This window comes from Pontibacillus marinus BH030004 = DSM 16465, from assembly GCF_000425225.1.
Lineage (GTDB): Bacteria > Bacillota > Bacilli > Bacillales > BH030062 > Pontibacillus > Pontibacillus marinus.
In genome coordinates, this window is the sequence record NZ_AULJ01000008.1 from 57672 (window position 1) to 115342 (window position 57671).

At 37.8% G+C, this 57671-nt stretch carries 49 protein-coding genes and 1 pseudogene (2 of these 50 cut by a window edge); 42 read left to right on the top strand and 8 right to left on the bottom strand.

Going from position 1 to position 57671, the window contains the following annotated elements; translation table 11 throughout:
• The 12 genes from H514_RS22230 to H514_RS0101545 all read left to right on the top strand — a co-directional run.
• On the top strand, positions 1–277 hold the 3' end of the coding sequence (locus H514_RS22230; RefSeq protein ID WP_051254973.1) for a glycoside hydrolase family 38 N-terminal domain-containing protein. 2234 nt of this gene lie to the left of the window's left edge; 277 of the gene's 2511 nt are visible here — the last part of the coding sequence; the start codon falls outside the window, past its left edge; it ends in the stop codon at positions 275–277.
• A 1-nt stretch (position 278) separates the two neighbouring features.
• A complete protein-coding gene (locus tag H514_RS0101495; RefSeq protein ID WP_027445353.1) occupies positions 279–1469 on the top strand; it encodes a DegT/DnrJ/EryC1/StrS family aminotransferase in 1191 nt (396 codons plus the stop codon).
• A 19-nt stretch (positions 1470–1488) separates the two neighbouring features.
• Positions 1489–3192, top strand: a complete 1704-nt coding sequence (locus H514_RS22235) for a polysaccharide deacetylase family protein (protein ID WP_051254974.1) — start codon at positions 1489–1491, stop codon at positions 3190–3192.
• On the top strand, positions 3176–5677 hold the full coding sequence (locus H514_RS0101505) for a hypothetical protein (RefSeq protein ID WP_027445354.1): 2502 nt from the start codon (positions 3176–3178) through the stop codon (positions 5675–5677). The genes H514_RS22235 and H514_RS0101505 overlap by 17 nt, the downstream gene beginning before the upstream one ends.
• 46 nt (positions 5678–5723) lie before the next feature.
• The gene (locus H514_RS0101510) at positions 5724–8846 is read left to right on the top strand and encodes an alpha-mannosidase (protein WP_027445355.1); all 3123 of its coding nucleotides are present in this window, start codon (positions 5724–5726) and stop codon (positions 8844–8846) included.
• 31 nt (positions 8847–8877) lie between these two features.
• Positions 8878–9720 (top strand): class I fructose-bisphosphate aldolase, encoded by an 843-nt coding sequence (locus H514_RS0101515; RefSeq protein ID WP_027445356.1) that lies wholly within the window; start codon positions 8878–8880, stop codon positions 9718–9720.
• Complete coding sequence (locus H514_RS0101520) at positions 9717–10880, top strand: Gfo/Idh/MocA family protein (protein ID WP_027445357.1); 1164 nt, start codon at positions 9717–9719, stop codon at positions 10878–10880. Before H514_RS0101515 ends, H514_RS0101520 begins: the two co-directional genes overlap by 4 nt.
• The gene (locus H514_RS22240) at positions 10881–12095 is read left to right on the top strand and encodes a carbohydrate kinase family protein (protein ID WP_051254975.1); all 1215 of its coding nucleotides are present in this window, start codon (positions 10881–10883) and stop codon (positions 12093–12095) included.
• The gene (locus tag H514_RS0101530) at positions 12092–12607 is read left to right on the top strand and encodes a D-lyxose/D-mannose family sugar isomerase (protein WP_027445358.1); all 516 of its coding nucleotides are present in this window, start codon (positions 12092–12094) and stop codon (positions 12605–12607) included. Before H514_RS22240 ends, H514_RS0101530 begins: the two co-directional genes overlap by 4 nt.
• 16 nt (positions 12608–12623) lie before the next feature.
• On the top strand, positions 12624–13661 hold the full coding sequence (locus H514_RS0101535; protein WP_027445359.1) for an aldose 1-epimerase family protein: 1038 nt from the start codon (positions 12624–12626) through the stop codon (positions 13659–13661).
• A gap of 122 nt (positions 13662–13783) precedes the next feature.
• The gene (gene nagA / locus H514_RS0101540) at positions 13784–14968 is read left to right on the top strand and encodes an N-acetylglucosamine-6-phosphate deacetylase (RefSeq protein ID WP_027445360.1); all 1185 of its coding nucleotides are present in this window, start codon (positions 13784–13786) and stop codon (positions 14966–14968) included.
• A 12-nt stretch (positions 14969–14980) separates the two neighbouring features.
• Complete coding sequence (locus tag H514_RS0101545) at positions 14981–15847, top strand: ROK family protein (RefSeq protein ID WP_027445361.1); 867 nt, start codon at positions 14981–14983, stop codon at positions 15845–15847.
• Positions 15848–16027: 180 nt separating this feature from the next.
• Here the strand turns inward: H514_RS0101545 and H514_RS24175 are convergent.
• Both H514_RS24175 and H514_RS0101550 read right to left on the bottom strand, forming a co-directional pair.
• Positions 16028–16126 (bottom strand): annotated as a pseudogene (locus H514_RS24175) (helix-turn-helix domain-containing protein); the annotation flags it as partial.
• A gap of 120 nt (positions 16127–16246) precedes the next feature.
• Complete coding sequence (locus H514_RS0101550) at positions 16247–17842, bottom strand: sigma 54-interacting transcriptional regulator (protein WP_036849030.1); 1596 nt, start codon at positions 17840–17842, stop codon at positions 16247–16249.
• Between the two features lie 202 nt (positions 17843–18044).
• Between H514_RS0101550 and H514_RS0101555 the strand changes: the two genes are divergently transcribed.
• The 5 genes from H514_RS0101555 to H514_RS0101575 all read left to right on the top strand — a co-directional run bounded on the left by H514_RS0101555 (position 18045) and on the right by H514_RS0101575 (position 24451).
• On the top strand, positions 18045–19490 hold the full coding sequence (locus H514_RS0101555) for a sodium:solute symporter family protein (RefSeq protein WP_027445363.1): 1446 nt from the start codon (positions 18045–18047) through the stop codon (positions 19488–19490).
• Positions 19491–19548: 58 nt separating this feature from the next.
• Complete coding sequence (locus tag H514_RS0101560; RefSeq protein WP_027445364.1) at positions 19549–21180, top strand: amidohydrolase; 1632 nt, start codon at positions 19549–19551, stop codon at positions 21178–21180.
• 113 nt (positions 21181–21293) lie between these two features.
• Positions 21294–22730 carry a dipeptidase PepV gene (pepV, locus tag H514_RS0101565; RefSeq protein ID WP_036841707.1) on the top strand — a complete coding sequence of 479 codons (1437 nt, stop codon included), beginning with the start codon at positions 21294–21296 and terminating at the stop codon, positions 22728–22730.
• A 232-nt stretch (positions 22731–22962) separates the two neighbouring features.
• Complete coding sequence (locus H514_RS0101570) at positions 22963–23583, top strand: hypothetical protein (RefSeq protein WP_027445366.1); 621 nt, start codon at positions 22963–22965, stop codon at positions 23581–23583.
• 37 nt (positions 23584–23620) lie between these two features.
• Positions 23621–24451, top strand: coding sequence for a nuclease-related domain-containing protein (locus tag H514_RS0101575; protein WP_027445367.1), 831 nt, complete (start codon positions 23621–23623; stop codon positions 24449–24451).
• Positions 24452–24512: 61 nt separating this feature from the next.
• Here H514_RS0101575 and H514_RS22245 read toward each other — a convergent pair whose 3' ends face one another.
• Entirely contained in the window at positions 24513–25226 is a 714-nt protein-coding gene (locus H514_RS22245; protein WP_051254976.1) for an ATP-binding protein, read from the bottom strand.
• A 341-nt stretch (positions 25227–25567) separates the two neighbouring features.
• Between H514_RS22245 and H514_RS0101585 the strand changes: the two genes are divergently transcribed.
• The 5 genes from H514_RS0101585 to H514_RS22250 all read left to right on the top strand — a co-directional run bounded on the left by H514_RS0101585 (position 25568) and on the right by H514_RS22250 (position 29942).
• The gene (locus H514_RS0101585; RefSeq protein WP_027445368.1) at positions 25568–26533 is read left to right on the top strand and encodes a helix-turn-helix domain-containing protein; all 966 of its coding nucleotides are present in this window, start codon (positions 25568–25570) and stop codon (positions 26531–26533) included.
• A gap of 249 nt (positions 26534–26782) precedes the next feature.
• Positions 26783–26983, top strand: coding sequence for a cold-shock protein (locus tag H514_RS0101590; RefSeq protein WP_027445369.1), 201 nt, complete (start codon positions 26783–26785; stop codon positions 26981–26983).
• 252 nt (positions 26984–27235) lie between these two features.
• Positions 27236–28207, top strand: a complete 972-nt coding sequence (locus H514_RS0101595) for a bile acid:sodium symporter family protein (RefSeq protein ID WP_027445370.1) — start codon at positions 27236–27238, stop codon at positions 28205–28207.
• Positions 28208–28324: 117 nt separating this feature from the next.
• On the top strand, positions 28325–28570 hold the full coding sequence (locus H514_RS0101600) for a hypothetical protein (protein ID WP_027445371.1): 246 nt from the start codon (positions 28325–28327) through the stop codon (positions 28568–28570).
• Between the two features lie 151 nt (positions 28571–28721).
• Positions 28722–29942 (top strand): polysaccharide deacetylase family protein, encoded by a 1221-nt coding sequence (locus H514_RS22250; RefSeq protein WP_051254977.1) that lies wholly within the window; start codon positions 28722–28724, stop codon positions 29940–29942.
• 115 nt (positions 29943–30057) lie between these two features.
• Here H514_RS22250 and H514_RS25405 read toward each other — a convergent pair whose 3' ends face one another.
• Positions 30058–30252: an aspartyl-phosphate phosphatase Spo0E family protein gene (locus tag H514_RS25405; protein ID WP_027445372.1), complete on the bottom strand. Its 195-nt coding sequence runs from the start codon at positions 30250–30252 to the stop codon at positions 30058–30060.
• Between the two features lie 517 nt (positions 30253–30769).
• Between H514_RS25405 and H514_RS25135 the strand changes: the two genes are divergently transcribed.
• The 7 genes from H514_RS25135 to H514_RS25270 all read left to right on the top strand — a co-directional run bounded on the left by H514_RS25135 (position 30770) and on the right by H514_RS25270 (position 35938).
• The gene (locus H514_RS25135; RefSeq protein WP_051254978.1) at positions 30770–31111 is read left to right on the top strand and encodes a transposase; all 342 of its coding nucleotides are present in this window, start codon (positions 30770–30772) and stop codon (positions 31109–31111) included.
• Positions 31112–31698: 587 nt separating this feature from the next.
• Positions 31699–31887 carry a YqaE/Pmp3 family membrane protein gene (locus H514_RS0101625; protein ID WP_027445373.1) on the top strand — a complete coding sequence of 63 codons (189 nt, stop codon included), beginning with the start codon at positions 31699–31701 and terminating at the stop codon, positions 31885–31887.
• Positions 31888–32262: 375 nt separating this feature from the next.
• Positions 32263–33369: a PAS domain-containing protein gene (locus tag H514_RS0101630; protein ID WP_027445374.1), complete on the top strand. Its 1107-nt coding sequence runs from the start codon at positions 32263–32265 to the stop codon at positions 33367–33369.
• On the top strand, positions 33282–33953 hold the full coding sequence (locus H514_RS0101635) for a GGDEF domain-containing protein (RefSeq protein WP_027445375.1): 672 nt from the start codon (positions 33282–33284) through the stop codon (positions 33951–33953). The genes H514_RS0101630 and H514_RS0101635 overlap by 88 nt, the downstream gene beginning before the upstream one ends.
• 237 nt (positions 33954–34190) lie before the next feature.
• Positions 34191–34898, top strand: a complete 708-nt coding sequence (locus tag H514_RS0101640; RefSeq protein ID WP_027445376.1) for an Ig-like domain-containing domain — start codon at positions 34191–34193, stop codon at positions 34896–34898.
• Positions 34899–35232: 334 nt separating this feature from the next.
• Positions 35233–35415: an aspartyl-phosphate phosphatase Spo0E family protein gene (locus H514_RS0101650; RefSeq protein WP_036841702.1), complete on the top strand. Its 183-nt coding sequence runs from the start codon at positions 35233–35235 to the stop codon at positions 35413–35415.
• A gap of 397 nt (positions 35416–35812) precedes the next feature.
• The gene (locus tag H514_RS25270) at positions 35813–35938 is read left to right on the top strand and encodes a hypothetical protein (protein WP_267879762.1); all 126 of its coding nucleotides are present in this window, start codon (positions 35813–35815) and stop codon (positions 35936–35938) included.
• A 40-nt stretch (positions 35939–35978) separates the two neighbouring features.
• On the opposite strand, the gene H514_RS0101665 is transcribed toward H514_RS25270, so the two are convergent.
• Positions 35979–36833, bottom strand: coding sequence for a hypothetical protein (locus H514_RS0101665; RefSeq protein ID WP_027445378.1), 855 nt, complete (start codon positions 36831–36833; stop codon positions 35979–35981).
• Positions 36834–37050: 217 nt separating this feature from the next.
• On the opposite strand from H514_RS0101665, the gene H514_RS0101670 reads away from it, so the two are divergent.
• Both H514_RS0101670 and H514_RS22260 read left to right on the top strand, forming a co-directional pair.
• On the top strand, positions 37051–39531 hold the full coding sequence (locus H514_RS0101670) for an S-layer homology domain-containing protein (protein ID WP_027445379.1): 2481 nt from the start codon (positions 37051–37053) through the stop codon (positions 39529–39531).
• Between the two features lie 322 nt (positions 39532–39853).
• The gene (locus H514_RS22260; protein ID WP_154657293.1) at positions 39854–40366 is read left to right on the top strand and encodes an RNA polymerase sigma factor; all 513 of its coding nucleotides are present in this window, start codon (positions 39854–39856) and stop codon (positions 40364–40366) included.
• A 72-nt stretch (positions 40367–40438) separates the two neighbouring features.
• Here H514_RS22260 and H514_RS0101680 read toward each other — a convergent pair whose 3' ends face one another.
• The 3 genes from H514_RS0101680 to H514_RS0101690 are packed head-to-tail and all read right to left on the bottom strand — an operon-like array spanning position 40439 to position 44714.
• Positions 40439–40813 (bottom strand): carboxymuconolactone decarboxylase family protein, encoded by a 375-nt coding sequence (locus H514_RS0101680; protein WP_027445380.1) that lies wholly within the window; start codon positions 40811–40813, stop codon positions 40439–40441.
• Between the two features lies 1 nt (position 40814).
• On the bottom strand, positions 40815–42467 hold the full coding sequence (locus H514_RS0101685; protein ID WP_231566549.1) for a thiamine pyrophosphate-binding protein: 1653 nt from the start codon (positions 42465–42467) through the stop codon (positions 40815–40817).
• 24 nt (positions 42468–42491) lie between these two features.
• Positions 42492–44714, bottom strand: coding sequence for an EAL domain-containing protein (locus tag H514_RS0101690; protein ID WP_036841698.1), 2223 nt, complete (start codon positions 44712–44714; stop codon positions 42492–42494).
• A 217-nt stretch (positions 44715–44931) separates the two neighbouring features.
• Between H514_RS0101690 and H514_RS0101695 the strand changes: the two genes are divergently transcribed.
• The 11 genes from H514_RS0101695 to H514_RS0101745 form a co-directional block, all read left to right on the top strand.
• Positions 44932–46536, top strand: coding sequence for an ATP-binding protein (locus H514_RS0101695; RefSeq protein WP_036841696.1), 1605 nt, complete (start codon positions 44932–44934; stop codon positions 46534–46536).
• Positions 46533–47219: a response regulator gene (locus tag H514_RS0101700; RefSeq protein WP_027445384.1), complete on the top strand. Its 687-nt coding sequence runs from the start codon at positions 46533–46535 to the stop codon at positions 47217–47219. Before H514_RS0101695 ends, H514_RS0101700 begins: the two co-directional genes overlap by 4 nt.
• A 535-nt stretch (positions 47220–47754) precedes the next feature.
• Complete coding sequence (locus tag H514_RS0101705; protein ID WP_027445385.1) at positions 47755–48741, top strand: tripartite tricarboxylate transporter substrate binding protein; 987 nt, start codon at positions 47755–47757, stop codon at positions 48739–48741.
• A gap of 85 nt (positions 48742–48826) precedes the next feature.
• Positions 48827–49273 (top strand): tripartite tricarboxylate transporter TctB family protein, encoded by a 447-nt coding sequence (locus H514_RS0101710; RefSeq protein ID WP_027445386.1) that lies wholly within the window; start codon positions 48827–48829, stop codon positions 49271–49273.
• Positions 49274–49288: 15 nt separating this feature from the next.
• The gene (locus H514_RS0101715) at positions 49289–50812 is read left to right on the top strand and encodes a tripartite tricarboxylate transporter permease (protein WP_027445387.1); all 1524 of its coding nucleotides are present in this window, start codon (positions 49289–49291) and stop codon (positions 50810–50812) included.
• On the top strand, positions 50802–52190 hold the full coding sequence (locus tag H514_RS0101720) for an SLC13 family permease (RefSeq protein ID WP_027445388.1): 1389 nt from the start codon (positions 50802–50804) through the stop codon (positions 52188–52190). Before H514_RS0101715 ends, H514_RS0101720 begins: the two co-directional genes overlap by 11 nt.
• Position 52191: 1 nt before the next feature.
• Positions 52192–53091: a methylisocitrate lyase gene (gene prpB / locus H514_RS0101725; RefSeq protein ID WP_027445389.1), complete on the top strand. Its 900-nt coding sequence runs from the start codon at positions 52192–52194 to the stop codon at positions 53089–53091.
• A gap of 381 nt (positions 53092–53472) precedes the next feature.
• Positions 53473–55563, top strand: a complete 2091-nt coding sequence (locus H514_RS0101730; protein WP_027445390.1) for a BglG family transcription antiterminator — start codon at positions 53473–53475, stop codon at positions 55561–55563.
• Between the two features lie 14 nt (positions 55564–55577).
• Positions 55578–55844, top strand: a complete 267-nt coding sequence (locus H514_RS0101735) for a PTS sugar transporter subunit IIB (RefSeq protein WP_027445391.1) — start codon at positions 55578–55580, stop codon at positions 55842–55844.
• Between the two features lie 37 nt (positions 55845–55881).
• Positions 55882–57246, top strand: coding sequence for a PTS ascorbate transporter subunit IIC (locus H514_RS0101740; protein WP_027445392.1), 1365 nt, complete (start codon positions 55882–55884; stop codon positions 57244–57246).
• Between the two features lie 272 nt (positions 57247–57518).
• Positions 57519–57671 carry the 5' portion of a helix-turn-helix domain-containing protein gene (locus H514_RS0101745; RefSeq protein WP_027445393.1) on the top strand. 135 nt of this gene lie beyond the right edge of the window, so the window shows 153 of its 288 coding nt (coding positions 1–153); the start codon lies at positions 57519–57521; its stop codon lies beyond the right edge, outside the window.

Genomic DNA, 57671 nt, shown 5'->3' on the forward strand with positions numbered 1-57671 from the left:
TAATGGCTTAATAGAATTAAGTGATCATTCTGTAGAACTCTCTGTAATTAAACAAGCAGAATCTACAGATGATTTTATAATTAGATTGTTTGAAACTACCGGAGAGAGCCGAAAGGTAACTGTATCTTTACCATTTTTAGATGTAAAAGAAACCGTTAAATTAAAGCCTTATGAAATAAAAACATTTTTACTAGATACTAAGGATGAATGTTTAATAGAAACAGATTTATTAGAAAAACCTATAATGGCTCATGCCAATACAGTTATGGAGGATTAATATGGTAAAGCTTGCTATTGATGGAGGTACACCAGTAAGAAAAGCCCCCTTCCCTGAATGGCCTATTTTCGGTAAAGAGGAAGAAGAATTAATCGTTGAGGTGTTACATTCGAGAAAATGGGGAGGGAGCAACCGAAATAAGCTCCCTGATTTAGAGGGGAAATTTGCGAAAATGCATCATTCCAATTATGCCATTTCTGTTGTGAATGGCACTCTTGGTATCACTGTTGCCCTTCAAGCTGCAGGTGTTCAGCCTGGTGATGAAGTTATTATGCCTCCCTATACATTTATAGCCACAGCTACTGCAGCATTAATGTTTGGGGCAATACCCGTGTTCGTTGATGTAGAGGAAGAAAGTCTTGTGATTGATCCTAATAAAATTGAGGATGCTATAACTGAGAGAACGAAAGCGATCATTCCTGTGCATATTGCAGGTGCGTCATGTAATATGCCTGAAATTAATCAAATTGCTAAAAAGCATAATTTAGTTGTCATAGAAGATGCTGCTCAAGCGGTAGGAACAGAGTGGGAGAATAAACGAGTTGGTGCTTTAGGTGATTTGGGATCTTTTAGTTTTCAGTCAGGTAAAAATATTACATCCGGAGAAGGTGGAATGATCCTAACCAATAATCAACAATTTGCTGAAACGGCATGGTCCCTTTCAAATGTAGGCAGGAATAAAAAAGGTGCCTGGTACCAGCATGAGAGAATTGGCTGGAATTTAAGGATGACAGAGTTTCAAGCAGCTATTATTTTAGGCCAATTAACTAGATTAGAAGAGCAGTTTCAAAAACGTGAAAGAAATGCGTATTTTTTAGATCAACTGTTAAATGATATTGATGGAATTGAGCCGTTACCTCGAGATCCAAGAGTAAATCGACATGCCTACCATATGTATATGTTCCGATTAAGTAATGAGGCAGTCAACCAAGTAAAGAAAAATGAATTTATTGAAAGAGTAAATGGAGAAGGAATCCCGGTTATATCCGGCTATGTATCTTTAAATCAAAATGAAGCGGTCATTCAAGAAACAGCGAAATGGCTCGGAGAAGAAAGGACATACTCTTGTCCAATAAGTGAACGTGCAAGCAATGATCAAGTTATATGGCTACAACAAAGAATATTACTTGGGGATGAAAAGGATATGGAAGATATTGCTAAGGCGATTAGAAAAGTCATGAGCTCCTATTAATGTAATGGAGGGTGATGGAATGAATCAAATTGCAAAAATTGGTGTTTACATAGATGATCGATTATCTAAGCGCTATTGGGAATATGGGCAAAATGTATTCGCTTTATTTTTACATGAAGTATTAGGAAGATTACGTGTTCCCTATCAGACTATAAAGGATATTGATGAGGTTAAAACAAATGATTTCGATATTGTGATTGCTGGATTTTCACCTGAGACAAAAGATGAAGGAGAAAAAATACTGCAATACATGACAGATGGAGGCACAGTTTTAGCATTAGCAAACTTAAATCAGCTGGCACCAAGGTTAGGCTATAAAACGGGTAAAGAAATTAATGAAGGCTATGCCCAATATGACCATGAAAAATATACAAAACTAAGATTTTTAAATGCTTCCCCCTGGAATTCTATTCATAATAATGGAGACTACGTTCATAAAGGAGTAGTTTACGAGAAAGGTACTCAACCTTCTTTTAACACTCCACTATTTCAACAACTCCCAATAGGAGAGGGCAAATTCCATCGTTGTTCTGTTGACATTATGAAAACAATCGTCAATCTTCAACAAGGAAAAGAGCCTCTTTTTCATGATGGTGTTCCTGCACCAGATAACAGTGCTGAAATTGTAGATAATGTTTTGAAGGTTGACGATATGTACGCAATGGATTGGGATGAGGACCGGAAAACCACGGAGACCAATCAATCTTATTTTGCCTATCCTTATGCAGATTTATGGCGTGAGGTATTATTCAATTACTTAATTAACCTAGCCTTAGATAAGGACTTAACCGTACCTTTTGTAGGGTATTGGCCTGATCAGGTGAAAAGTGTAGCCTTGATGTCGCATGACAGTGACTATAATCAAGATGAACATGCTGAAACTACTTTGGATCTTTTAAATGAAACGGGAATTAAATCAACTTGGTGTATGATCCTGCCTGGATATAGTAAAGAAATCTATAACCGTGTCAAAGAGGAGGGGCATGAATTAGCCTTCCATTATAACGCAGTACATGTAGATGAAGGGGTTTGGAGTAGAGAAGCCTTCCATGAACAATTCACAGAGATAAAGGAGAATATTGGCCAAATCCCTATTCTATCAAATAAAAACCATTTAACTAGATACGAAGGCTGGGGGGAATTATTTGAATGGTGTGAAGAAACGGGTATTCAGTCTGATCAAACCTATGGACCTAGTAAAAAAGGAAATCTAGGCTTTTTATTTGGTACATGTCACCCTTACTTCCCTATAGCATGGGGGACGGATAGAAACCGTATGTATGATGTATTAGAAGCTGTTTTCCTTACACCTGATCTAGAGACAGGAAAATGGGGAGATACCTCAATTATTAACCCTATACTAGATGAAGTAATGAATGTACAAGGGGTAGCTCATTTCTTATTTCATCAAATTCATATTCATCGAAATAGTAAAGTCCGTAATGCATTTAGAGAGTTTGTGAGTAAAGCAAAAAGTAGAGGATTTACATTTTGGACTGGTAAAGAGTTAAATGAATGGGAGCGTTTAAAGAGGACCGTTTTTATTAATGAAATCAATGACCTTAACCACATTCAATATAAAGCTAATGAAGGTATAAAGAACTTTATCGTATATGTACCTACTAAATATACTGAAAACAAGGATGAATCTGTATTCGGGATCTCTTGTCGAAAAATAGTATGTCAGCCAGATGAGGTGAAAAAAGATGAAGTCAACATATGAAAATGAAGTATGGAAGATTTCTCAACTCCATTGGGAGAAAGCCAAGGAGGGAGAACTTTCAACAAGGTTTTATAAAATCCTGTCGCGATGGGTTTCATATGCTAAAGATGAGTTTAGTGAATGGACTGGCCGACCGAATTGTGGCTATTTTTTTGGGGGTAACTTTTGGTATAGTTCTGAGACCTCTTCGACAGCATTGGTTTTTGCTATTGTTGCAAAATTAGGGGAGTTTGACGAGGAAATAACTCAAATAAGTCGCGAAGATGCAAAGCAGAAAGCAATCCAATCTCTACGATATATGGGCTTTACCCATGATACGGGTCCTGAAGATTGTGTTCGAGTAAAAGGACCAAATAAATATACAAGCGAAAAGAAATGGGGAGGAAAAGGTGACCATTTCTTTATGGCGAGTCAAAATGGCAGATCCATTGCGTCTATTGCAAAAACTGCCTGGTTATTGTGGGAAGACCTCGATAAAGAAACGAAGATCTTAGTACAAAACATGGTTCAAGATTATTCGGATCGTTTTTGTGAGATGGATCCTAAAAGTGGTAGTTATTACGATACCCAATGTGAAGAAGATGCATGGACCTCAGAAGGAATATACGCTGCCGTTATGATGTTTCCGGATCACCCCCATCATGAACGTTGGGCAAAGGGTGCAAAGAATTGGGCTGTAAATACCGTTACAACTTATTGGGATCGACTAACCTCGAAATCTGGTCTAATCGAAAAAAGTTCAAGTACAGATATTAAGACCATTAACTTTCACCCAGATTACACGACGGAAAATCATGCCTTTGTGCATCCTAGTTACCTATGTGCTGGTATTAATCTTCGTGCATCTCAGCCTATATTAGCTCATATGAGTGGGCAGCCAATAGATGATGCTGCAATCTTTAATAATGAAAAATTATATGAAAAAACTGTTAAGCTATGGACCCAGTTTGATGGTCTGGCTGTTCCGATCCAAGGACAAGATTGGTGGTATAACAGGCATCATGAAAGGCAGTATACACATGCTGTGCTTAATGTCATTCATAATAATTCGGACGCAGCACGTCTAGAAAGAAATTGTCTTAACTCTATTGAAGCCATTCAAAACAGTAATCAAATTGGCTGTTTACTAGAAGAAAATGAGCATGTATTTAATCCAGAACACGCTCAATCATCAAGAGATTTTGAACCTGGTTCTGCTCTTGATTTAGCTAATGCCTATTTATTGCATGTCTTTGGGGGAAATGGAAGTGACCCTACACCTCAATCAGATCTTCTTCAAAAATTATCGGGTACCTATAGTTATCCTCATGGAAATTTTATTATTCACCGAACACCAGAAACGTTTACTAGCTTTAGTTGGCGGAACAATGTAATGCTGCTGAATCTACCTAAACAAGGAAATTGGAATATAACACCTATATTTAACAGTTATACAGGGGTTATGAAGTTTGAAAGCTCTAAGGGGATAAAAGGTTTGACCAATGAGGAATTTATACGTGGTATGGAAATGAATCACTTGCAAAAATTTGATGAGGGCTTTGCAACCACAGGTACCATAACACGTGGGGACGATGAAATCCAACAACAGCTTTCTGTTATCTCCTTACCAAATGGCCATAGTGTGTACACAGAGAAAATTACAGCATTAAAAGAATGTGAGATCAAAGAAGCGTACACAGGAAACCTTGGAGTGAGGAATGAAAACTATAAAGCTATTCCTCACTTAGCCCCGGGTGAAAGGTCTGTCTATTTACCAGACAAAAACCATAGCTTCAAAGGTTTTATTGGTAAAGAAGACAATCAAGAATTTCATTGGGGACCTCAAGAATTTTTAAACCTTGATCATAAAATAGGGTTTATCATAAATGGATCTAATGGTGTTAAATATATAAATCGTCATCAGTACGCAAGGTGGAAAGGAATAGAAGACTTTTTAATTTTAAATGATCTTGGAAACCTATCTTTATCAGAAGGTGATTCATTACCGGTTTTTACTATTGTTACTATGCCGAATAAGTCTTTTCAAGAGACGGAGGCATTAAATAATGACACCACATTTTTTGATTGTACAGACAGTCATGTTCAAGTGATAAGCCATGGTCGATACTTAGTCTTTAACAACTTTAATACTTTAGATAACTGGATCGTTGCTGAGGCTAAGATAAGTAATGATTTTCAATGTATATATGAAGGAATTAATGTGATACAAGATCAGGAATACAAATGGCAAGCCTATCTTCCAAGATTACAAAATGGATTTACAGAAAGTGAATGGAAGATTGTATCAAGTCAACTTTCTTCATTAAAATTGGAAATTCAAAGTAGAAATGGACGTTTAACATTTTTAAATTTATCTGAAGAATTATGTACGTTTAGGTTAAAGCATATGAAATCGAATGAAGAACTAGATATTAAGTTAAAAGGACAATCATTCCATACGATAAGTGCAGAACATTTATCTCATGATCCATACCACATGCAATAGGAACAGGTATAGTTTTATATTTTGAGTGATCAAAGGAGAGCCAAATATGCTGTGGAAAGAAGAAAAATTAAAGAATCGAATAGATGAACTGGAACAATACAGGTACCGGGATCTTATTACTATACCATCTATGGCGATACAACTTGATACAGAGGGGAAGGTTGGAGAAAGGCCTCCAAACGAGGGAGAATGGTCTGATATTTCTATTGGTGAATATTGGAGAGGAAGAGACCTATATGCTTGGTTACAAACCAAAGTATCCTTCCCTGACAATTGGAGTGGAAAACAAGTTGTCGGAATCTTTAATTTTGGTAAAACCGGTGGCGGTCATAACTCTGGTTTTGAATCCTTACTATACATGAATGGTGAGCCTTTCCAAGGTGTTGATAGTAACCATAAAGAAGTGTTTTTCCCTGGTGAACTGCATGGAGAAACACTAGATTTAACATTCCGGTTATGGTCAGGTTTAGAAGGTGGAGGAGAACCAAAAGAACAAGAGCATCAAATTAAAAAGGCTGAGATCGGATGGCTGGATGAGGATGTTGATGACTTATTTTTCACAAGTAAGGCCATTATTATGACGCTCCATCAATTAGATGAAAATCAACCTGAGCGAATTAGTTTATTAAATATTTTAGATAAGAGTTTTCATTCAATCGATTGGTCAAATGTAGGGACTGATCTATTTTATGAGTCTGTTAAAGAAGCTAGAGATATTTTAAACGAACAGCTAGAAGAGTTAAATAAAGAGCACTCTGTCACCATTCATTGTATAGGTCATACACATATTGATGTTGCCTGGTTATGGAGGTTAAAACACACCCGAGAGAAAGCAGCCAGATCATTTTCAACAGTATTAAGGTTAATGGAAAAATATCCTGAATATCTTTTTCTTCAAACCCAGCCCCAACTATATGAATATATCAAAGATGATTATCCAGAAATTTATGAACAAATGAAGGAACGAATTAAAGAAAAACGGTGGGAAGTGGATGGAGGAATGTGGCTTGAGGCAGATTGTAACATTCCATCTGGTGAATCGCTCGTTAGACAACTTCTCTATGGAACACGTTTTATAAAAGAAGAGTTCGGCACAGAATCTAAATATTTATGGCTTCCAGATGTATTTGGATATAGCTGGGCTTTACCACAGATATTAAAGAAATCAGGCATTAACACCTTCTTAACCACAAAGATTAGCTGGAATCAATATAATCGAATGCCCCATGATACGTTTAAGTGGAGAGGAATTGATGGCACAGAAATTCTATCCCACTTCATAACCACACCTTATGTAAATTTCAACAGTGAATGGCGCTATGATTACAATGGCCATATTTTACCTGAGACTGTAAAAGGTATATGGAATGCTTATAGAAATAAATCCTATAATAATGAGCTATTACTTTCCTACGGCTATGGAGATGGGGGTGGCGGTGTAAATAGAGAAATGCTCGAAATGCGTCGCCGTCTGGATCAAGTACCTGGGTTACCAAATGTAAAAACAAGCAGGGCAGATGAATACTTTGAAAAGCTTCACCAAAATGTGAATGAAACAGAGGAATATGTTCATACCTGGGATGGAGAGTTGTATCTTGAGTATCACCGCGGCACCTATACGAGTCAAGCTGAAAACAAACGTAAGAATCGTAAGCTTGAACTGTTGTATAGGGAAACCGAGTTTAAGACAGCTTTAGAAAGCCTTTTAAATCGTGGTTGGGATATGTATCCTCATGATCAGCTTGCAAAAGGTTGGAAGATCGTTTTAAGAAATCAGTTTCATGATATTATACCAGGATCTTCAATTTCAGAGGTCTATGAAGATAGCTTACTAGAGTATCAGGAAGCTCAGCAAATCGCAGAACAAGAGTTATCTCTTTTAGAAGAAAGTAAAAAGGGAATTTATACAGTCTATAATAGTGCGCCTTGGGAAGTTACGGACATTGTAAAGATTCCGATAAGTGATGAAATAAATGACGGTAGTTGGTTTGATATATATAACAACGAGTTAGAGGCGCAAAAAAGTAATAACAATTGGTTGATAAAAGTAACAATCCCTTCTATGGGTTATACAACTGTGAATTTTAAGGAAGATGAAGGTCAAAAAAGTGAATCAAGTCCATTTGCATTCAATGAGGATGGAGTAGATACCCCTTTTTACACGATTAAATGGAATCGTAATGGGCATTTAGTTCAGATTTTTGATAAAGAAAATAATCGAGAAGTGTTACCAGAAGATGCAAAAGGGAACGTTTTTCAGGTATTTGAGGATAAACCACTGAGATGGGATGCCTGGGACATTGATATCTTTTATCAAGAAAAAATGCGTGAAGTACAAGATTTAGATGAAATTAAGCTCATCGATAATGGAAGTTTAGCCGTTATTATTCAGTTTAAGTGGAAGTATTTTGATTCAACGATTACTCAAAACATGAGTTTATACTCTAATCACAAACGAATAGAGTTTAATACAACCGTTGATTGGAATGAACAACAACAATTGCTCAAGGTTGCCTTTCCCGTTGATGTAAGAGCAACAGAAGCGACCTATGACATTCAGTTTGGAAATGTAAAACGACCAACTCATTGGAATACAAGCTGGGATTGGGCAAGGTTTGAAACAGTGGGCCATCAGTGGGCCGATTTATCAGAAATGGGGTATGGCGTTAGCCTTCTTAATGACTGTAAATATGGTCATGACATTAAAGATAATATGATGCGTTTAACCTTAATCAAAACAAGTAATTACCCAGAGCCAAATGCTGATATTGGTACACATGTGTTTTCATACGCCTTATATCCTCATGCAGGAGACTGGCTAGAAGCAAATACTGTACAAGAAGCCTGGTCATTAAATAACCCATGTACTTATTTGCAAAAGGAAAACGAGAAGGATCAATTTTCATTATTTCAAGTATCAAAGGAACATATCATGATAGATGCGGTGAAAAAAGCAGAGGATAGCAATCAATTTATTATTAGACTTCATGATTATTCAGGTGGTAGAGGTGAAGTTGAAATGACCAGTGAACTGAATATTAAGTCATGGCAGGAATGTGATTTGTTAGAAAGAGGGGTTGGTATTAAACAGAACTCAAGCGTTATGAAATTTAACCTAAACCCTTATGAAATAAAAACTTTTATTATTGATTTTAATAACACAAAGTAAAACGATCAAATTAAACAATTGGAGTGATTTTTTGTCTATTATACCGAGGTTTAATCGTTTATTTTCAGAAGATGGGAAATGCTTTGATGTAGCAATTGATCATGGTTTTTTTAATGAATATTCATTTTTAACAGGAATCGAAAATATGGAAAAAGCCATAAGAACTATCGTTTCTGCTAATCCAGATGCCATCCAGTTGAGTCCTGGGCAGGCGAAGTTATTGCAATCCATACCAGGTAAAGAAAAACCCTCGTTGGTACTTCGCACGGATATTGCCAATGTATATGGACGGGAGCTTCCAAAGCATTTATTTAGTCATTTAATCGAAAACCCTGTTAAACAAGCAATATCTTTAGATGCTGCCTGTGTAGTCGTTAATTTATTGTTACTGCCTAATCAGCCAGAGTTATATCATCAATGCGTTAGGAATATTTGCAAACTTAAGCCTGAATGTGAAAAGTATGGTATGCCTTTAATGGTAGAGCCCCTTGTCATGCAAGCCAATGACATAAGTGGGGGCTACATGGTTGATGGAGATATTGAAAAAATTGTACCTCTGGTAAGACAAGGTGTTGAACTGGGTGCAGATATTATAAAGGCAGACCCTTGTGATCATTTAGAGGAGTATCACCGGGTTGTAGAGACTGCTTCAGGTAAACCTGTTCTACCTCGTGGAGGTGGAAGAGCTTCTGACGAAGAAATTTTAACAAGAACACACACACTTATGAACCAGGGAGCTTCTGGGATTGTATATGGACGAAATGTTATCCAACATCAACATCCAAATCAAATGACAAAAGCATTTATGGAGATTGTTCATAATAATGTAGCTCCTGAGGAAGCTGCTTTAATTCTACAGGGGGGGAGTAGATGAGTGAAATAATTAGATTTGGTGTGATTGGTTGCGGTTTAATGGGGCGAGAATTTGCGAGTGTAGTTTCGAGGTGGTGTCATCTTGAGGACGTTCATTTTAAACCAGAAATTGTAGGTGTATGTGATACCAATGCAGAAGCTTTAGGTTGGTTTGATCACCATCTACCCAAATTAAAGGTCAAAACAACAAATTACAAAGAGCTATTGGAATCAGAAGAAATTGATGCTATTTATTGTGCTGTTCCCCATTTTTTACATAAAGATATTTATATAGACATTATAAAAGCTGGGAAGCACTTACTTGGTGAGAAACCATTTGGTATGAATTCAGAAGATAATGCAGAAATTATGAAGGTAATTCGAATGCATCCAGAAGTTATTGTTCGCTGTTCTTCAGAATTTCCTTTTTTTCCAGGAGCCTATCAAATTATCAAATGGGTAAATGAAAATCGTTTTGGAAAAATCATAGATGTGGAAGCTGGCTTCTATCATTCTAGCGATTTAAATCCTAATAAAGCAATTAACTGGAAAAGAAAGATCGAAACAAATGGTGAATATGGATGTATGGGCGATTTGGGACTGCATGTAGTCCATTTACCTTTTCGTTTTGGCTGGAAACCTAATAGTGTCCGGGCTTTACTATCAAATATTGTAACAGAGAGACCTGATAAGAGAGGGGATTTAGTGCCATGTGAAACATGGGATAATGCTATTTTAGCTTGTGATGTTAAAGCTGAGGGTCAGAAGTTTCCTATGATTTTATCGATGAAACGAATTGCACCTGGGCATGCGAACACGTGGTTTATAAAGGTTAGAGGAACTGTGTTCTCAGCAGAATTTTCTACTAAAAACCCAAAGCAAGTCTCCTATTTATCGTACTCTCAAGGTGGGGACCAAGCATGGCAAATCGTTGATGTACCATATAAATCTGCCTATCAAACCATTACAGGAGGAATTTTTGAATTTGGATTCTCTGATTCGATTTTACAAATGTGGGCAGCTTTTTGTGATGAAATCATTCATAAAGATGACATGAAGCAGCCATTATATTGTGCTACTCCTTCTGAAGCGGAATTAAGCCATAAACTTTTTACTGCTGCACTTGAATCTAATAAAACCTCAAATAACATCCTATTGGATACAAAGGAGGTAGTGCATTAATTGGATAAAACGGCGGTGGTGGCTGGTCATATTTGCCTGGATATCATTCCAGAATTTAGCTCACAAGATAAGGGGCAAACAATCTTACGTCCAGGAGGATTATATAATGTAGAATCTCCTAAATTTACAACTGGGGGTGCTGTCCCAAATACTGGTTTAGCACTTCATCGATTGGGTTTTCCTGTAAATCTATTAGGAAAGATTAGTCAGGATATGTTTGGCAATGAAATACAAGGCATTCTAAAAAGAGAAGATGAAAGCCTTTGTAATCATATGATAATTGATTCGTCATCTAGCACTTCATATACCGTAGTCATTAACCCTCCTGGAACTGATCGTATATTTCTTCATAATGCTGGAGCAAATGACACGTTTAATTCTTCAGATATTGATGATTCTCATTTGCAAAATGTATCCTTATTCCATTTTGGTTATCCACCTTTAATGAAAAGAATGTATGAACGAAATGGTGTTGAACTATCTACTATTTTCAAAAGGTTAAAGTCAATAGGAATAACAACTTCACTTGATATGGCCTTACCAGATCCTGCTTCAGAGTCAGGGAAAATAGACTGGAAGGAATTGTTGGAAAATGTACTTCCTTACGTTGATATTTTCCTTCCAAGTCTTGAGGAATTATTGTTTATGATTGATCGTTGTTTATTGGAAAATTTAAAGAAAAAAGAAAGAGAAATGGGTCAACCTATGCAATATTTTGTAGGTCAAGACATATTAGAATCTCTTTCGAAGCAATTATTAAACTACGGAGTTGCAATTGTTGTGATAAAACTAGGTGAATCTGGTTTATATGTTAGAACCCAAAGCGAAAAAAATCGATTCTCATCCCTTAGTAAATCTATTACTCATGTAGAGGATTGGATAGGCAGAGAGATGATGGTACCTTGCTATAAAGTAGAAAGTGTAGGTGCTACAGGTGCTGGTGATAGTACGATAGCGGGATTTTTAGGTGGACTATTGAAAGGCTTACCTTTAAAGGAAATTGTAAATTATGCATGTGCTGTTGGGGCATATTGTGTTGAGGCAGTAGACGCGACTAGTAATATACCATCCTGGGAAGAGTTAGATAAGAGGGTTTCTAGTGATTGGGGTAGAATGAATCCTGTTATTAAGAAAGACAAGTTCAATTTTGAGAGTGGAATTTTTTACGGACCTAATGACTCACTTGATCCATCTGAAGGGGGACCTAAATTATGATAGAAGATGCTGCAAAGAAGACAATAAAGATACTTGATCAGAATGGAATTGTTTTAAATAAAAATGAAAGAAATCATATAGAAGTTGTAGATTTTGGGTTAAACCAGCTTGAAAAACAAGGTTTACAAATAATCGTTTATGAAAATAATGATCGGTATTGTGCCAAGGAATTAGTGTTATTTAGCAATCAAACATGTCCAGAACACAGTCATCCTAATGTTGGAGAAGAAGAGGGGAAAATGGAGACATTTCGCTGTCGAGCAGGTAAGGTTTGGTTGTATTTAGAGGGTGAAAGTAGCGAAAGGATACAAGCAAAGATTCCAAAAGGTAGTGAGGATTATTATACAGTTTTTCATGAAATTGAATTAAATCCGGGTGATCAATTTACAATCCCTCCAGATACCCTTCATTGGTTTCAGGCTGGAGAGGAAGGGGCCATTATATCTGAATTTTCTAGTACGAGTAGAGATGAATTTGATATATTTACAGATCCATCAATACAGAGAGTTTAGAAGGTAGGCAGTGAAGATGAAATTATTCGGTAGGGAATGGACGAAAAGAGAACTATTATCACGGGTTGGTAATATTGCTCAGATCGGCGGGGTTAAACGGTTAACTTACAGTGAAGGGAAAGCCGCTGGTGTAGAAATTATAGAAGTTCGTACTGGTGCAGGTTTGACTTTTCATATTTCTCCTACACTTGGGTTTGATATTACCTTCGCTGAATACAATGGGGTACCGCTAACTTGGCAATCTCCAAATGGGATAGTAAATCCATTTTTTTACCAACCCAATGGAACAGAGTGGCTGAAAACGGCATCTGGTGGAATGTTAATGACATGTGGTTTATTACAAGTTGGATCTCCTTGTGAAGATAATGAAGAACAGCTTGGTTTGCATGGGGAAATCCATCACACACCAGCTAAGAATGTATCAGCTACTGCCTATTGGGATGAGGATGACTATATTATATCAGCATCTGGGGTGGTGGAAGAAACATCTATTTTTGGTTCATTCTTACAATTGAGAAGAGAAATAAAATGTTATTTAGGTGAAAATCGAATAATGATCAATGACGTAGTAGAGAACATTGGATTTGAAGAAGCTCCACATATGATTTTATATCATTTTAATTTGGGTTTTCCTTTTATAACGAGCGATACAAAGTTGGATTTTCCATCCCAAAAAGTTGTCGCAAGAAATGAGCATGTGGCTATTGAGAATTATGATAAATGGAATATACCGCAAAAGGATTATGAAGAAAGAGTGTATTATCATGAGAATTTGAAGGTTGATGAGAATGATCAAGCGAAAGTGACTATGGAGAACCCTGTATTCCTAAGTGATAAAAGAAATCTAGCACTTGAAATATCATGGAATACTAGAAATCTACCTAATTTAATTCAATGGAAAATGTTACAAGAAGGGATATATGTATTGGGGGTTGAACCTTCCAATTGTCATGTCGAAGGCAGATCTGTCGAAAGAGAAAAAGGTACACTTTCCTACCTGGCCCCTGGGGAGGAAAAGCATTATTATTTGGTGGTTAATCTGAATACTAACTAACAATTCACCCATATAATGTAAAAGTATTGAGGAATAGCACGATCAGTATAATTACCATCGAAGAAAAAACTCTTACCTATGTTCACAATGTGATGATATTAATTTGTAAGGGTGAGTGAAAAGTGTCTAATATATTACTAAAAAATGCAAAAATACATACCGGAGAAGAAAGTATTGACAAAGCATCCATTTGGATAACGGATGAGTTTATAAATGAGATTGGGGATAATGAAGCCTTTCAAAATATATTATTTGATCGAGTTATTGATTGTGAAGACCAAGGCTGGGTGCTCCCGGGGATGATAGATCTCCATATTCATGGAACAAATAATGCAGATATAATGGATGGTACACAGGAAGCATTAGAAACAATGTCAAAAGCACTGCCAAAAGAGGGGACAACTTCTTATTTAGCGACAACATTAACTCATGCAGAAGGTACTATTGAAAATGCTTTAAAAAATGTCCGGGATTTTATGCTTACTAGTAATTCTAATGGTGCTGAAGTTATTGGTGTTCATTTGGAAGGTCCATTTCTTAATATAGAAAAACGGGGTGCACAATTAGAAGAGTATATCCAAAAACCAAATATCGAATTATTTAATAAATGGTTTCAGTTATCGGGGAAATCTATTCAATTAGTAACTATGGCACCAGAAGAAGATGAAAATTATAAACTCGTCAATCATTTGAAAGAACTTGGAATCATTGTTTCGATAGGGCATACGAATTGTACATATAATCAAGCAAGAGAATCTATAAATAATGGAATAACACATGCTACACATCTATTTAATGGGATGTCTGGCATTCACCACCGCGATGTGGGTACTGCAGGTGCAGCTCTTTTATCTAATCAAGTGTTTGCTGAAATGATTTTGGATGGTTATCATCTTACGCCTGAAATAGCAGATCTGACCTATCGATTAAAAGGTCCTGATCACATAATCTTAGTAACTGATTCTATAAGAGCTAAATTTCTTGATGAAGGTTCATATGATATCGGAGGTCAAGTTGTCACTGTTATAGATAATAAAGTAATAAATGAAGAGGGTAAACTTTCAGGAAGTGTTCTGAAGATGAGTAAAGCACGCAAAAATTTTATGAAATGGATAGATAATGATATCTCAATTGTAACAAAAATTACTTCAACTAATCCTGCTAAACATATAGGAGTTTATGGACGAAAAGGATCCTTACATACCGGGAAGGATGCTGATATTATTCTAGTTAATCATGAAGGAGAGATAATTCTTACTATTTGTAGAGGGAAGATTGTTTATGATGCTATTCAAAAAATACGGTAAGGGGTGATGAGAATATATTTAGGTGGAATTGAAACTGGTGGCACAAAAGTCGTATGTGGTATTGGCACAGAAGATGGGGAATTAGTTGAACGAACTAGCTTCCCAACAACTACGCCTAATGAAACACTTAACCAAATTTTTATGTTCTTTCATAATAAGAATATCAAGGCAATTGGCATAGGCTCATTTGGTCCAATTGATTTAAATAAGGAAAGTAAAACATTTGGTTATATCAAGAATACCCCTAAGCCATACTGGAGTCAGTTAAATTTATTAGGTGAATTAACTAAGAGGTTTCCATTTCCTGTTGAATTGGACACAGATGTTAATGTCGCAGCTTTAGGTGAAATGAAATGGGGAAACGCCAAAGGATTGGATAGCTGTATTTATATAACTGTAGGTACTGGAATCGGTGTAGGGGCTGTTACTGAAGGGGTGGTTTTACATGGGATGTCCCACTCGGAAATGGGGCATATATTAGTTAGGAGACATCCAAAGGATCATTTTAAAGGAATATGCCCATATCATAGAGATTGTCTAGAAGGACTAGCATCAGGCCCTGCCATTGAAGAAAGATGGGGAGAAAAAGGGGAAGACCTCATAGAATATCCAGAACTACTAGAATTTGAATCTTTTTACTTAGCTCAAGCAATTTCAAATTACATACTCATATTATCACCTAAAAAGATTATTATAGGTGGTGGAGTTATGAAGAAAAAGAAATTATTACCAATAATACGTGATAAGGTTAAACAAAATTTAAATGACTATGTGCAATCAAAGGAATTAGATAAACTCGACTCTTATATTGTATCTCCTGGTCTTGGGGATAACGCGGGACTGTTAGGGGCTATTGCATTAGCTGAACGGTCATGTTAGTTAGCATAGGGTTTTGAGAAATAAGCATGACAGAGCCTGTCCCAACCAAAACGAACGAGTTGGTTTAGTGGTCTCAAGATTTGTTCTTTCATTGTTTTTTCCGTGAATCTCTTTGAATGGTTGTATTCATGATTAACTCCCCCTTTTTAGTGAATTTCTGCTCTCTTATAAACTAAAACCTTATGAATCCTGTTTCTCTTCATCATTACGGTATTCCAAAATATCCCCAAGCTGGCAATCTAATGACTTACAAATCGCCTCTAATGTTGATAATCGAACAACGATAAATTTCTGAAAATAACGACAATGGAGCGGTTTACAATTAAAGCGTTGTCATAAAAGGTTCGAAATTTTGAACAGGAAATCAATCGAAAATGGGAAGGGTGATTAAAAATCTAATCACCCTTCCCATTTTTTCATTTTCTGTACGATCGTTGATTGGCTTACTTCTAAAACTTCCGCTACTTTTCTTGTGGTTTTATATTTTCTCATCGCTTTTGTGATCATTTCTCGTTCGACTTGTTCAATTGCTTGTTTAAGAGGGAGGATTTCTTGATCGTCTTTTCGTTTGGCGTCGTCCCGACTTTGGGTAAGTTCTTCAGGTAGATCCTCTCGCGTAATTTGATCCTCAGGTGTGATCACGACTAACTGTTCAATTAAGTTTTTTAACTCACGGATGTTCCCAGGCCATTCATAGTCATATAAAGCATCTAGGGCATCAAGCGTAATGGTTTTGTTGAATCCATAGCTTGAATTATATTCTTGCAAGAAATGCTGCGTCATCGCATGAATTTCTTTTGTACGCTCACGTAGTGGAGGAATACGGATCGGTACGACGTTTAATCGATAGTATAGATCTTCGCGGAAGTCCCCTTTTTCAACTAGGTTCTTCAGATTCTTGTGAGATGCTGCAATGATTCTGACATCAATGTGCTTAAGTTTTGATGAACCAACAGGGTAAAAGGCTTGATCCTCAATGACTTTTAATAGTTTGACCTGGAGTTCTAGAGGTAAGTCTCCAATTTCGTCTAAAAATAACGTGCCCTGATCCGCAACCTCTAGTAGTCCTTTTTTCCCTTTGGTGAGAGCGCCGGTAAATACTCCTGGTTCATAGCCGAATAATTCAGCTTCGATTAAATTGGTAGGGAGGGCGCCGCAATTTAGTTCTAGAAAGCTTTTGCTAGAGCGTTTCGATTTCTCATGAATATGCTTTGCAATCATCGTTTTTCCGACACCTGTTTCACCTTGCATGAGAACCTGGGCGTCTGTTTTTGCCACCCGTTCTATGATGGTGATGAGGTTTTTCATTTTGTCACTCGCGTAAAAAGGTGACTCTTCAGTTTTGGAGTATGCTTCTTTTGAACTCTGTCTGAGGTTTTTTAATTCTTGTAGGTCTTCAATTTGGTGCTTGAGCTCTAATAACTCTGTGATGTCTCTTACACTATTAATGACATAGAGGATTTCATCGTTGTTCGAAAAGATAGGTGTTCCTGAAACAATGATATTACGGCCATTTGCGATTTTCTGCATGAGTGTTACGGGTCTTTTTTCTTTTAACACATGCAGAGATGCAGATTTGGATATGTAACCAGCTTTAATTACATCATCCATATGATAGCCAATGAGTTGCTCAGCTTTTAGGTCTGTTATACGTTCATAGGACTTGTTTACTTTTACAGTGACACCTTCACCATTCGTGATGAACACTCCATCGTGAAGGGAATTGATAATGTCTGTGAAGATGGGGCTGTCTAGGATTTCGCTGTATTGGTGGTCAGTTTTGGTTTTTATTTCATGATTCTTTTGTATTTGAGCTGCTAATATATCTCCCAATGATTTACTTAGGTTGCCGCTATCTAATATGTCATGCATATCTTCTATGGATAGGGTGCCGATGATCTCACCTTCATCGTTTATGACTTCAATGATATCGATATTGGAATCTGAAAAGTGTTCGATGGCTTCGCTGATTTGAGCGGTTTGGTGTAGTTGCACTGTTTCGCCTCCAATGCTGGATTGTTTCGTATTATTTTATCACATCGTATGGTGCCTGACCCCCACCGCTTTAAAGCAGTGGGGGTCAGGCACACTATTATAGAGTTATTATTTTGAAAATTTATTTAATTTTAGTAGTATGGTGTCAGGCATAGAGTCAAAATATGTCGAATTTTCATACATAAGAGAGGGTTCTAGTATTATGAGTTGGTATTTGGGGTATTTCATAATTTACTTTTCGTTTTTATTTGGAATGGGGTTTTATTATTTCTTTAAAGTAAAATCCTCAGAAGATTATTTGATTGCAGGGTGGAACATGGGTTTCTGGTCGATTGTCGGGACCATTATTAGTACATTTTGTGGAGCAGCGGTATTTATAGGCTGGGTTGGAATGGGCTTTAATGTAGGTATGTCAGGATTCTTTAAATTTGCTCTTCCGGCGTACTTGTTTAGTATTTTACTAGTATTACTATTTGCCAAACCGCTGCGTCGTCAGCGTTTGTTTACGTTAGCGGATTTGTTCAGTGAACGATTTGGTAGTCGTTTAGGTATTTTTCCTTCTATATTATCAGCATTTATTTATTCGGTTCCTACACTGGCATTACAAATTGTAGGGATGTCTACCGTATTCAAATGGGCATTTGGGATTGAGTTCACATGGGGAATTTTACTTTCTTTTGGACTTATTTTGGCCTTTACGATTTTAGGCGGATTGCCTGCCACGATTATTACGGACGCTGTACAGGCAGTTATTTTAGTGGTTGGAATTATTCTTCTATTCGGGGCGAGCCTGAATTATGGTGGAGGTTTTTCAGAGATTCTAGAGAAAACTTCAGATGAATATCTAACGCCATTAGGTAATGCTGGGTTGTCAGGTGTATTACTGTTTGCGTTATCTGTGGGGCCATTCTACATTATATGGCAATCAACATGGCAACGTATATTTGCTTCTAAGACAGAGAAAGTGGCTCAAACTGCGGGGCTTACGGCTCTCATCATTGGTTTATTTATTTCAATTTTTCCATATGCCATTGGAGTAATCTCTAGGCAGTTTGTTCCTGCAGATATGAATCCAGATGAAATTTTTTCTTACGTCACCGTTGATATGCTGCCTCCTGCATTAGGTGGGATTATTCTTATTGGATTGCTTTCTGCCCTTATGACAGGAGCGGACTCGTTTATTTTGCAAGGGAGTTCGAATCTAACAAATGACCTTTATCATCGTTTGGTTAATCCTGAAGCCAATAACCGTGAGTTAATGATTGTCTCCCGTATCAGTGTTGTGGTTATATCAGTTCTTGGCTTAATTGTGGCGTATTTAATCACAGATATCATTACAATGTACCAATGGGCGCTGCGTTTATCAGCTGTAACCCTTGTCATTCCATTTTTAGCAGTCATGTTCTGGAAAGGGGTTACAAAGCGGGCGGTATTCATTAGTATGATCACGTCAGCTGTTGTAACAGTAATTTGGCCTTATCTCGAAACAAGTTGGAATGAAACGCTTGTAGGCTTTGGTGTGTCTCTGGTGACCGTTGTAGGCATTAGTCTCATCACGAGTCATTCTGAAAGCGAAAAGATAAAGGCCGTTTATTTTGAGGATTTTGAACGAGCTAAAATAAAGAGCAATAACTCTTACAGTGCCTAAGATCAGAGGTGCCTGTCTTTGGCAGGCACCTCTAGTAAATCAAGGAGGATGTATGTACATGATTAAAGCGGATTACGTTTATATAAATGGAACCATTTTGACATTAGATGAAGAGGGGAGTAGAGCAGGATCGATTGCGACATGGAATGGTGAAATAACTGGGATATGGAATGAAAAAGAACCAGGTGATCCAGTTTCAAAAGAGGCTACTGTCGTTGATTTAGAAGGGAAGACCATGATCCCGGGGTTTGTAGATACTCACAACCACCTCTATTTATATTCACAAACGCGGGAGCAGATTGATTGTGCGACACCCCCGAATAAGACCATACAAGATATTTTGGATCGAGTGAAAAAACAAACGAAAGAGGTTCCTGAAGGCGAATGGCTGATTGGATGGGGGTATGACGATACGCTATTAAAAGATAAACGTCATATTACCCGCGATGAACTAGATGAGGTGTCCCCTGACAAGCCAGTTATGATCCGCCACATTTCTGGGCATTTGGCTGTCGTTAATTCTAAAGCGATCGAGGCAGCTGAAGTGAGTGAAGATGTAAAGGATCCTTCAGGGGGTCATTATGGTCGAGATGAGGAAGGTCGATTGAATGGTGTGTTATATGAATTCCCAGCAATGGAGCCTTTTTTTAATAGCTTACCAGAAAAAACAGTAGATGAGCTCGCTGAGAAAATTCAATACGCAGCTGAAGATTATTTAAGTGTTGGCATTACGACGAATACGGATGCTGGTGTGGGACTTGATCAAGGAATGAAAGAGTTTGATACCCATGTCAGAGCATTACAAAGTGGAAAGAATCCTTTGCGAATGCGATTTATGATTCTTCACCATTTACTGCGTGATGGAGGACCATTCGATGGCATGGATGCTAAGGAGTTGGACCGCTATATTCAAAAGGAAACGGATGGTCGCGCTTCATTAGATAGTGCGAAATTTTTTCAGGATGGCTCGATTCAAGGACTGACAGGTGCTTTACGAGAGCCCTATTATCAACATCCAGAAGTAACTGGAGAATTGGTGTTTGATCAAGAATTGTTTAATGAGATGATCTCAGAAATGCATGAACGAGGGTTTCGTATTGCGACTCATGGTAATGGAGATGCAGCAATAGGCTCCATTATTGAAGCCTACACTAGTGCATTGGATCGTCAGCCTAGAGATGATCATCGTCATAGAATCGAGCATCTTCAAACAGCCAAGCCATCTGATTTAGATACCATGAAAGAGTATGATATAGCAGCTTCCTTTTTCATCAATCATGTGTACTATTGGGGAGACCGACACCGAGATATCTTTTTAGGACCAGATCGTGCTAGCAGAATGAATCCACTTAGAGATGCGGTAGATAAGGACTTACTATATACACTTCATTCGGATAACCCTATAACAGCTATTTCTCCATTGTTTTCTGTCTGGGCTGCGGTAAACCGTGTAACGAGAAGTGAACAAGTTCTCGGAGAAGAGCAAAAAATATCGGTTGAAGAAGCATTGAAATCAATGACCATTTACGGAGCGGCTTTGAATTTTGAAGAAAATCTGACGGGATCCATCGAAATGGGAAAGCGAGCTGATTTAGTCGTGCTTGACCAGGATCCAACAGCTATTGACCCGATGGAGATTAAAGATATTTCTGTCTTGAAGACGATTATTGGAGGGGAGAGATTCTATTAGTGCCTGACCCCCACCGCGGTGATACTTTAACGTGGTGGGGGTCAGGCACTTGTTTTCTGATATGATAGATGTGGAAAACAAATATATAGATTGTGGAAAAGGAGGACTCGAACATGTCACAGCAAGTCAATTTCTATGAAGAAGTAATGAAACGGAAAGAGGAACTCCTAGATGATTTAACACAGTTATTGAAAATAGAAAGTACAAAAGATTTGGAGAGAGCGAGCCCAGGGCGGCCAATGGGAGATAAGATTGGTGAGGCATTTGATTGGATGCTAAATCTTGCAGAACAGAATGGTTTTGAAACGGATCAACTTGATGGATATGCAGGTTGGGCTGACCTTGGTGAAGGAGACGAACCCATTGTTGCGCTTGGTCACCTTGATGTTGTGCCAGCTTCAGGTGAATGGAGCCACCCTCCTTTTGAACCTGTCATAAAAGAAGGGAAGTTATACGCACGAGGAGCTATTGATGATAAAGGACCAACCCTGGCAGCTTTTTATGCCATGAAGATTATTAAAGAACTAGAATTACCTTTACAGCATAAGCTCCGCCTGATTTTTGGTACAGATGAAGAAAGTGGCATGCGTGGTATGAAGAAATACGTGGAAGAGAAAGGACAACCTTCTTATGGCTTTTCCCCAGATGCGATCTTTCCGATTATTTATGCTGAAAAAGGACAGATCAATCCCACCCTTACAAAATCTATTCCTTCGACTGATGGTGGGGATTGTACATTAAAAACGTTTCATGGTGGGGAACGGATCAATATGGTTCCCGATGAATGTGTAGCTACTGTTGAGTTTCATGATCCATTGAAGATAGAGGAGGCTATACAAGAATTTGAGGATTTTTGTCACAAAGAAAACTTGTCGGGATATACCAAGCATAAAGAGATAGGAATCGAGTTTCATCTGAATGGGACTTCTGTTCATGGGATGGAACCTTATAATGGGGTGAATGCTGCCCTCCAATTAGCACATTTCTTATCCCGTTATACGTTTGATGAGCAGGGAAGTCAATTCATTCTATTTGTTCATGACAGAATGTATCAAGATTTCTATGGAAAACGATTAGATATAGATGTGGAGCATGAGGAAATGGGGCCACTTACTGTGAATGCAGGTGTGTTTCGTTATGAATTAGGGGGAAAAGCAGAAATCCACTTAAATATTCGCTGTCCGATAAATACCGATTATGATCATACAATCGATATGGTCGAAAGGGCAGGTAAGACCTATGATTTTGCGATTAGTGAGATTAGACAAAAAGAACCTCACTATGTGGATCGTAATCATCCAACCATTCAGGTGATGAAACAAGCATATGAAGAAGAAACCGGTGAGGAAGCAACTTTATTAACAACAGGTGGTGCCACATACGCTCGTTTCCTTAAAAACGGAGTTGCGTTTGGTGCGCTTTTCCCTGGAAAAACCATGACAGCCCATCAAATTGATGAATATATTGATATTGATGATCTGTTGAAAGCCACAGCCATTTATGCACGGGCACTGTATGAATTAGGGAATTTATCTGACTTAGAAGGTTAAGATTCGGGTGGTGCCTGTCACGCCCCGGATTTTGTCGAATAATCTTATAAGTGCCTGACCCTCACTGCGGTGATGCTATAGAGCGGTGGGGGTCAGGCACTTATTATTTTGCATTTGTACCTCGTCCAATGTTGTATGATTCGTTTTGTTTATCATATTTTAGGTCAATGATTTGTTGGAAATTTTGTTATAATTTTACTTAAATCTATTGATATGGAGAGGGGGGATAGATTTGAGTATAACTTCAGAACTAAATGTTCTTTACGAACGATGGAAAAATGGAAAACATTTTATACCCGGTGGAGTTGTTGATGAGAATAAGTTTCAGAGTAGTTCTATTAAAGTATTAATGCTTTTAAAAGAAGTAAACGATACAAATGGTGATGAATGGACTCTTCCCGAGCATTTGAATAATCAGATACACCATCAGAAGTTCCGGCCTATATGGAGGAATGTTGGAATGTGGGTGTACGGAGCACAATTCAATTTTCCCCCCTATCAGAATGCTAAGAAGCATGTTGGGGATGGGATCCGTTATGTAGCCACAACCAACCTTAAAAAGTCAGGTGGAAGTGGTTCAAGTAATATGGATGAAATCTGGGAGCATGCGAGAGATAATCAAATGCTTTGGAGGGAAGAGATCAAGATTATTAATCCAGACATCGTAGTGTGTGGAGGGACTTTTTCCGTAGTAAAAGACATACTTGGTTTAGAAAGTGAATGGACATCGTCGGGGGCACAAATTGGCCATGCTTTAGATACCATATTTATAGATTTTTATCACCCAGCCTATCGGGTTAGTCCTAGGCTGTTATATCCGTACTTCAAAGAAACGGTACAGTCTTTATTTTAGAGAAGCTTGTTTATTGTTAGACAAATAAAGGGGGAGGATGGTCGTGTTCCTAAATATTTTCAAAAGTAAAAAGCAAGATAAGAACAAAACAGATAAAAGCAATGGAAAACAAGTGGAGAAGAAAACTCAACATTCCCAAAAGGTTGCTGATCGAAAAGGTGAACTGGGTGAGTACAAAATTGATATCCAATTAGATCAACTTCCGGATGAATATAGATACCTTAGTGATTTATTAATAGAGAACCCACAATCTAAGTCTGGTTATTCACAGGTTGACCATGTCATCCTAACTCCTTATGGAATCATTGTGATTGAAACGAAAAACTATCAAGGAACCATTTATGGTGGGAAGAAAAGAAAGACTTGGTCAGTTAATGGAAAGTTTAAAATGATGAATCCTTTTATACAGAACTACGGTCATATAGAAGCTATTAAACATATAATTGAACCACGTTTTCATGATCATTTTATTTCCATGGTTTCCTTTACTAAACGTTGCACCTTTAAAGTAGAAACTGACTTAAGAGACATTAAATCCTCGGAGATACTAGTGTACGATGTAGAATTGACTGAGTTTATTAAACGGAAAGTACATGTTCAAAAATTGATACATAAGGAACCGCTATTGAGTGAGCAAGATATTACTTCTTTAAACACTATCTTAAAGAAGGCTCATATCTCAGATCCTGCCGTGTTGAATAAACACAAAGAAGCCTTGAAGAGTGTGGTGAAGAAAAAAACGTCTGGGTCCGCAAAGTGTATAGTATGTGATAAACCTGTTTCAGATAAGGTGAAGAGCTATTGTATGTCGAATAAGAAGTTTGATGGGAAGGTTTATTGTTTTGAACACCAGAAAGAGATGAAGTAAACAAAAAGGGGGCCAGTTCTCTAGTCTATGAAATAAAAACAAGAGAACTGTCCCCTAGATATTAATAAGGTAATTGAATCAAAAAGCTTGGACCTTCTCCTTTTTTACTAGAGACATCGATTTGGCCACCATGATTTTTAATGAGGTTATAAGTAACCATCAATCCTAGCCCTGTCCCAGTTTCCTTAGTTGTAAAAAAAGAAATTCCTAATTGATTTAAATGTTCTTGAGACATCCCAGATCCATTATCATTGATCAATATTAAAACTGTGTGATCCTTTTGTTTAATATCTACAATGATTTCTCCATGGTTTGGTGTTGCTTCAATTGCATTTTTGATAATATTTATGATCGCTTGCTTTATTTGTACTTCATCACATTTTATATGTATAGGCTGATCATTAAAATTGCTATGGATAGAGATCTGTTTATTTTGAGCAGAGGGCTCTAGCAGAAACACGACGGACTGTATTAAAGCAACGATGTTTTGTTGTTGAACTTGGTGGGTTTGAGGTTTGGAGCAGTGTAAATAATCATTTGCCATCTTTTCTATTCGTTCTATTTCACTTCTCATGATCCCTACGTATTCTTTGCCTTTATTTGTTGTTTCTGTTTCTAGCAAACTCATAAAACCTTTTAAAGTTGTGAGCGGGTTACGGATTTCATGAATAACACTAGTGGATAATTCTCCTATGAAGGGAATTTTATCAGATTCTGTTGTTTCCTTTTTATCTCTCAAGTGCTTATGGCTATCCAAGTTTTGTTCTATCAACAAAGAACTTCCCCCCTATGATCATTAGTGTGTTTCAGTTAATCCCTTTATAAAAGTCTCACATATGAATCCCTTCCTCAAAAGCTATAAATCATCAAATCTCGCCATTTTATTAAAAATTTCCATTGTTTTCTTCATTTTTCTCCATTTTTCATTGGGGAGTATCGAGATATTGAACTGCATAAAAATGAGGATAGTTCTTCTGTTTGTTAGATGAAAAATTGAATCATACACTATTTTGGCTAAATGCCTCTTCATCATCTGTTTATAAGGAAGTCAATTTACTATAATGGACGTATAAGATTTATTGCTATGAAAATAAAACGTTAAAAGGAAGTATTCCAATGAAAGAGTTCCCTTATGATAAGCATCGAATTGGAATGGTAATTAAAAGTTTAAGACAGGAAAGAGGAATGACACAGAAAGAACTTTGTCATGATATTTGTACGCAATCCAACTATGTAAGAATTGAAAAAGGTGATACAGAGCCAACATTGAATATTCTTTATTTACTCGTTAGTCGTTTGGGGATAAAGTTTGAAACTTTTCTAAAGATGACTAGAAGCGAAAGTATTGAATATGCCGAGGATACTATAGATGAAATTGTAAGGTTAATTAGGCTTCAAAGACACCAAGAAGCCTATGAGCTTATAAAAAAAGGGAAAAATAACCCTGCCATAAAAAACACTCCAGAGTACTTACAAGTTCTTATGTGGCATGAAAGCACCTGTTTAGTACGGGTGAACCAATCTCCGGAAGAAGGCATTGCTCTAGCAAAAGAGGCATTGTCACTTAGTCCAAGCCCATACCACTACACAGAAACCGAAATTAATATCTTAAATAGTATTGCTTGTTTTTATCATGACATAGGGCAGGTAGAAGAAGCTAATCAATATTTTCATCAGGCTGAGGATGCTTATGAGAGGTTAACCAGACCAAAGGACGAAAAGGTTTTGATTAGAATCCTGATAAACTGGGCGGCGAATAACCAAATTGTTGACCCCAAAACGTCTTTGAAAAAATACAAACAAGGAATTGAGATTTGTATAAAGAATAATCAAATGTACTGCCTTGGCCAATTATATATGGGTGCAGGTGACCTATACACCCTATCAAAAGAAAAGGATTTGGCACTTGATTATAATAAAAAAGCACTTCATGTTTTTGAAATACAAAATAACCCCAAATTTGATTACATGATGAAAGCGATCCAAGAACAAATTGATTTACTTAATAAAGGAATATTCTCTGAACAAATGAACCCTAATGAAGAAAGAAAAAGAAAGTTTGCTAATAAAGAAAGAAAATGACGTGTGCGGGTCAGGCACTTTGTGTTTTTTCAACAAAAATTATTCGACAAAAACCGGGTGGTGCCAGGCACTACAAAGAGGCACTACAAAGAATTACAATGAATCCTATGCTTTGTTTAAATGCTATGATATAATAAAAATTAACTAATTGTTGTTCGGAATAATAGACCTAAGAAGTTGATACATCTTAAAGAAATTGTTAGAGCAAGAATGGTAATACTTGTGCAAAATGCACATGGAGGAATTTAAATGAGTAACGGTACAGTAAAATGGTTTAACGCAGACAAAGGTTTCGGATTTATTGAAGTAGAAGGTGGAGACGACGTATTTGTTCACTTCTCTGCAATTAATGAAGAAGGCTTCAAAACATTAGAAGAAGGTCAAGCTGTTTCTTTTGAAATCGAGCAAGGTAATCGCGGACCACAAGCAGCTAATGTTGAGAAACAATAAATCATCCAAAAAAGCTCTTCCCTATATAGGGAAGAGCTTTTTTTGTCCAAATTGGTGCCTGATCCCCACTCCATTAAAGCATTAACGTGGTGGGGGTCAGGCACTTTTATAGGCACTTTTATATTCGGCAAAAACCGAGTGGTGCCAGGCACTACAATTATTAATTTCTGTGAAGCATTATCAATTTAATGTTTTAAATTGTCGCAATATAATGTATAATCTGACAATAAATTATTTGAAGGAGTGATATCATTGAGAACTTTAGAAAAAATCAGTAGTTTTGTAGGGAGCACATTTGCAATTTGGGTATTACTATTTGCGGCCTTATCTTTTATTTTTCCTTCCGGGTTTACTTGGATTGTTCCGTACATTGTTCCTTTATTAGGAATCATTATGTTTGGTATGGGTCTGACGCTATCGGCTAATGACTTTAAAGAAGTCTTACGTCGTCCAAAAGAGGTGGCTGTTGGTGTTGGGGCTCAGTTTATTATTATGCCTTTTCTTGCCTTTGCACTAGTCACAATCCTACCTGTTTCACCAGAAGTCGCAGTTGGTGTTATTTTGGTCGGGTGCTGTCCTGGAGGAACTTCCTCAAATGTTATGACGTATTTATCAAAAGGAGATACAGCCTTATCTGTTGCGATTACCGCTGTATCAACTGTCTTAGCACCAATTATGACTCCATTACTTATGCTACTTTTTGCTAGTGAATGGTTACCTGTATCAGCAGGAGCGCTTTTTTTATCCATTGTTAAAATTGTTCTAGTACCTATTATTTTAGGTCTTTTAGTTAAATACTTCTTAGGGGAAAAAATCGAAGCTGGTATTAAAGCATTGCCTCTTGTTTCAGTAATTGCTATTGTGGCAATTGTAGCGGCTGTTGTAGGTGTAAACCAAGAAAACATCGCTGAAACCGGTGCACTTATATTTGCTATTATTGTTTTACATAACGGGCTTGGCTACTTATTAGGCCTAGGCTTAGGGAAATTATTTAAAATGGACCAAACGAAAAGTAGAGCTGTTTCAATTGAGGTAGGGATGCAAAATTCCGGACTCGGTGCTTCCTTAGCAGCGGTTCACTTTAGCCCGTTAGCCGCCGTGCCAAGTGCCATTTTTAGTGTATGGCATAATATTTCAGGCCCAATTATTGCCACGATCTTTCGAAAGCAGCAAGAAAAAGACGAAATCAAAGATACAGATAAGAATGAAGAAGTTTCAGCTTAGTGCCTGATCCTCACCGCAAACATGGGGACGGTTCTTCTGTTTGTGAATTAAGATACAAACAGAAGAACCGTCCCTTAGTTACGTTAAACAAAATAATTGTTTAGGATGTGAAAACCCGTGAATAAAATTGAAATATTAATGAGATTAGCGGATATAGGTAAAGAAGAACATAAAATATTTCAAGAAGCTGAAGATATAGGAATTGATTTATCAACAATTTTCGACCGTTTAAACACCTATTCATTATTTCGAGACATTTTAGGAATAACAGGTGATCCCATTCTTGAAACTGTACTTGATTATGAGAGTGATAAAATTACAAGGGAAGAATTGAAAAACTTTTTATTGAAAGTTGAAGAATGAGTAAACCGGGGACGGTTCTTTCGTTTGTTTATAGCCACACAAACAGAAGAACCGTCCCTATGTTTGCTTCCTTCGTCAAAAAGCGACAATTTTCTGTTCGGGTCTTTTGATATGATGAAAAAGAACTACAAAAAGAGGGGGGAGTTGTTGGTTGAAAAGTTTTTGGATATTATCAGGAATTATGATCGTCTTTATCACCATTTTTACAGAGCAACATATTGTTGCAGAAACTAGTGATGAATTCATAAAGACCACCAAACGAACAATGATATACGATGAAATAGCGGGTGAGCGGATAAAAGTAGGAAGTTTAGAGAAGGGTCAAACGATTAAAGTTGAGGGGGAAAGTGGTAACTATTATCAAATTCGCTTTTCACATGGTTTGGGACAGGTACTTAAACGTGATACAGTCATTGTGGAGAATTCAGGTTTTACTGGTAAGCTTTTAGAAGAAAAACATGATCAGAATCAAATGATTATAACAAGAGATCATGTAACGGTATATGATAACGTTTCGGGTACATTAGTGCCATTTGCGAAGATAAATCCTAATATGCGTTATGCTGTCGTCAGGAGTTATGGAGAGAACTGGTGGGAGATCACAATAGGTGGCCGTATCGGTTATATCTATAAACCTGCAACTGAAATGGATACAGGGGTTCCGGTATTAATGTACCATCATATTTTAAAAGATAACGAGAACAAAAATTATAGAGACATCTCGACTACTATTTCATTAGATTTCTTCAATGAAAATATGAAATATCTTGCTGATCATGAATATAAAGTTATAACGCTTCAAGAACTAGAAGGGTATTTATTAAGAAAAGAAAACCTTACAGGAAAAGTTGTGGCGATTACGTTTGATGATGGATTAAAAACGAACTATTTATATGCTTATCCAATATTAAAAAAGTATGGATTTAAGGTAGCTGAGTTTACGATTACGAACCGAACTAGAAAAGATCCTACACCTTTTAACCCAGAAACGCTTCAATTTATTAGTATTACTGAAATAGATGAGATGAATGAATCCCAGATATTTAGTTTTCAAGCTCATTCACATGGACTACATAGCCGTGACGTAAACTATAGCCCTTTAATGATTATGAAATCTTATCAAGAAATCATGCATGATCTGCAAACTAATCAAGAAATGTTAACTCCATATGGAGAAGTGAATTACTTTGCATATCCATTTGGCCAATATGATGAAGAAGCATTGCAAGCATTAAAAGATAGTGGATTTCGTATGGCATTTACAACAAAACCAGGAAAGGTACAAATAGGGGATTCATTACTAGAACTCAAGCGCCAAGGTATTGGACCAGAGCATGATTTACAAGATTTTGATAGGAAGATAAGTAATTAGGAAGAAACATGGGGAAGAAACATGGGGACGGTTCTTCTATTTGTGAAAAAAGATACAAACAGAAGAACCGTCCCTTTGATATGCTTGGTCTCTAATTACAAATTTTCTCTATGACTTAGGTAACAGAGGTTCGAATCTGATTTTTACGATTTTGAAGGTCGGTTAGATATATATCTAATATCTGACTAATCTCAATAGTATGTGCGTGGTTAAGCCCTTTTTTTAGTCCCACGTTGATCATTCTCTGTCTCAACATACTAATTATAAATTTAGTTTCCTCAATCGAAAGGCATTTACATGATGTAAACATATAGGCAATTCTCCTTGGTGATGTAATAGGTAATATATACTAAAAACAAGATAAATTTTAACAAATAATAAGTTGAAAAGGTACATATTTTTTAAGTTACTGTGTGTCAATTTAGTGAACAAAAAAACATAGAAAAACATAGAAACGGTTCGTATGTTTGTGAAATAAGAGAGAAAGGCTAGAACTGTCCAAACCAAATATTCTCTTTCATTATATAACAGCAACTTGAATGATCATTTTTATACGAGAGAATTACATATTTGACTATATTCCTCCACCATAGAATTTAAAAAGCCTCGTTCGCACTTCACAAGATAAAATTGTTTCCTCAGGAGGAGGATCCGAATGCCTTGGGAAATGACTTGTATTGGATTGAAGTTCTCGATGGATACCAGGTTCACCTAAAAGTATTTGGGATATTCCCCCATAAGAAAAGTCTTCTTTTTTCTGAACAGAAAGGCAGGGATCGATACTATGCCAAGGCAACCCAGGAAAAAGAGTAGAAGTGGCATTTACCATGTTATTGTACGAGGAGCGAATCGTTTTTCATAGGGATGAAGACCGGTTACGGTTCCTGGATACACTGAAACGATACAAGCTTGAAAATGAGATTCAGGTACTGGCTTGGTGTCTGATGGATAACCATGTGCACCTTTTGCTTAAGGAGAAAGACAAAAGCATCTCGGCACTGATGAAGAGGCTCGGCATTAGTTATGCTTCTTATTACAACTGGACATATAGGACAAACGGGCATCTGTTTCAGGACCGTTTCAAAAGCGAAGTGGTTGAATCGGACAGCTACCTTGCGACGGTCGTACGCTATATCCATATGAACCCTGTAAAAGCGATGAGTGTCTGAGTGCTTGGGGAGATTGGCGGGTGAGTTTGACAGATGAGGAGGCAAGAGGCGCTATTATGGAGGTCCTTGGCAATTTAGAGATTCCTCAGGTGAAGTCACTTTCTGGGAGGGAGCGAAATGTGGTGTTGAAAAGAGTGAAGGAAATTAAAGGATGATCTTCATCTCCTGAAATGAAGATTTTGGGTATAGTGTTTTTAAAAGGAGATATACGCTTGTAAATTTTATGAGCATCACGAACAATAAAAGACCACTGAAGGTATGTGCTTTAATGTAATAATGGTTTTGCGTTTTCTTCCACATGAATCCCTTCCTTTAAAAATTGTTTAAAGGCTTCATCACCTCAAAATAATTTTCATGTGACTTTATAACTATATATTACAATATTCTCAAAAAAATACAACAATTCAAAATAAAGCTATCTCCTTAGGATAAAGTCCAAGAATTCTTCAATCAAAAGGAGTTCTTGAAATTCATTTGAATAATTCTAATGAATCAGGAATTAAGGTCTATTATTTTGGGTTAATTTGTTATACTATTATTCCCTTCACAACATCTAAAATGTAAAATGGAGATAGGAGGTGAAATTTATGGTCTACGTGTTAGCAGTCCTTTTTCCCCCAGCAGCTATTATGGTAGTAGGGGAACCCAAGAAAGCCTTATTAAATCTAGTTTTATGGTTATTTTTCATTATCCCTGCCATTATCCATGCATTTTTTGTAATAGACGATTCTCGGGAAGAAGAGTATCTTAAGAAGCATGAAGAAAATCTAACCTAAATTTGTATATCACTTTAAATATAAGAGGACAACTATTCTATGTATCATGATGAACCCTACATATCCTTTAGGGGACTTTTGGATCATTTTGTGTTTAATATCAGGTTGTTTTCATTCATTATATAATAATAAGTTCTCTGATTATATTGCCTGGTCGTATATTTGCGATCAGGATCTTTTTTGCAATTCAAATCAAAGGGAAAAGTTTGTATTAGATATAAAGGAAGTTATATCTATCATTTTACCCCTTTATATTTTTTAGAACTAGTTCACTTATAAACTATAATTATCACTTGAATTATTGTCTAATACTGATGAAAGCATCAGAAAATACTCATAATAGTTGGTGACATTAAGGAGGCAAATAAAATCTTTATGTTTTCAACCATTAAACACTATCAACATTTAAACCTTATTTTTAATAGCATACAGGATATGGTTTTCTTAATAGATGTACAGAAAGATGGTACTTTTCGCTATAGGAATGTAAATAACGCAGCTATGGAAAAAAGTAATTTGCCAAAAGATTTGATAGGCAAAACCATTCATGAAATCATGCCGAAAGCTTCAGCAGATATCATTATAGAAAATTATCAAAAAGCTGTTCACTCAAAAGAAGAAGTATCTTATGAAGCAGAGATATTCATTCACGACGAAACTGCGAAACAACTGCAAAAAAGGTATTATGAATCGAGAGTTACTCCGGTCTTAAATGATGAGGGGCAATGTGAATACCTCATATCTATTACACATGACGTTACCGAACGTAAAGAGCAGGAACATGAGCTGAAGTTAGAGAAAGCCAAATTGGACATGATTCTAAATCATGCTGCAGATGCTGTATTTACGTTTGATTCGAACGGGAAATATGTAACCGTAAATCCTGGGTTTACAAGACTATTAGGATGGAAAGAAGAGGATTTATTAAATGATCCATCTTTGAGCATTATCCCAACAGAATATAAAGAAGATTTCGGCGAAATTGTTGAAAAGCTTACAAATGGAGAAGTCATTGAAAATCATTTGTCCAAACGTTTAACTAAAGACGGTAATACAATCGATGTTATTTCTTCTTATACACCTATTTTGGAGAATGGTAAATTCCTAGGTGGTGTTGCCATGTATAAGGATATTACTGAATTCAAAAGAATGGCTGAGCAATTAAGGGATAGTGAACTAAGATACCGCCAAATTGCAGACCATCTCTCTGATTTAGTGACGGTAATTGATCCCACCGGAAATATTCTTTATGCTTCTCCATCTCATAAAGATACTTTAGGGCTATCTCCAGAGTTTTATGTAAATAAGTCTATCCTTACATTTGCGCATGGAGATGATATGAATCAAATCCAACACTTTATAAAAAACATCGTTCACACGAGCAATCAAAGAGTGTGGAATTTCGGAGAATCACAAAAGATCGAGAAACATTATGGATTGAAGCAAAGGGAACCCCTGTCCTTGATATTTCCGGCAATGTAGATCGGATTATCGTCATATCTAGAGACATTGGTCAAATAAAAGAACGCGAGGAAACTTTTAAGCACCAAGCTCTACATGACCATTTAACAAACCTACCTAACCGCAGGATGTTTGATAATGCCTTAGAGAATGCAAAGGAAAAAGGAAAAAGAAGTAAAAGACCACTAGCCTTATTTGCTTTAGATTGTGATCATTTTAAGCAAATTAATGATACATATGGTCATGAAGTTGGAGACGAAGTTCTTAAAGAATTTTCCAATCGGATTAAACAAAAGGTTAGTGATAACTCTATTGTCTCACGTATAGGTGGAGATGAGTTCCTCATCGTTCAACCAGATATTAGAAAAAAAGAAGATGCTACTAAAATTGCCAAGAGCATTGTATCATCAATGAAAACACCTTTTCAAATTGGTCACTTAACGATTCTTGTAGGTACGAGTATAGGGATATCCTTTTATTACGGAGATGATATTAGTAAAGAGGATCTGTTAAAACAGGCAGATGATGCTTTATATGATGCTAAGCAGAGAGGGAGAGATTGTTTTAGAATCTATGCTGAGAGAAAACAATACTCTTTATGGTAGCGGATCAAACACTTTTTTTGGCTAAGAGGGACATAGGGATAGGATTCATTGTCACTTTGTATAAGTGACTGTCCACCACTGCAATGATACTGTAAAGAGGTGGATGATCAAGCAAATAATTAAGTTAGTGTAATTAAGAAATTCCATTTTCCTTTAAAACTTACAGCTATTATAGATTTTTAGATGCTATTTTAGTAATATTAGATTTAGCAAATTTTAAAAGTAGGGGAAATTTTTATGATTAAAAGAGCGAGTTTAATTGTCCTGTTATTTTTCGTTGCTTTTGCTAACCAAGCATCTGCAGAATCAGATTGGGATCAGGTGGGTGTATCTGTAACCAAAGAATGGAATATTCAATTTAACACTGTAATATTGCAGGATTCTATTAATGAAAATAACATTTATGTAACAGATAGCAACGGCAATAAATTAAGTTCAATACGATTAAGATCAAGTCTCAAAAGTGTAACTGTAAAGAACCTTAATCCTTATAAAGAAAAACAAACCTATTTCCTTCATATTACAACTGATGTGAAATCTATAAGTGAAAAATCTATCGCAAATAATGTGAAAATGAAGTTTGTCACAGCAGAGCAATCTTCATCAGATAGTAGTCAAGAAGAAGATACTACATTAAATGATATTTTGAGTGAATATGAAAAGAAGTTTTCTGATTTGCAATCTGATGCAGAGAATCGTTTTAACCAGCTAGTCAAGGATGCGAAAACTGAGTTAGCTAATGGAGGTGCTTTAGATGAACTAATGACCAAGTATTCTCAAAAAGCTACAGAATTAGAAGCAAGTACAGATGCATCATTTAATGCAATTTATGAGGATCTTGTTAATGAATTAGTAGAAAACGGCTATAGTTCTAGTGAAGCTGAGCCGTTTAAGGAAGAGTATGAAGCGGAGAAGAATGAAATGAAAGGTTCTGTTTCTTTATAATAAAAGTTGCCTAGTACTAAACTTTAAAGTTTCTAGTACTAGGCATTTTTTATCTAATTAATCATCCTGCTCTTCACCAATGTTGGCAGAAATATTGGTGTTATATTCTAAGAACCTTAACTCATATAGGATCTAAATCGTGGGTATTTATTCTCATTTTTGTAGAGTTCGACATAATTATACAAATTATGATATTTCTGATGTGGTAGTATTCTCCTGCTAAAAATCAATTATAAGGAGATATCATGTTGTTTGATAAGAAATACTATCTATACATAGATACACCATTAGTAAAAAAAGATGTTCCTTTTATTAGGGTAGTTGGAGGAACAAAATGATGAAAAATATGGAAGAATTAAGTGTAGAGATTGAGTTTAAAAAAGAAGAAATGATTAGAATTGCAAATGAAACTGGTCTTCTAAGTGAGGATACATTGGAAGTAAGTCAAGAATTAGACAGATTACTTGTAGTGTACCAAAAGCAATTGAAAGGTCAAATACATGTTTCTGTACCTTAGTGTCGGATTAAGTACACTGCTTGTAAAAAATAGTATGTATCCAAGAAAATTCACGTTGATAAAGGGGGGGATGAACCCCTTTATCAACCAAACAAAGGTTTTCTCGGATTGTTACCGACTTTCATCCAAAAAGTTTTTTCATGGGTCTCCCTAAATAGTCTTATACGAAATATCTTAAGGGGTGTCCAAATTTCCTTGAAAGCATAATAAGGCAAAATAATCCCTCCGACTCATTTTTAACTAGTATATTTCATTACTGTTAAAAAATGTATCGAACGGTGTCGGTTAGGTAAAAAAATCTAAATTATCAGAAATTATAGTTGGTCCCCCATTTTTTAATGTAGAATTTGGAATTTATATAGTATAATAGTTTCTAATAGTGTCAGAGAGGTGCTTTATGGAAGAAGATAAATATCAATTAAAAATCATTATGGAAGATCTGATTAAGCGTAATGAGCAGATGGATATTTCTACAACTGAGGAAGTGTTGTCAGAGTTAATTAATTACCTGATGCTGAGGTAGAAAAAAGGGGACTAACGTTAAATTGGTTAGTCCCTTAAACTTAAAAGTTCTCAAGTACTTTTGAAAGCATTTGACTTTCTCGACTTTCTTTTCTTTGCTTATAGTACTCTTTTACGTCTGAAGCGTCTTGTTTACTAAAGCCATTTTCGACCAGGTCTTGCTGAAGGGATGAATATAACCTCTGGAATGTTGCATCTGTTTTTGCCTCCAACTCTTTGGCTGCAGATTTGTATTTTTTAAAAAAATAACCGTAAGAAACTTTCTCTCCACTTTTTTTCTTTCTTTTATATTCATCATAAGCGTATGTTACTAAATTATTTAACTTTGCTAGTGCTTGATCTTGTAATGCCTGAAAAGATGGGCGATAGCGGTTTTTGATATCTTCAACGGTTGGGGAATTTTCATCTGTTTTATTTGATTTTTCCTCCTCTTGATTAGTCTCAGACTGGCTATCACTTTCTTTCTTTTCTTTTGTTTCATCTGATTCTGTTCGGTTATGAGAAGTTTCTGTGTTTTTTTTATCTGTGGTTTCGTTAAATGAGTTTTGACTAGAAGAAGTGTCCTTATTTGTTGATCTATTTGAGTCTACCTGATTTTGCTTTGAAGAAGTATCTTTACTATCCTCAGCTTCATTACTCTTATCATCTTTAGAGGACTCTTGGTTAGAAGGAGTTTCACTATCCCCGTTAGCTTGCTTTTTATCAGACCCCTCATTTTCAGATATTATGTTCTCATTATCTGGTAATGTAATATCAAATTCAGTATCTACAATTTTATCTACTTCCTCATCAGCTGTTTCATAATCCTTAATAAAGAATGTATATGTAAACCAGCTTCCACCAGTTAACGTCGCAATTACTAGGACTACTAAACTATATTTAATCCATTTCTTCAATCCTATCACCTTTCTTGCCTATTTTTTATGTATTATACCATTATTAACGAATGTAAAAAATCACTTAACAAGAACAATATTCCATTATACTAATTGATGTTTACTAGATTTTGCTTTAATATGAATTTATATATCTTTTTTATCAGCCAGAATTTGCACAAAATATAGTTCGTTTGTATGTGAAAGCTATAATTTATTTTAAGAGGTGAATGTAATAATGAAGGAAAAGAATTTAAAACCTAAACTTAACAGTATTCTTGCTACATCACTGGCAACCTCTGCAGTTGTTAGCATTCCAACAGGAACAGTAATGGCAGCGGAGAATGACTATCAGGATGTACAAGATTTAGTAGATCGTTTAGATGGTGTCTATGATAACCTATCTACAGAAGATGGTCAGGCACTTCGCAATGCTAGAGATGCTTTTGTTAATGCATCTGATAGCACGTGGACTGAAATACATGCACAAATTACTGATAATCCATTAACTGAGGAAGAATTTAAGAACTTTACTACAGATTTGTCGGAGATTCTTTATGCAAGTAACACGAACCAATTAAAAACTGCTATCGATACGTTTTTAACTGAATATGATGCAGAATGGTTTAATACCAAACTTGGTGTATCTGTTACATCTGCAGAGATGTTGAACCTTATTGCGACTGTTGAGACAGAAGCTTTAAACCTGTTACAAAGTAGTAATAATAGCTATAAGTCCATGTTAGAAGCAGTATTTGCTGGTGGGGAAATCGATGATACAACTATGACTTTGCTTTTAAATGCTGCGTATGATAAAGCACTAACTAAGTTACAAGATGAGAGTTTTAAGTACCATGATGCATATGAGCAAGTAAATAATAAAATTTCACTCGATAAAGATGGTTTAATTGGTGTATTAACTGGATTGAAAAATAATAGTAGCATCAGTAGTAATACGATAATTGAAGGTCAAAAATCTTTAATTCGTGCTGCACTAGCAGAAGTGGATAATACAGCACCGGTTAAACCAACTGTTAATGCTATTGATAGTAATGATACATCTATCTCTGGTACTGCTGATAAATACTCCGAAATTTTTATTGTTGACCAAAATACGGGAAGTGTAATTCATGCTAACCCTACATATGCAGATGCAAACGGTAACTATTCTGTAACTATCCCAAGTCAATCAGCAGGCACGGTGCTAGAAGTGAAGGCAGTTGATGCAGCAGGTAATGAAAGTGCTGTGGAAACTGTTACAGTAACACAAGCTTCTACTGGTGGTAATACAGGAGGAAACACTGGTGGCGGTACCCCATCTGGTGGAGATAACGGCGGATCTGATGATGAACCTGATAATACAGAAGACGAAGACGGTACAGAGGATTCTGAAGAAGATACAGGTGATGTTGATCTAGATGTGGATCCTGCCGACGGTGAAGTTATTGTAGATAATGATGCTGTTACGGTTACAAAAGAAAAGAATGAAGAAGGAAAAACGGTTGTTAAGGTTGAGCTAAATGCTGATGAAGTTGCAAAAGGACTTGAAGATAAAGAACCTGAACAAGTTAAGAGCATTCGTGTTCAAATAGAGAAGGACAATGCAGAAGATATTGGTGAAGTATCCATTCCATCAAATGCACTTAATGCCGTTAAAGAGAAGAACGAAAATGCGATTGTTGAAGTAGCTACAGATGGTGCTTCATACAAGCTTCCAGTAAATGAAGTAAATACAGATGAGCTTGCTAAAGAATTCTCTGAGCAACTTAAAGAGGAACTTGGTGACGAAGCTGCTGAATTGACTTCAGATGATGTTGAGATCTCTGTTCAAGTTAATGAAGTTCCAGAAGATGATGAACAAGTAGTAGAGAATGTTACACAAAATAATCTTCGACCTGTATCAAAGGTTATTGAATTTAAAGTGGAAGCTCGTACGAAAGACGGTAGTAAGAAGAAGGAAATCAAACGCTTTAAAAAGTATGTAGAGCGTGAAATAGAAGGCGACCAAGAATTTGATATGACTCACTCTACAGCAGTTCGCTTAAATGATGATGGAACGTTTACTGCTGTTCCAACGCTATTTGACGGCACTAAAGCTACAGTGAAGAGTATGTCTAACAGTAAATATACAATCGTTGAGAACGACAAGACATTCTCTGATATTGAAGATACTTGGAACCAAGAAACGATTGAAAAACTGGCTTCTAAATATATTATTCAAGGTAAATTAGATGGTACTTATGCACCGAAAGATCACATAAAGCGTTCCGAGTTCACAACGCTTATCTCTCGTGCGCTAGGCCTTGTTGATGAAGAAGTAGATTTTGAAGGTATGTTCCCAGATGTTAAAGAAGGTAAATGGTATGCGAACCATGTTGAAGCTGCTGTTGATGCTGGCATCATCCAGGGACGTGAAGACGGTACCTTTGATCCAGATAGCTATGTAACTCGTAATGAAACTGCTGCTATGATCAAACGTGCTATGGATTTTGTAAGTTACGACAAATCCGAGTTAAACCAAGATAAAGAGGTTACGAAATACGAGGACTACGATCAAATTGCAAAATGGTCCCGCGATAACGTTGAACTTCTTCTTCAAGCTGAGATCATGAGTGGCCGTGGAAACGGAAACTTCGATCCATACGGTGATATCAACCGTGCTGAAATGGCAAAAGTACTTGATGAGTTCTTGAGCTTTGTTAAGTTGATTAATGGTTAATAGAAAATCTATAATTTAAAAAATCCCGTATCACTCTTGTGATGCGGGATTTTTTAAGCTCTTTAGTGCATACTTTTACTGTCTTTATTTTTAGTGCCTGACCTCACCGTGGTGATGCTTTAACGTGGTGTGGGTTAGGCACTTTTTAAAATTCATACTATATGTAACGTTTTCTAGGGTATATATGACATTCCACATACTCAAACGTTACATTCCGTGCTCCAAACGTAACGTTTGCTCAGGTGATACGTAAGAAAGGCTTCGATATGATCAACCTACCGCGGAAAAACTGAAAAGCGCGCTTTTCGAATTGAGGCCGTTTGTGGTAGAAGAGTCGTTATCATTTGAACAGTTATTAGGAGAATATAAACCGATGATTCATAACCTCATAAATCGTTTAGGTATTATGGATCCTCATAAGGAATTTTTCCAGGAGGGCGTCCTCGCTCTTTGGGAAGTGAGCCAAACTTATGACGAAAAGAAAGGGAAGAGGTCTACCTTCACGTATTTTATTATTCGCAATCGATTGATCAGCTTGATACGGAAAAAGAACCGTAAGCAGGAACAGATAGAAGAGATCATGGTAAAGAGTACAAACGAGGCTACGATCGGTCCGCATGAGTTTGAATGGGATCCGTATTTATATCAGGAGATCATCAGTAAGCTGAGTAAGAATCAACGGAAGTGGTTTGATGGTTTTGTGATTGAGGATTTATCTATTAAGGAGATCGCTCTGCGTGAACAGGTGACAGTGGATGCTGTGAAGAATTGGGGGAGACTGGCGAAGCGGAAGTTGATGAAGGAGCCAGTAGTGTTGGCGTACCTGGAAATATAGGAAGTGCCTGACCCCCCACTGCTTTAAAGCGGTGAGGGTCAAGCACTTATAAAGGCATTTGTAAAGCACACATTACTCATTATTCTTAAAAACCTCTGCCGCAATCCCCATTGATTGAACGGCTTTCGGGAATCCGACGTATCCTGAACAGTGGATGATGACTTCCATGATTTCTTCTTTGGATAGTCCGACGTTCAGAGCAGCTTCAAGGTGGACTTTGAGTTGATCAAATGCTCCTTGGGTAATGAGTGTTGTTAGAGTCACGATTTCCCTTTGTGATAGGGAAAGTGCCTCTCGTGAGTAGAGGTCTCCAAAGCCAAATGAGACAATCATCTCCCAAAAGTCAGGGGAAATTTGCTTCATCTCTTGCATACCTTTTCGAACCTCTGAGGAAAACAACTCTTCCATGGCTTGAATGCCGGCTTCGTATCGCTTCTTATCTTCCAAGTTACTGCCTCCCCATGGTTGGTGGAATTTCATCTTCATCAACTAATACTTCCACCACGATAGGCTTCTGTGTTTCTTCCAACCTATGTAGTGCTCCTTTTATAGTATCGGTTAAATCAGAAGAATGTTGACAGGTATATGCTTCAAGTCCCATAGATTCGGCAAATCGGGCTGCATCAAGGGCTGTTTCGTACACTCCACCTATGGATGTTCCGATCATTTTTCGCATTCCTTTTTCAACCATGTCGAGTCGCCCATTATTTAGAACAATAAACAGTACAGGAGAGTCGTAATTGTAAGCCGTAGAAATTTCTGTGCCGTGCATGAACATACAGCCATCTCCAACTAAGCAAACAATCGGTTTCTCGGGAGCGGCTAATTTAGCTCCAATGGAATAACCAATGCCGTTACCCATTGCACCAAATATATCATCAAAGAAATATGTGCCTGGCTCGTATATATCAAAGTATCTAATGCCGTAGAAGGAGTGGCTCCCATCGTCACCAAAAACCACGGCTTCATTTGGTAACGCGTTTCGCAATGCTTGTAATGCTGAAGCGGCAGACATTCGCTCGCCTGGCATGTTTTCATTTATGACGTTCATTTCGATCGGTTCTAAAAAGGTTTCGCTATTTGTTTTAGGGATGTCTTTGAGAATTGTGGTTAGGTTTGATTGAATATCTCCAAGAACGGGGGTAGTGGGAACATTAATAGATTTTCGAATAAAAGTTGGGTCATAATCAAAATGAATAAGGTGCTCTGGATACATCTCTTGAGAAAAGTCTGGGAGGGACATGTCACTTAATCTTGTTCCGATAACGATTAAAAGGTCCACTCCTTGTTCAAGGTATTCCCTTGCTTCACTAGTGCCTCCTAACCCAAATGCACCCAGTGAAAGTTTGTGATTTGATATGAACGTTCCTTTTCCTCCTGGAGTGGTGATGACGGGGATATTCCAATGTTCTGCAAGTTGCTGCACTTCATTATATGCTTTGCTAGAATGAACGCCTTTTCCAAGAAATAATAGGGGGCGTTTAGCTTCATTCAATTTTTCTACAACTTCATCAGTAGCTGGTGAAATCATTTGATGAGGTTCAGGTATTTCGATATGGAAAGGATCGATTTCTCCTAGTAAGATGTCGAACGGTATGGATAAATGGACGGGTCCTTTCACTCCTGTTACCGCTTTCTCGAGGGCATGCCTTAAAAGTGACTGGAGCATGTCCCCTCGTTCAACGCGGGCACTGAATTTAGTGACGGACTTAAACATCTCCACGAGATCCGTTCCGAACATGCTTGAGTCTTGCCCCATAGCCTGACCTGTATCTTTTAACGATGGATGTCCTGTGATAATCAAAAGGGGAGCGTGAAAAGCTTTTGCCTGACCAGCTGCGGTAAGAAGGTTTGTCCCACCAGGTCCGGATGTCCCTACTGCAACCCCTATTTTTTCATTCATCATGGCATAACCTGCAGCTTCAAACCCTGCAGCTCCTTCATGCTTACTTAAGACAAATTCCATATCATAATTTAATAGTTCAAAAATAATAGGGGAGATTGCTTTTCCCGGTATCCCGAAAATATGCTCAAGCCCCCAAGACTTAAAATTCTCGACTAAAACGGATGCTGTCGTTCTCATGTTGTTTGTGGTTTGCATGTTTCCTTTCATCCTCTCTACTCTTTAGTTGCTCTGCCATGCTAAGTACTTTTGTTCAATCTCTTGAGCAGGAAGTGGTTTGCTAAAGAAATAACCTTGTGTTACATCACATAGGTACTCTTTAAGGAAATTTAACTGATCAGCTGTTTCTACGCCTTCAGCAATCACCTGCAAGTTTAAGTTGTGAGCTAATGTGATGATCGCTTTTACAATTACGGCATCGTTGTGGTCATTCATAATCTCATTTACAAAGGATTTATCGATCTTAATATAATCAATCGGGAAGTCCTTAAGGTAATTGAGAGAACTGTAACCTGTTCCAAAATCATCAATTGAAATACAAATACCTAATGCTTTTAATTGTTCTAATACAGAAAGGGAATAGTCATACTCCATTGCCATATATTCCGTAATCTCTACGACAAGGTATTGCGGATCCAGTTCTGTACGTTTTAATACACGCTCTATAAATTTGACGAGGTCTCTTGTAAGAAATTGTTGCGTTGATAGATTGACAGCAATTTTTACAGGTTCCATCCCGGCATCCTGCCATTTTTTATTTTGCGAGCATGCTTCATTAATGACCCATTCACCGATTTGAGTGATTAGCCCATTTTTCTCTGCTAGTTTAATAAATTTCGCTGGAGATAGAAGTCCAAGTGTAGGATGTTGCCAACGGATTAATGCTTCAAAGCCTATTAATTCTCCAGTTGCGTTATTGAATTGTGGCTGATAATGAAGGACGAACTCCTCATGATCCATTGCTTTTCTTAAATCAGCCTCAAGACTATATTCCTCCATCATATCTTCTAGCAATTCGGATGTGTACACGACATAGCGATTTTTCCCTTGGGATTTTGCCTGATACATGGCGTTATCTGCATAAACCATCAAGTCTTCCATAGATATAGGTGAGTCAGGATAAATCGCTACTCCAATACTGGCTGTGGTGTGTAATTCATTGGCACCCACATGAAACGGCTCATGAAAAAGCTCTAGAACTTTCTCTGCTTTTTCGGTTACATAGCTTTCATCTTCAAAGTCTTTTAGAAGGAAAATGAACTCATCTCCACCCATACGTGCAAGCACATCTTTTTCACCAAGGCAACTATACAGGCGCTTACTTACTTCATCCAAGAATTGGTCTCCATTAGAATGACCAAAATTATCGTTAATAATTTTGAAACGATCGAGGTCAATGAATAGTAGAGCTAGGCTCCGATTTTGTCCCTCATTAATATCATGAATAATGGTTTCCATTTCGTTTTTTATGTATCGTCTGTTTGGTAAATCTGTTAGATCATCGTGATAAGCCAAGTAGTTAAATCTTTGCTGAAGTGAGTGACGTTTTGAGATATCTCTGAACTGACCGAAGGCACCAATCATTTTGTCCTCTTCATAAATGGGTTGCGCATCGAATAGACAGACGACCTCATTGCCATCCTCTTTTGTAAATTGAAGCTCTTCATTTTTGAATATCTTTTCGTGCTCGAGTACTTCCTTAAAATATTCACCCGTGAGAGGGGAGTTTTGGATGTTTCGTCCAACAACTGATTCTCTAGTATTATTCGAGATCTCTTGAGCGAAATCATTAAACTCAGTTGTGATCCCTTGCTCATCAGTGATAACAATCCCGTTACTTGTTCGGCTCAACATAATTTGATTCATGATATTGAGCTGACGATTTTGTTTTCTTAGTAATAATTCTCTTTCAATCGAATCGACTGCCTGGGTTAGCATGGTTAAGAAGAGTGGGTTTTGAAACTGTTGAGGCATCATAATACATACACTGCCTAAAAGATTATTGTCATCAGTGTAGTGAAAAGCAGTTCCATAACACGCAATCTCATGTAGGAATGTATGGTAATGTTGTTCGCCTATGATACTGATCGGGTGTTTTTGTTGTAAGGAAAGGCTGACTACATTTGTCCCTGTATCTTCTTGAGTAAATCTGCATCCTGGTATAATTCCAAACTGCTCAATGGTCGTTTTGATTGTTTCGTCTCCTTCGATATCGAGGAGATAGCCATTAGCATCAGATACGACAACGAGGATTGGAGTTCCTTTTAAGGAATCTAGCAATTTATTAGAAAAAAAGCTCACAACAGATAAGATTTCACTATAGGATCTTCTTTTTTGATCTAGTTCTATGTCGCTTAAAAATTGCTTGGGACGGGAGACCTCATTCGGATCCATTCCCATTTCCCTACACATTCTATTCGATTCTTTTATGTACTGAGGTTCCATTTTCACATTCCCCCTCCTGAAGTCCTATGAATCGACCTTCAAAACTTAAATATAAACGAAAGCGGTTGAATGTGTCAATTTCGTTCAAGAGGTGCCTGATCCCCACTGGAGTGATGCAGTAAAGCGGTGGGGGTCAGGCACCAGGTTTTATCTATTGTCTCAACTCAACTCATCCTCTATGATAGAGAAAATAATAAAAGTTCATTTGAGGGGTCTTATGCTAAAGCGCTTACTAAACGTATCCTTACAAACCAAAATACTAGGCTTAGTTACAGCCTTAATCTTAATGGTGACCGTAATCTTAACGAGCGCCTTCACTTACATAGAAACCAAACAAATTCGAAATCATACAGGTAGTTTAGCTCTGCAAACAGCCAAAACCATTTCCTATATGCCCACTGTAATAAAAGGGATCCAAGAATTCTACCCATCCCGTGAATTAAGAACCTTAGCTACCCAGATGCAGGGACAAGTAGATGCGGATTTTGTTGAGGTCGCAACTAGAGATGGTGTGGTTTATTCGCATACCTCTAGATATTTAATTGGAAACAAACGGCCTTCTGATCAAAATTACACGGCTATTGTTTTCGGAGGCTACTATCAAACAGACACTGAATTCAATGATAAAAAAGCACTAAGCGGGAAGGCGCCTATCATTGGCGAACAAGGAAGAATACTAGGTGTAGTCACAGTAGGTTATTTTTATGAAGGGATTCATGAGAGGATATCCGATAAGGTGTTTACCGTGATTACATTTTCAATCCTTGCCTTATTCCTGGGCTTAATGGGAAGTATCTTTTTAGCACGAAACATCAGGAGAGATACCTTAGGCCTTGAACCTGCTGAGATTGCTCAGCTTTATCGAGAGCGTGGAGCCATTCTTCGGTCTATTAATGAAGGGCTTATTGCTATGGACAAAACAGGTCGTATTACCCTGATTAATCGTTCAGCCCGAAAACTGTTAGATATCGACAATGATTGGGTGGGGAAACAAATACATCTGATCTTACCCCATGTGGATGTTGATGCTATTTTAAATGGAACTCAAGTCATCCATAATTGGGAGATGTATGAACAGGGACGTCAGCTTATCGTAACGTGTACGCCTGTTGTGAATAAAAAAGAAGCCATTGGTGTAGTGGCGACTTTTAAAGATCAAACTGAAATCAGGGAAATGGCGGATACGATTTACGAGGTTCGTCAATATTCGGAAGACCTCAGAGCTCAGACACATGAGTTCACCAATAAGATGTATATTCTTTCTGGCTTATTACAATTGGAGCATTATGATGAAGCCTTAGAAATGATCGAAGAGGAATCGAAAGTATTGGAAAAGCAAAATCAAATTCTGTTCCATCAAATACAGGATCCCAAGGTCCAAGCTATTATTCTAGGTAAAATTAGCAAAGCCTCAGAGAAAAAGATAGATTTAGAGATTGATTCCAATAGTTCATTAGCTGAGCTGCCTGAACATATTACCGTTTCTCCTTTAGTTACGATTCTTGGAAACCTCATCGATAATGCTTTTGAAGCGGTGATGGACCAGGAGGATCAACACGTATCGATTTTCACAATGGACTTTGGTGATGACATTATTTTTGAAGTGACGGATTATGGCAAGGGGATATCAAACGATGAAATTGATAAAATTACAGAAAAAGGATTCTCAACAAAAGGTTCCTATAATCACGGGTTTGGATTATATAATGTAAAACAAGCCGTACTAGAATTAGGCGGATCCATGGACATCCAATCTGAATCAGGAATGACGACATTTACAGTTTACATCCCAAAAGAATCACCACAGGAGGGAGAAGCATGAGTGAGATTCGAGCAGTCATAGCAGAAGACGATTTTCGTGTGTTACGCATTCAAGAGCAATTCTTAGAAAAAATAGATGATGTACGTGTGGTAGGGAAAGCCTTAAATGCTCAAGAAACCTTGCAAGCGCTTGAAGAAAATGAGGTAGACCTCCTTTTACTAGATATTTATATGCCTGATCAGTTGGGAATCGATCTTATTCCTGATATTCGAAAGAAGTTTCCAACCGTTGATATTATCATCATTTCAGCTGCAACGGATAAAGAGTTTTTAGAAGCGTGCTTACGTAACGGCGTCTTTTCTTATTTAATCAAGCCTGTGTCTTTAGAGAAGTTTACTGAAGTGATACAAGCATATAAGGAGCAAAATAGCCAGATTCAATCCAAAGAGGAATTTGATCAAGCTTTTGCAGATAAAATGTTCGGGCTGAAAAAGCAAGAATCGGATTCGTTTCCGCAAGAAGAGTTACCTAAAGGCGTAGACCCTTTAACGCTAGAAAAGGTTATGGATGTTTTGCATCAAAATAAAGAGGGGCTGACTGCTGACTCAGTCGCTCAACAAATGGGTGCTTCGCGAACAACAGCCAGACGTTATTTAGAGTACTTAATCTCCGTCAAAAAAGTCCAGGCTGAGCTAGAGTATGGTGTGGTAGGAAGACCTGAGCGTATTTATTCTAGTAAATAGAACCCTGATCGCCTTTTGAAAGGCTCAGGGTTTTTTTACATATTAGATTGTGGCCACATCCAGCTCCAGCGCCCAGCAACTAGTATGCTTGGGCCCACACGACGTGGGTCAGATCGACGTTGTCACAGGACGTGACGGTTTTAGTCGATCATTCTTTCTCCGTAAGATAAGTCAACATCGAATCGCTATGCTCTTCGTGTTTCCTTTACACGTTTAGTGATATGAAATTTTAACAATGAAGAAATTCGACGTTGTTAAAATTTCTAGGTTAAAGTACCACGGCAACTAAGCTTCTGTCTGAGCCTGTCGGCTTGCCAATCAGCAAGTTTAGTTAATCTTACTGCGGCTCAGTCCAGCATATACGTTGCTACCCGGGCGCTTACGCTTTTGCATAACTGTGAACAAAATGAACAAAATTCCCTTAATGTTGTTTTCTATTTTAATTTTGAAAACGATTACATCGGCGGTCTTGGTATGTAAAATAATCATTGAAAGAAATAACAAAACTTTCAGACAAATTTGGAGGGGTAAAAAGATGAAGAAATTATTGATTTTCTTAAGTATCCTTACGCTTATGGCTTTAACGGCTTGTGGCTCTCAGTCATCGAGTGGAGATGGAGGGGAGAGTTATCCGAGTAAAGATCTTGAGTTCGTAGCACCAGCTTCACCAGGTGGGGGTTGGGATGCGACAGCCCGTGCAATGAAGAAGGTATTAAATGATGAAAAGATTGTTGAAGAGAATATGAACGTTGTCAACAAACCTGGAGGTAGCGGAGAAGTAGGTTGGAAATACTTGAAGAAGCAAGATCCTCATACACTATCTGTTAACTCTAGTCTTGTACTTACCAATAACCTATTAGGTAAAAGTCAGCTAACATACAAAGACTTCACGCCTTTAGCGATTTTAACAACTGAATGGGAAGCAGTAGCTATCCCGAAAGATTCTTCTATTAAAAATGCAGAAGCGTTAATGAAGCAACTGAAGAAAGATCCGAAGTCTCTTAAGATTGCAGTTGCACCAGGTCTAGGAAACGATGACCACTTATCCTTCGTTCAAGCAGCGAAAACATATGGTGTTGATGTAACGAAACTAGATTTCCTTGTGTATGAAAGTGGTGGCGATGTTGTTTCCGCACTACTTGGTGGACACGTTGATGTAGCAACAATGTCTGTATCTGAAGCGAAGCAACAGTATAAAGCAGATAAAGTTGATATCCTAGCTGTTTCCTCTGAAGAACGCCTTGATGGACTTGAAGATATTCCAACATGGAAAGAGCAAGGTGTAGACATGGTATTCCCTCACTGGCGCGGTGTTATGGGACCACCTGATATGACAGAAGAAGAAATTGCATATTGGGATGAAAAGCTGAAGAAAATGACGGAAACGGATGCATGGAAGAAGATTCTTAAGAACAATGAATGGCAGTCCTTCTACAAGGATAGTAGCGAAACGAAGAAGTTCTTAAAAGAACAAGAAGAGATGTATAGCGACCTTGTGAAGAAATCGGGTCTAGCCGAATAAAACAGGAATCTTAATCGTAAATGGAAGCAATGCGGTTGTTTCCATTTGCGATTCTTTACATTCATAGACGAAAGGGGAAACCGTCATGGCGAGGCTTATTATGCCGTTACTATTTTTCGTTGTGAGTATCGGTGTCATCATAGCGACATTGAATCTACCAAAAGCCAGATTAGGAAATCCAAATGCACCTGTTTACTTTCCAATGATGCTAGGGATTTTTCTCCTTATCTTGAGTATTGTGTATTTCATCCAAGAGTGGCGAAAGACGGAGATGGAAGAAAAAGAAGCTGTTCAAGAGCTTTTACAAGGAAGAGTCCCTAAGCTTATTGGTCTCTCTCTATTATTAGCCTTGGGTTATACGTTGATTTTTGAATGGATCGGCTTTTTAATTTCAACCATTCTTTTTATGGCAAGCTTATTATTTTTAATTAACGGTAAGAAGAAGTGGATGGTCAACATCGCAACGGCTCTTATTTTTTCATTTGCATCCTGGTATGCCTTTGGTGTACTACTTCAGGTCAGTCTACCGTAAAGGAGTTGAGACGAAATGGGCGTAGATATTCAAACCTTAATGGAAGGATTTAAAACTGCAATGCAGCCTATGAATCTGTTATGGGTTCTAGTTGGCGGATTTTTAGGAACCGTTGTCGGCATGCTTCCTGGATTAGGACCTGCGACAGCAGTAGCCGTACTGATTCCGATCACATTTGGGATGGACCCGACTAGCGCATTAATTCTCATGGCTGCGATTTATTACGGTGCGATGTATGGCGGATCAAGAAGTTCCATCTTATTAAATACACCGGGAGATGGCTCAGCCATTGCTGCTACATTTGATGGTTACCCAATGTCTCAGCAAGGTAGAGCGGGGCAGGCACTTGCGATGTCGGCAATCGCATCTCTAATTGGTGGCGTCATCGCCGTTATCGGGTTTATTTTTCTAGCAAAACCATTAGCTGAGTTCGCTTTGCAATTCGGACCCGCAGAGTATTTCTTATTGATGGTCTTTACATTATCAGCGATTGTATCTTTATCAAAAGGAAATATGGTAAAAGGCTTCATCTCGATGTCAGTGGGTCTTCTCTTGAGCACAGTTGGAGTGGATCTTCAAAGTGGTGTCTATCGTTTCACAATGGGGATTCCTCAGTTAAGTGAAGGTATTGATTTTCTTGTTATAATTATCGGAATTTATGCGGTAGGGGAGGTTCTATATAACCTTGTTTCGATCGATAAGCCTAAGGGAGATAAAAAGTCGGTCGGAAAGAAGTGGATCACAAAAGATCAGTGGAAAGTATCCAAATGGCCGATTTTACGAAGCGGACCTTTAGGATTCTTGATTGGTGTTCTACCTGGAGCAGGCGGTTCCATCGCCTCTATGCTTAGCTATACAACTGAACGACAGCTTTCGAAACGACAAGACCAATTCGGAAAAGGTGCTGTTGAAGGGGTTGCTGCTCCTGAGTCTGCCAACAACGCTGCATCTGTAGGTGCCCTTATTCCACTGTTAACGATGGGAATTCCAGGATCAGGGACGACCGCCGTTATGCTTGGAGCTATTATTATGCTAGGTGTTCAGCCTGGACCTTTATTGTTCCAACATAATGGGGACATGGTGTGGAGCTTGGTCGGAAGTATGTTTATCGGGAACATCTTTCTTGTTCTCATTAACATTTTGTTATTGGGGTTACTTGTGAAGATATTAGATACTCCGGCAAAAATCTTGTATCCCGTTATTTTTGTTCTGTCATTTATCGGAACGTACACCCTGAATTACAGTATTATTGATTTCTATATCTTGCTGTTGTTTGGTGTTGTAGGGCTTGCGATGAAGATCTACAAATTCCCGATTGCGCCACTTATCTTGGCGGTAATTGTTGGCTCAGATATGGAACAAAACTTCCGTAAAAGCTTAGTATCCTCTGATGGGTCTTTAGGGATCTTTTTTGAATCAACGGTTTCTGTTGTTCTTTTGATCCTAACGATTCTATCTATTTCGTATCCATTTATTACGGAAATGATCCAGAAACGGAGAAAAACTCAGGATACAGCTGGGAACCATCATGAACTCTAAAACGTTTTTGTTAGGCTTAGTTTTAACGATATATGTCTTGTTTTTTAACCCATTTCAAAGCTGGGATATTAAAATGCAGGCGATTGCATTACTCGTCATCATCCAAGTGTTGTGGCTGAGTCGGGTGTTTCCTTTAGCTTTTTCATCGTTAATTTTAATCATTTTGTTATCGGTTCACTTCTTTACTTATGAAGAAACGTTGAAGGTGATCGGATCAGAGGTCGTATGGTTATTATTTGCGACCTTTATCTTGTCCGGAGCTTTTATTGAATCAGGTTTAGCTCATCGGATTTCGTTGAAGATTTTAGCCCTATCGAAAGGGTCAGGTTCTCTCTTGATTCTTTTGTCGTATTGGTTAATCTTATTGCTTTCGTTACTGATTCCTTCAAATATTGGGCGTGGAACGTTAGTCGCTTCTCTTTTGGACCAAATTATGAAGCACTTATCGAAGCATCAAAATGTTCAAAATCTAGGGCGGAGTTTGTTTATTGGATTAAGTGTACTGTGCGCCCTGGCTGGGACGATGATTGTAACGGGAGCAAGTTCGACGATCTATGTGTTTGGGATTTTATCGGAGAGAGCTCCTGGGCTTAATTATATAAGTTGGTTCTTATTGATTGGTCCAATTGTAATCGTGTTTACGATGATTTTCTGGTTCATCATGATTTCGTTCTTTCCACCTGAAAATACGGCGAAGGAAGAATTGAGAGAATTTCTTGATTTTAAAATGCGAGAGTTAGGATCTTTATCCAGAGCTGAAATAAAGATGTCTTTCGTGATTGTGTTTGTTGTGACGATGTGGATGACGCATGACTTACATGAGATTTCGATCTCCTTGATAGGATTAATGGGAGCCTGTTTGACCATTCTGCCGAAGATTGGCATCTGGAATTGGGATGATGCGAAAGGGAAGATCAATTGGGATTTAATTATCTTCTTCGCTGCTACGCTCATGGTTTCAAAACTGCTGATTGAAACGGATGCGACGATGTGGGTGTCGAATTTGTTTGTTGAACTCACTTCATCAAGTGGTAAGGTCGTTCTAATGCTTTCGCTAGTTGTGCTTACGTTATTGTTGCGGATGGTCTTTGTGAATGTGTTAGGGTTTATGACCATTATGATTCCACTAGCTGTGTCGGTTGGTCAGCAGATGAGCTCAGTTGATCCTTTAATGGTAGCACTCATGGTGTTTGTCGTGGGTGTGCCAGGGTTCTTTTTCATTTTTCAATCCCCTGTACACTTGATTAGCCATTCGTATCATTATTTTGATCGAAAGGACTTATGGAGAGTAGGGCAAATCGCTGTAGTTTCGTGGGTTGTTGTGGTTTTGATAGCTGTCCTTACATATTGGCAAATCATTTTACAAGGAGGTTTATAGCATGACGTGGATTATTCAAGAATCAAGATCTCAAAAGGAATTAGCTCAGGAATTTTATGAAGGGATGAAAGATCGTAGCATTCTTAAAATACCTGGTGCGCATGATGCCATGTCTGGTCTTGTTGCTAAACAAGCTGGGTTTGAGTGTCTCTATTTATCCGGAGCAGCCTATACGGCTAGTCGAGGTTTACCGGATGTTGGACTCATACACTCTGAGGAAGTGGCTGAAAGAGCGCGTGATATTATCCGTGCCACGAATCTACCGTTGTTAGTGGATATTGATAATGGGTTTGGTGGCGTGTTGAATACTGCTCGGACTGTGAAGGAAATGGAAGAAGCGGGCGTGGCGGCTATCCAGATTGAGGATCAGGATATGCCGAAAAAATGTGGCCATTTAAATGGAAAGAAATTAATTTCTGCTGAAGAGATGGTATCTAAGATTCAAACGATTAAGAAGATCGCACCGTCCATTATTATTATTGCACGCACGGATTCGAAAGCTGTTGAAGGTGTGGATTCGGCGTTGGATCGTATGAAAAAATACGAAGAAGCTGGTGCAGATGCGATTTTTCCAGAGGCCTTTGAGAGTGATGAAGAGTTTGAAAAGGTTTCGCGAGAATTGGGTGCTCCATTGCTTGCCAATATGACTGAATTCGGGAAGACGCCCTATTATTCGGCTGAACAGTTTGAGTCGTTTGGTTATAGTATGGTGATTTATCCGGTCTCCTCTTTACGTGTAGCGGCCAAAGCGTATGAAATGCTGTATGGTGAGCTGATGGAAAAAGGGACTCAAAAAGATATTTTGGATCGAATGCAAACTAGAAAAGAACTATATGAGACAATTGGGTTGGATGATTATGAGGCGCTGGATGAGCAGATTGCGAAGACAGAGCTTCCTTGAGTTTCGGGTGTTTCCTTTTTTCGGGGCGGTGCCTTTTTTCGGGTGGTGCCTGTCACCACCCGGAATTTGTCGAACTGGTGCCTGCCCCCCACTGCTTTAAAGCGGTGGGGGGCAGGCACTTTATATTGGAAATATTTAAAAAGAACCCGCTTTTGGGTTCTTTTTTTGTGCGTAATTATCATAAGCATTCGACAAAAACCGGGGCGTGCCAGGCACCACCCGAAATTGCCGCCCAATGTGCAATTTTGCAAAGTTTCAGTTTACAAAAGTTACACATTGAAACCCCTTTCATATTAGAGATAAAGGCTATACACTGAGGTTACGCAATGATCATTGATGAATATTTTTGCAAACTTCATCATCCGGAGATGGAGGTTGATTATGATTTTAGACCAACGAAGAACGCATATTTTATATCAAATTCAAAGCTCTCAAGTCCCAGTCTCTGAGCAATGGTTGCAGGATAAGATGGGTGTCTCATCACGGACAATCTATTACGATGTTCGACACATCAACGAGTGGTTAGAAAGTGAAGGCATGGAGCCTATTCAACGCAAAAGGGGAGAGGGCTTTTATCTTCCTGATCATTCTAGAGATGCTATTAAAGATAAAGTCAACTTGACTCACCAATGGCAATATCAATTATCTCAGGATGAACGAGTTCTATTAATCTCCTTGTATGCTTTGACCACTATTGAACCGATCACGATGAAGTGGTTATTAGAGAAGATGCAATTTAGTCGAGGAACGATTGTGAAAGATTTAAAACATGTGGATGAAAACATGAAATCCTATGACTTAAGGGTTCTCTATGAAAGAGGGAAGGGTTACAAGGTTAAAGGATTAGAACTGAAAAAGAGAAAGCTCTTGTCTTATTTCATTCAAACGATTCAACCGAAAGAAAAATGGTCGCATTTATGGGATGAGGTGTATGCAATCTTTTCAAATCATTTTGAAAGAGAAGATGCTTCTCACATTATAAAAAGTCTAGTCCATGAATCCGAGCAATTTCTAGGCGTAACCTTTACAGATGAGATGCTAGAGTATTTAACGATCCAGCTTCACATTATGCTTATCAGAGCCAATCAAAATTTAGAAATCGATTCGGATGAGTTCGATGTCCTAGTCAATACGAAAGCCTATCAGTCAGCAAAATTGTTAGAGAAGCAGTTAGAAGAAGAATTTCAAATACAATTTTCGGATGAAGAAGTAGCTTATTTAACGACCCAGATCCTGGGCTCAAAAGTAGAGTATGATAATTTTTCAGCCACTTCTGAAGCGGAGCGGAAAAAGTTATACGACATCGTTAGACGGATCATTGATGAATTTCAAATATACTCCTGCGTCCTGTTTGAAGATCGAGAGCAATTAGAGCAAAACTTGCTTACCCATATGAAGCCAATGTATTACAGGCTAAAATATGGTGTCTCCATGAACAGTGACATGTCTGAGTATATTCAAGATCAGTATCACGATGTTTATGAATTAACGCGTAAATCCCTATTTCCCCTAGAGGAAATGATTGGATTTAACATTCCTGACAATGAAGTTGCCTATATTGCGATGCACTTTGGGGGCTGGTTGAAAAAGCAAAATAAGACGCTGAATCGAAAATATCAAGCCATTATTGTCTGCGAGAACGGGATCGGGACATCGAATATGGTGAAAGCTCAGTTGGAAGCCATGCTTAACGATGTAGATATCGTTAAAGCAATGTCCTTCCGAGAATATAGAGAAACCGACATTGATGTGGATATTATTTTTGCAACCAATTACTTGAAGCCAAAAGAAATTCCCGTTGTTCACGTACCCGTCCTATTGTCTGATTCTGATAAGCAATATGTCATGAATCAATTAAGCCAACATCTATCACCAGGAGAAAAGAGCTTAAGCGAAGTGGAGCAAATGCTACAGGTGATTGATCAATATGCCACGGTTCATGATAGGGACGCATTAAAACAAGAGCTGGAGCATTATCAAACCAATCAAAATCATACAGAAAAGGAGCCTTACACCCCTATGCTGGATGAACTGTTAACCTCAGAAACGATCCTGTTTCGAGATTCTATGAATAGTTGGGAAGAAGCGATTCGGACAGCTTCTGAACCTTTACTAGAACAAGGGAAAATCCAAGAAAACTATATCGAAGCCATGATCAACAATGTTCATGAACTAGGTCCGTATATTGTCATCGCACCTCAAATTGCGATCCCACATGCAAGACCAGAAGAAGGTGTCGAGCAATTGGGAATGAGTTTACTTCGTGTAAACGATCCAGTGGCTTTTTCAGACCAAGAGAAGCATAACGCAAACTTAGTGATTGTTTTAGCTGCCATCGATAATGAAACGCATTTAAAGGCACTATCTCAATTAACCACCATGTTATCGGAGGAAGATAACATTGGAAAACTAGTAAAAGCTCAAAATTCAGAAGAAGTAATCGAGTTAATCAACACTTATTCAACACATTAATGGAGGGAATTACAATGAAAAAGATTTTAGTAGTATGCGGAAACGGATTAGGAAGCAGCATGATTGTGGAGATGAACGTAAATAGTATTTTAAAAGATATGGGAGAAGAAGCAGAAGTATCTCATACGGATTTAACTTCAGCTAAAACAGAACAAGCAGATCTTTACCTTGGTTCAGGAGATATTGTGGATCATCTTGAGGATGGCAAGAAGAACATTGTAAGTCTGAACAATTTAATGGATAAAAAAGAACTTCGTGAAGCACTAGAGAACAATTTATAAGTAATCATAGAAAAAGAGTGAGGGAGGAAAAGGAGACATGGTAGATTTAATAATGAAAGATATATTAGGTACTCCGGCTATATTAGTAGGATTATTTGCCTTGCTAGGACTGGTAGCTCAACGTAAAAACATCGCAGATACAATCTCCGGGACATTAAAAACTGTTATGGGATTTGTGATCTTGGGAGCTGGAGCTAATGTATTGGTGCAATCACTAGGGAAGTTTAGTGATATGTTTGATAAAGCCTTCAGTGTAGATGGCGTTATACCAAATAATGAGGCGATCGTGGCTCTGGCTCAAGATAGTTTTGGTACCGAAACAGCAATGATCATGTTATTTGGTATGGTTGCCAATATCGTGATTGCACGCTTTACGCCTTTTAAATATATTTTCCTAACTGGGCACCATGCGATGTTTATGGCTTGTCTAATCGCTGTTATTCTAACGACTGGTGGACTAACAGGTGCTCCTATGGTGATTATTGGTTCTATTATTCTAGGTTCGATTATGGTTTTATTTCCTGCACTTTTACAACCTTATACACGTAAAATTACAGGATCCGATGACTTTGCAGTTGGTCACTTTGGAACTGCAGGTTATTTAGTATCTGCCTTCATTGGAGGAAAAGTTGGAAAAAACTCACGCTCCACTGAAGAAATTAATGTCCCGAAATCTCTTGGATTCTTACGAGATACTTCAGTATCCGTATCCTTAACGATGGTTATCTTGTTCTTCATCGTGGCAGGTTTTGCTGGTCCTACCTTTGTTGAAGACAATCTAAGTGGCGGACAAAACTTCCTCGTATTCGCCTTTATGCAAGGTCTAACGTTCGCAGCTGGGGTTTACATTATCCTTTCTGGTGTTCGTATGCTACTAGCTGAGATCGTTCCAGCATTTAAAGGGATCGCTGATAAAATTGTTCCAAATGCAAAGCCAGCACTTGATTGCCCATCCGTATTCCCATTTGCGGGTAACGCAGTAATTATTGGTTTCTTATCCAGTTTCATCGCAGGACTTTTAAGCATGTTCCTATTACCAATCTTCGGCTTAAAAGTTATCGTACCAGGCCTCGTTCCTCACTTCTTCACAGGTGCAGCAGCAGGTGTGTTCGGTAATGCAACTGGTGGACGTAAAGGCGCCATTTTCGGTTCAATGGCAAACGGAGTCATGATCAGCTTTTTACCAGCATTACTTCTACCTGTACTAGGATCCCTAGGGTTTGAAGGAACAACATTCGGAGACGCTGACTTCGGTGTTGTAGGAGTCATCTTAGGTAACCTTGTTAGCCTATTTGAATCCAATGTTCTATTCATCTTAATTACACTAGCAGTACTTGCAGTAGCCTTCTTCATAGGATGGAAAGTCCAAGGGAAGGACGAAGAGGAGACAGAAGCAGCGTAGTATCATTCCGGATGGTGTGTTCCGGGTGGTGCCTGGCACCACCCGGAATTTGTCGAATTGAAGTGTAGTGAGTTACTGGTGCCTGACCCCCACTCTTTTAAAGTGATAAAGAGTGGGGGCAGTTTTTAAAAATAACATAAGATAGCATTAATACTATCAGTGTCGGTACACTATTTTCTATAAGCATGTTTTGTAATGTCTGATTCTAAAAATTTGAAGTTAAATATGTAGGTAATGTAGTAGCTTTTGAATTTTGTTGAGGGGGTGAATATATGAGTGATTTCTTCAAAAAGTATGCGAATATAAGAGGAGAAGACCATGTAAAGCATCTTCAGCTTGAAGGACAAATAGCGGCTCAAATTAAAACGAAACGTCAAAGTCTGCAGTTATCTCAACAAAAGCTTGCAGATTTAGTTGGTGTTCCA

Coding starts and splice junctions, on each gene's coding strand:
- H514_RS0101495 (WP_027445353.1), top strand. CDS start 279: ATGGTAAAGCTTGCTATTGATGGAGGTACACCAGTAAGAAAAGCCCCC.
- H514_RS22235 (WP_051254974.1), top strand. CDS start 1,489: ATGAATCAAATTGCAAAAATTGGTGTTTACATAGATGATCGATTATCT.
- H514_RS0101505 (WP_027445354.1), top strand. CDS start 3,176: ATGAAGTCAACATATGAAAATGAAGTATGGAAGATTTCTCAACTCCAT.
- H514_RS0101510 (WP_027445355.1), top strand. CDS start 5,724: ATGCTGTGGAAAGAAGAAAAATTAAAGAATCGAATAGATGAACTGGAA.
- H514_RS0101520 (WP_027445357.1), top strand. CDS start 9,717: ATGAGTGAAATAATTAGATTTGGTGTGATTGGTTGCGGTTTAATGGGG.
- H514_RS0101530 (WP_027445358.1), top strand. CDS start 12,092: ATGATAGAAGATGCTGCAAAGAAGACAATAAAGATACTTGATCAGAAT.
- H514_RS0101535 (WP_027445359.1), top strand. CDS start 12,624: ATGAAATTATTCGGTAGGGAATGGACGAAAAGAGAACTATTATCACGG.
- H514_RS0101555 (WP_027445363.1), top strand. CDS start 18,045: ATGAGTTGGTATTTGGGGTATTTCATAATTTACTTTTCGTTTTTATTT.
- H514_RS0101560 (WP_027445364.1), top strand. CDS start 19,549: ATGATTAAAGCGGATTACGTTTATATAAATGGAACCATTTTGACATTA.
- pepV (WP_036841707.1), top strand. CDS start 21,294: ATGTCACAGCAAGTCAATTTCTATGAAGAAGTAATGAAACGGAAAGAG.
- H514_RS0101575 (WP_027445367.1), top strand. CDS start 23,621: ATGGTCGTGTTCCTAAATATTTTCAAAAGTAAAAAGCAAGATAAGAAC.
- H514_RS0101585 (WP_027445368.1), top strand. CDS start 25,568: ATGAAAGAGTTCCCTTATGATAAGCATCGAATTGGAATGGTAATTAAA.
- H514_RS0101590 (WP_027445369.1), top strand. CDS start 26,783: ATGAGTAACGGTACAGTAAAATGGTTTAACGCAGACAAAGGTTTCGGA.
- H514_RS25405 (WP_027445372.1), bottom strand. CDS start 30,252: ATGTTTACATCATGTAAATGCCTTTCGATTGAGGAAACTAAATTTATA.
- H514_RS25135 (WP_051254978.1), top strand. CDS start 30,770: ATGTTATTGTACGAGGAGCGAATCGTTTTTCATAGGGATGAAGACCGG.
- H514_RS0101625 (WP_027445373.1), top strand. CDS start 31,699: ATGGTCTACGTGTTAGCAGTCCTTTTTCCCCCAGCAGCTATTATGGTA.
- H514_RS0101630 (WP_027445374.1), top strand. CDS start 32,263: ATGTTTTCAACCATTAAACACTATCAACATTTAAACCTTATTTTTAAT.
- H514_RS0101640 (WP_027445376.1), top strand. CDS start 34,191: ATGATTAAAAGAGCGAGTTTAATTGTCCTGTTATTTTTCGTTGCTTTT.
- H514_RS0101650 (WP_036841702.1), top strand. CDS start 35,233: ATGATGAAAAATATGGAAGAATTAAGTGTAGAGATTGAGTTTAAAAAA.
- H514_RS25270 (WP_267879762.1), top strand. CDS start 35,813: ATGGAAGAAGATAAATATCAATTAAAAATCATTATGGAAGATCTGATT.
- H514_RS0101670 (WP_027445379.1), top strand. CDS start 37,051: ATGAAGGAAAAGAATTTAAAACCTAAACTTAACAGTATTCTTGCTACA.
- H514_RS0101685 (WP_231566549.1), bottom strand. CDS start 42,467: ATGCAAACCACAAACAACATGAGAACGACAGCATCCGTTTTAGTCGAG.
- H514_RS0101690 (WP_036841698.1), bottom strand. CDS start 44,714: ATGGAACCTCAGTACATAAAAGAATCGAATAGAATGTGTAGGGAAATG.
- H514_RS0101695 (WP_036841696.1), top strand. CDS start 44,932: ATGCTAAAGCGCTTACTAAACGTATCCTTACAAACCAAAATACTAGGC.
- H514_RS0101700 (WP_027445384.1), top strand. CDS start 46,533: ATGAGTGAGATTCGAGCAGTCATAGCAGAAGACGATTTTCGTGTGTTA.
- H514_RS0101705 (WP_027445385.1), top strand. CDS start 47,755: ATGAAGAAATTATTGATTTTCTTAAGTATCCTTACGCTTATGGCTTTA.
- H514_RS0101710 (WP_027445386.1), top strand. CDS start 48,827: ATGGCGAGGCTTATTATGCCGTTACTATTTTTCGTTGTGAGTATCGGT.
- H514_RS0101715 (WP_027445387.1), top strand. CDS start 49,289: ATGGGCGTAGATATTCAAACCTTAATGGAAGGATTTAAAACTGCAATG.
- H514_RS0101720 (WP_027445388.1), top strand. CDS start 50,802: ATGAACTCTAAAACGTTTTTGTTAGGCTTAGTTTTAACGATATATGTC.
- prpB (WP_027445389.1), top strand. CDS start 52,192: ATGACGTGGATTATTCAAGAATCAAGATCTCAAAAGGAATTAGCTCAG.
- H514_RS0101730 (WP_027445390.1), top strand. CDS start 53,473: ATGATTTTAGACCAACGAAGAACGCATATTTTATATCAAATTCAAAGC.
- H514_RS0101735 (WP_027445391.1), top strand. CDS start 55,578: ATGAAAAAGATTTTAGTAGTATGCGGAAACGGATTAGGAAGCAGCATG.
- H514_RS0101740 (WP_027445392.1), top strand. CDS start 55,882: ATGGTAGATTTAATAATGAAAGATATATTAGGTACTCCGGCTATATTA.